51 protein-coding genes and 1 other annotated feature are annotated in these 48,364 nt (G+C 30.1%); of the genes, 19 read left to right on the top strand and 32 right to left on the bottom strand.

What is annotated here, in order from left to right; translation table 11 throughout:
- Positions 1-1,248: glycosyl hydrolase family 18 protein (locus I6U51_RS23195; RefSeq protein ID WP_211144926.1), on the top strand; the 1,248-nt coding region annotated here is incomplete at its 5' end.
- Between the two features lie 366 nt (positions 1,249-1,614).
- Here the strand turns inward: I6U51_RS23195 and I6U51_RS23190 are convergent.
- The 3 genes from I6U51_RS23190 to add form a co-directional block, all read right to left on the bottom strand.
- Positions 1,615-1,887 carry a late competence development ComFB family protein gene (locus I6U51_RS23190; RefSeq protein WP_211144925.1) on the bottom strand — a complete coding sequence of 91 codons (273 nt, stop codon included), beginning with the start codon at positions 1,885-1,887 and terminating at the stop codon, positions 1,615-1,617.
- Between the two features lie 228 nt (positions 1,888-2,115).
- On the bottom strand, positions 2,116-2,973 hold the full coding sequence (locus tag I6U51_RS23185; protein WP_211144924.1) for a YitT family protein: 858 nt from the start codon (positions 2,971-2,973) through the stop codon (positions 2,116-2,118).
- 209 nt (positions 2,974-3,182) lie between these two features.
- On the bottom strand, positions 3,183-4,217 hold the full coding sequence (gene add, locus I6U51_RS23180) for an adenosine deaminase (protein ID WP_211144923.1): 1,035 nt from the start codon (positions 4,215-4,217) through the stop codon (positions 3,183-3,185).
- A gap of 180 nt (positions 4,218-4,397) precedes the next feature.
- On the opposite strand from add, the gene I6U51_RS23175 reads away from it, so the two are divergent.
- Positions 4,398-5,078 (top strand): hypothetical protein, encoded by a 681-nt coding sequence (locus I6U51_RS23175; RefSeq protein WP_211144922.1) that lies wholly within the window; start codon positions 4,398-4,400, stop codon positions 5,076-5,078.
- A gap of 83 nt (positions 5,079-5,161) precedes the next feature.
- On the opposite strand, the gene I6U51_RS23170 is transcribed toward I6U51_RS23175, so the two are convergent.
- The 3 genes from I6U51_RS23170 to I6U51_RS23160 all read right to left on the bottom strand — a co-directional run bounded on the left by I6U51_RS23170 (position 5,162) and on the right by I6U51_RS23160 (position 9,733).
- On the bottom strand, positions 5,162-5,794 hold the full coding sequence (locus I6U51_RS23170; protein ID WP_211144921.1) for a GntR family transcriptional regulator: 633 nt from the start codon (positions 5,792-5,794) through the stop codon (positions 5,162-5,164).
- Between the two features lie 287 nt (positions 5,795-6,081).
- Positions 6,082-8,685, bottom strand: a complete 2,604-nt coding sequence (adhE, locus tag I6U51_RS23165; RefSeq protein WP_211144920.1) for a bifunctional acetaldehyde-CoA/alcohol dehydrogenase — start codon at positions 8,683-8,685, stop codon at positions 6,082-6,084.
- A 214-nt stretch (positions 8,686-8,899) separates the two neighbouring features.
- On the bottom strand, positions 8,900-9,733 hold the full coding sequence (locus I6U51_RS23160) for a nitroreductase family protein (protein ID WP_211144919.1): 834 nt from the start codon (positions 9,731-9,733) through the stop codon (positions 8,900-8,902).
- Positions 9,734-9,955: 222 nt separating this feature from the next.
- Here I6U51_RS23160 and I6U51_RS23155 point away from each other — a divergent pair, with 222 nt between their 5' ends.
- Positions 9,956-10,852 (top strand): LysR family transcriptional regulator, encoded by an 897-nt coding sequence (locus I6U51_RS23155; RefSeq protein ID WP_211144918.1) that lies wholly within the window; start codon positions 9,956-9,958, stop codon positions 10,850-10,852.
- Between the two features lie 52 nt (positions 10,853-10,904).
- On the opposite strand, the gene I6U51_RS23150 is transcribed toward I6U51_RS23155, so the two are convergent.
- From I6U51_RS23150 to I6U51_RS23135, 4 genes are read right to left on the bottom strand one after another with little or no spacing between them, the layout of a single operon-like run.
- Positions 10,905-11,339 (bottom strand): hypothetical protein, encoded by a 435-nt coding sequence (locus I6U51_RS23150; protein WP_211144917.1) that lies wholly within the window; start codon positions 11,337-11,339, stop codon positions 10,905-10,907.
- A gap of 12 nt (positions 11,340-11,351) precedes the next feature.
- Entirely contained in the window at positions 11,352-11,900 is a 549-nt protein-coding gene (locus tag I6U51_RS23145) for a LytTR family DNA-binding domain-containing protein (protein WP_211144916.1), read from the bottom strand.
- 18 nt (positions 11,901-11,918) lie between these two features.
- Complete coding sequence (locus I6U51_RS23140) at positions 11,919-12,449, bottom strand: hypothetical protein (RefSeq protein ID WP_211144915.1); 531 nt, start codon at positions 12,447-12,449, stop codon at positions 11,919-11,921.
- Positions 12,439-13,836 (bottom strand): NAD(P)H-dependent oxidoreductase, encoded by a 1,398-nt coding sequence (locus tag I6U51_RS23135; RefSeq protein WP_343069862.1) that lies wholly within the window; start codon positions 13,834-13,836, stop codon positions 12,439-12,441. The genes I6U51_RS23140 and I6U51_RS23135 overlap by 11 nt, the downstream gene beginning before the upstream one ends.
- Positions 13,837-14,157: 321 nt before the next feature.
- On the opposite strand from I6U51_RS23135, the gene I6U51_RS23130 reads away from it, so the two are divergent.
- Positions 14,158-14,496 carry a hypothetical protein gene (locus tag I6U51_RS23130; RefSeq protein ID WP_211144913.1) on the top strand — a complete coding sequence of 113 codons (339 nt, stop codon included), beginning with the start codon at positions 14,158-14,160 and terminating at the stop codon, positions 14,494-14,496.
- A gap of 52 nt (positions 14,497-14,548) precedes the next feature.
- Here I6U51_RS23130 and I6U51_RS23125 read toward each other — a convergent pair whose 3' ends face one another.
- The 3 genes from I6U51_RS23125 to I6U51_RS23115 form a co-directional block, all read right to left on the bottom strand.
- Positions 14,549-15,727: a tetratricopeptide repeat protein gene (locus tag I6U51_RS23125; RefSeq protein WP_211144912.1), complete on the bottom strand. Its 1,179-nt coding sequence runs from the start codon at positions 15,725-15,727 to the stop codon at positions 14,549-14,551.
- A 67-nt stretch (positions 15,728-15,794) separates the two neighbouring features.
- On the bottom strand, positions 15,795-16,376 hold the full coding sequence (gene grpE / locus I6U51_RS23120; protein ID WP_211144911.1) for a nucleotide exchange factor GrpE: 582 nt from the start codon (positions 16,374-16,376) through the stop codon (positions 15,795-15,797).
- A gap of 9 nt (positions 16,377-16,385) precedes the next feature.
- Positions 16,386-16,820 carry a hypothetical protein gene (locus I6U51_RS23115; RefSeq protein WP_211144910.1) on the bottom strand — a complete coding sequence of 145 codons (435 nt, stop codon included), beginning with the start codon at positions 16,818-16,820 and terminating at the stop codon, positions 16,386-16,388.
- A 278-nt stretch (positions 16,821-17,098) separates the two neighbouring features.
- On the opposite strand from I6U51_RS23115, the gene I6U51_RS23110 reads away from it, so the two are divergent.
- From I6U51_RS23110 to I6U51_RS23100, 3 genes are all read left to right on the top strand, one after another.
- A complete protein-coding gene (locus tag I6U51_RS23110) occupies positions 17,099-17,680 on the top strand; it encodes a hypothetical protein (RefSeq protein WP_211144909.1) in 582 nt (193 codons plus the stop codon).
- Positions 17,681-17,761: 81 nt separating this feature from the next.
- On the top strand, positions 17,762-18,694 hold the full coding sequence (locus I6U51_RS23105; protein ID WP_211144908.1) for a DUF2935 domain-containing protein: 933 nt from the start codon (positions 17,762-17,764) through the stop codon (positions 18,692-18,694).
- 404 nt (positions 18,695-19,098) lie between these two features.
- Positions 19,099-19,434, top strand: a complete 336-nt coding sequence (locus I6U51_RS23100) for a YnfA family protein (RefSeq protein WP_211144907.1) — start codon at positions 19,099-19,101, stop codon at positions 19,432-19,434.
- 94 nt (positions 19,435-19,528) lie between these two features.
- Here I6U51_RS23100 and I6U51_RS23095 read toward each other — a convergent pair whose 3' ends face one another.
- The 6 genes from I6U51_RS23095 to I6U51_RS23070 all read right to left on the bottom strand — a co-directional run bounded on the left by I6U51_RS23095 (position 19,529) and on the right by I6U51_RS23070 (position 26,243).
- A complete protein-coding gene (locus I6U51_RS23095; protein WP_211144906.1) occupies positions 19,529-20,665 on the bottom strand; it encodes a murein hydrolase activator EnvC family protein in 1,137 nt (378 codons plus the stop codon).
- A 204-nt stretch (positions 20,666-20,869) separates the two neighbouring features.
- Positions 20,870-21,358: a DUF6803 family protein gene (locus I6U51_RS23090; RefSeq protein ID WP_211144905.1), complete on the bottom strand. Its 489-nt coding sequence runs from the start codon at positions 21,356-21,358 to the stop codon at positions 20,870-20,872.
- Between the two features lie 148 nt (positions 21,359-21,506).
- The gene (locus I6U51_RS23085; RefSeq protein WP_211144904.1) at positions 21,507-22,496 is read right to left on the bottom strand and encodes an Ig-like domain-containing protein; all 990 of its coding nucleotides are present in this window, start codon (positions 22,494-22,496) and stop codon (positions 21,507-21,509) included.
- A 105-nt stretch (positions 22,497-22,601) separates the two neighbouring features.
- The gene (locus I6U51_RS23080; RefSeq protein WP_211144903.1) at positions 22,602-23,273 is read right to left on the bottom strand and encodes a 4Fe-4S binding protein; all 672 of its coding nucleotides are present in this window, start codon (positions 23,271-23,273) and stop codon (positions 22,602-22,604) included.
- A gap of 283 nt (positions 23,274-23,556) precedes the next feature.
- Positions 23,557-24,504, bottom strand: a complete 948-nt coding sequence (locus tag I6U51_RS23075; RefSeq protein ID WP_211144902.1) for a 4Fe-4S binding protein — start codon at positions 24,502-24,504, stop codon at positions 23,557-23,559.
- A 98-nt stretch (positions 24,505-24,602) separates the two neighbouring features.
- Complete coding sequence (locus I6U51_RS23070; RefSeq protein WP_211144901.1) at positions 24,603-26,243, bottom strand: FAD-dependent oxidoreductase; 1,641 nt, start codon at positions 26,241-26,243, stop codon at positions 24,603-24,605.
- A 539-nt stretch (positions 26,244-26,782) separates the two neighbouring features.
- On the opposite strand from I6U51_RS23070, the gene I6U51_RS23065 reads away from it, so the two are divergent.
- Positions 26,783-27,136, top strand: a complete 354-nt coding sequence (locus I6U51_RS23065) for a 4Fe-4S binding protein (RefSeq protein ID WP_211144900.1) — start codon at positions 26,783-26,785, stop codon at positions 27,134-27,136.
- Positions 27,137-27,219: 83 nt separating this feature from the next.
- Entirely contained in the window at positions 27,220-27,387 is a 168-nt protein-coding gene (locus tag I6U51_RS23060; protein ID WP_211144899.1) for a hypothetical protein, read from the top strand.
- A 603-nt stretch (positions 27,388-27,990) separates the two neighbouring features.
- On the opposite strand, the gene I6U51_RS23055 is transcribed toward I6U51_RS23060, so the two are convergent.
- From I6U51_RS23055 to I6U51_RS23035, 5 genes are all read right to left on the bottom strand, one after another.
- Complete coding sequence (locus tag I6U51_RS23055; RefSeq protein ID WP_211144898.1) at positions 27,991-28,845, bottom strand: 4Fe-4S binding protein; 855 nt, start codon at positions 28,843-28,845, stop codon at positions 27,991-27,993.
- A gap of 203 nt (positions 28,846-29,048) precedes the next feature.
- On the bottom strand, positions 29,049-30,275 hold the full coding sequence (locus tag I6U51_RS23050; protein WP_211144897.1) for an FAD-dependent oxidoreductase: 1,227 nt from the start codon (positions 30,273-30,275) through the stop codon (positions 29,049-29,051).
- A gap of 44 nt (positions 30,276-30,319) precedes the next feature.
- Positions 30,320-30,853 carry a YeeE/YedE thiosulfate transporter family protein gene (locus tag I6U51_RS23045; protein ID WP_211144896.1) on the bottom strand — a complete coding sequence of 178 codons (534 nt, stop codon included), beginning with the start codon at positions 30,851-30,853 and terminating at the stop codon, positions 30,320-30,322.
- A 34-nt stretch (positions 30,854-30,887) separates the two neighbouring features.
- Positions 30,888-31,115: a sulfurtransferase TusA family protein gene (locus I6U51_RS23040; RefSeq protein WP_211144895.1), complete on the bottom strand. Its 228-nt coding sequence runs from the start codon at positions 31,113-31,115 to the stop codon at positions 30,888-30,890.
- 74 nt (positions 31,116-31,189) lie between these two features.
- On the bottom strand, positions 31,190-31,846 hold the full coding sequence (locus I6U51_RS23035) for a YeeE/YedE thiosulfate transporter family protein (protein ID WP_211144894.1): 657 nt from the start codon (positions 31,844-31,846) through the stop codon (positions 31,190-31,192).
- A 217-nt stretch (positions 31,847-32,063) separates the two neighbouring features.
- On the opposite strand from I6U51_RS23035, the gene I6U51_RS23030 reads away from it, so the two are divergent.
- Positions 32,064-32,969, top strand: coding sequence for a LysR family transcriptional regulator (locus tag I6U51_RS23030; RefSeq protein ID WP_211144893.1), 906 nt, complete (start codon positions 32,064-32,066; stop codon positions 32,967-32,969).
- Here the strand turns inward: I6U51_RS23030 and I6U51_RS23025 are convergent.
- Entirely contained in the window at positions 32,966-33,187 is a 222-nt protein-coding gene (locus I6U51_RS23025; RefSeq protein WP_211144892.1) for a sulfurtransferase TusA family protein, read from the bottom strand. The two genes, I6U51_RS23030 and I6U51_RS23025, sit on opposite strands and share 4 nt — an antisense overlap.
- Before the next feature lie 232 nt (positions 33,188-33,419).
- Here I6U51_RS23025 and I6U51_RS23020 point away from each other — a divergent pair, with 232 nt between their 5' ends.
- From I6U51_RS23020 to I6U51_RS23010, 3 genes are all read left to right on the top strand, one after another.
- Positions 33,420-33,902 carry a hypothetical protein gene (locus I6U51_RS23020; RefSeq protein WP_211144891.1) on the top strand — a complete coding sequence of 161 codons (483 nt, stop codon included), beginning with the start codon at positions 33,420-33,422 and terminating at the stop codon, positions 33,900-33,902.
- A gap of 111 nt (positions 33,903-34,013) precedes the next feature.
- On the top strand, positions 34,014-34,676 hold the full coding sequence (locus I6U51_RS23015) for a response regulator transcription factor (protein WP_211144890.1): 663 nt from the start codon (positions 34,014-34,016) through the stop codon (positions 34,674-34,676).
- An 18-nt stretch (positions 34,677-34,694) separates the two neighbouring features.
- Positions 34,695-36,038 (top strand): sensor histidine kinase, encoded by a 1,344-nt coding sequence (locus I6U51_RS23010; RefSeq protein WP_211144889.1) that lies wholly within the window; start codon positions 34,695-34,697, stop codon positions 36,036-36,038.
- 553 nt (positions 36,039-36,591) lie between these two features.
- Here I6U51_RS23010 and I6U51_RS23005 read toward each other — a convergent pair.
- Positions 36,592-37,491: a tetratricopeptide repeat protein gene (locus I6U51_RS23005; protein ID WP_211144888.1), complete on the bottom strand. Its 900-nt coding sequence runs from the start codon at positions 37,489-37,491 to the stop codon at positions 36,592-36,594.
- Positions 37,492-37,669: 178 nt separating this feature from the next.
- Positions 37,670-37,904, top strand: a binding site (T-box leader).
- A gap of 108 nt (positions 37,905-38,012) precedes the next feature.
- On the opposite strand from I6U51_RS23005, the gene I6U51_RS23000 reads away from it, so the two are divergent.
- The 5 genes from I6U51_RS23000 to I6U51_RS22980 all read left to right on the top strand — a co-directional run bounded on the left by I6U51_RS23000 (position 38,013) and on the right by I6U51_RS22980 (position 43,899).
- Positions 38,013-39,332 carry a dicarboxylate/amino acid:cation symporter gene (locus I6U51_RS23000; RefSeq protein ID WP_211144887.1) on the top strand — a complete coding sequence of 440 codons (1,320 nt, stop codon included), beginning with the start codon at positions 38,013-38,015 and terminating at the stop codon, positions 39,330-39,332.
- Between the two features lie 285 nt (positions 39,333-39,617).
- Positions 39,618-40,391: a hypothetical protein gene (locus tag I6U51_RS22995; RefSeq protein ID WP_211144886.1), complete on the top strand. Its 774-nt coding sequence runs from the start codon at positions 39,618-39,620 to the stop codon at positions 40,389-40,391.
- A 184-nt stretch (positions 40,392-40,575) separates the two neighbouring features.
- Positions 40,576-41,448 (top strand): CsxC family protein, encoded by an 873-nt coding sequence (locus tag I6U51_RS22990; protein WP_211144885.1) that lies wholly within the window; start codon positions 40,576-40,578, stop codon positions 41,446-41,448.
- Positions 41,449-41,884: 436 nt separating this feature from the next.
- Positions 41,885-42,229 carry an RsiV family protein gene (locus tag I6U51_RS22985; RefSeq protein ID WP_211144884.1) on the top strand — a complete coding sequence of 115 codons (345 nt, stop codon included), beginning with the start codon at positions 41,885-41,887 and terminating at the stop codon, positions 42,227-42,229.
- Between the two features lie 86 nt (positions 42,230-42,315).
- Positions 42,316-43,899 (top strand): CsxC family protein, encoded by a 1,584-nt coding sequence (locus I6U51_RS22980; protein WP_211144883.1) that lies wholly within the window; start codon positions 42,316-42,318, stop codon positions 43,897-43,899.
- 96 nt (positions 43,900-43,995) lie between these two features.
- On the opposite strand, the gene I6U51_RS22975 is transcribed toward I6U51_RS22980, so the two are convergent.
- Both I6U51_RS22975 and I6U51_RS22970 read right to left on the bottom strand, forming a co-directional pair.
- Entirely contained in the window at positions 43,996-45,192 is a 1,197-nt protein-coding gene (locus tag I6U51_RS22975; protein ID WP_211144882.1) for a DUF4317 family protein, read from the bottom strand.
- 98 nt (positions 45,193-45,290) lie between these two features.
- Positions 45,291-45,509 (bottom strand): DUF1413 domain-containing protein, encoded by a 219-nt coding sequence (locus tag I6U51_RS22970; RefSeq protein WP_211144881.1) that lies wholly within the window; start codon positions 45,507-45,509, stop codon positions 45,291-45,293.
- 175 nt (positions 45,510-45,684) lie between these two features.
- Here I6U51_RS22970 and I6U51_RS22965 point away from each other — a divergent pair, with 175 nt between their 5' ends.
- On the top strand, positions 45,685-46,038 hold the full coding sequence (locus I6U51_RS22965; RefSeq protein ID WP_211144880.1) for a hypothetical protein: 354 nt from the start codon (positions 45,685-45,687) through the stop codon (positions 46,036-46,038).
- A 53-nt stretch (positions 46,039-46,091) separates the two neighbouring features.
- On the opposite strand, the gene I6U51_RS22960 is transcribed toward I6U51_RS22965, so the two are convergent.
- The 4 genes from I6U51_RS22960 to I6U51_RS22950 all read right to left on the bottom strand — a co-directional run.
- Positions 46,092-46,373 carry a zinc-ribbon domain-containing protein gene (locus I6U51_RS22960; RefSeq protein ID WP_211144879.1) on the bottom strand — a complete coding sequence of 94 codons (282 nt, stop codon included), beginning with the start codon at positions 46,371-46,373 and terminating at the stop codon, positions 46,092-46,094.
- A gap of 50 nt (positions 46,374-46,423) precedes the next feature.
- Entirely contained in the window at positions 46,424-47,161 is a 738-nt protein-coding gene (locus I6U51_RS22955) for a lysoplasmalogenase family protein (RefSeq protein ID WP_211144878.1), read from the bottom strand.
- Positions 47,162-47,237: 76 nt separating this feature from the next.
- On the bottom strand, positions 47,238-47,363 hold the full coding sequence (locus I6U51_RS25230; protein WP_281396553.1) for a hypothetical protein: 126 nt from the start codon (positions 47,361-47,363) through the stop codon (positions 47,238-47,240).
- Positions 47,364-47,476: 113 nt separating this feature from the next.
- Positions 47,477-48,364 (bottom strand): Ig-like domain-containing domain (locus I6U51_RS22950; RefSeq protein WP_211144877.1); only part of this gene is annotated, 888 nt, incomplete at its 5' end.

Raw genomic sequence — 48,364 nt, 5'->3', positions numbered from 1 at the left:
GAAAATGTAAAACGATTAAGTGGAATTGACAGATATAGCACTAATGCAGCAATTTTAAACGAATTTTCAAAGGACATAAATTTTAATAACATTTATTTTGCAAATGGTGAGAATTTTCCTGATGCATTAAGTGGATCCTCTGCAGCTGCAAAAAATTCTGCTCCAATCCTATTAACGGATGGTTCCTACTATAGAGGTAAATCTATAATTGATTCTAATAGTGAGTCTATTTCCTTCATTAAACTCCTTGGTGGAACCTCTATTATACCTGATTCCTTAGCAGAAAGAATACTTAAACCATCTAAAAGCCTTTTAGGCTATAGTACATATTATTATCCTGGAGATAATGCTTCCTATAATTCACTGATAAGTAATTCTGACCTAATAGATGAAATAGCAACAGATACCTTTGATACTGATGGATACGGAAACTTAAGCGGCGACATACCGGTAGATCAATTAAATTATGCTTCTAAAAATAAAATCTCAACTTTAGCTATGATAACTAATAATTTTGATGGAGATATAGCAAAAAGTATGCTTGAAAACAGCAGTAATAGAAATAAGCTGATTAATAACATACTTAATGTGTTAGTTGCGAATAACTATAAAGGCGTTAACATAGACCTAGAAGGAGTCTATTATGATGACAGGACCTATCTTTCTACTTTTATGAAAGAACTTTATAATGTTCTTCATTCTCAGGGCTTTGAAGTAACAATATCAGTCCCAGCTAAAACTAGAGATAGTCTTAATGATAACTGGGCTGGTGCTTTTGATTATGCTGAAATTGCTAAGTATTCGGATAAGATCATACTTATGACATATGATGAGCATTGGTCCGGTGGAACACCTGGTCCCATAGCATCTATAAATTGGGTACAGAATGTAGTAAACTACACTCTTACCGTTGTTCCAAAGGATAAAATAATGGTTGGCATAGCTTCCTATGCATACGATTGGACATCCACAGGAAAAAAAGCAGATGCATATAGCATACAACAGGCATATGACATAGCTGCAAAATATAATTCTACTGTAAAATGGGACTCAACTTCTAAAAGCCCTTACTTTAACTACACCGATAACTCAGGTGTCTATCACACAGTTTGGTTTGAAAATAGTACAAGCATCGGTTACAAATTAGATATTGTAAATAATTGCGATTTATCTGGAGCAGCAATGTGGAGGTTAGGTCTAGAAAATAGTGATTTCTGGTCAATCATTGCTTTAAGACTAAATAAATAATGATTTTATTAGAGTGAATAGCTGATTCTACGCTTCACTTTATTTGATGCTTTAAAGTTATTTATCAAAGTGATAAAATTTTATCACTTTGATAAATAGCATAAACTATTACTTTAATAATATATCATAGAACACACTATCAATTTCAATAAATTCTGTTTATCATTATGATAAATATAAGCAGATAACTTGACCTAAAATGCCACTTTTATAGTTGGCATAAAAAATGCTTAATATATAAATGAACACACTAAGTTTTTATTTTATAAAGAATTTCTTAGATTCAGATTGGGATCTGCAACCTATCTGAATCTTGGATAATTCTTATCCAATGTATAATAATTAAATAAATTAATTTTTGAACTTTTAATCTTCTACACTATGTCTTGGATTTTTTGAAACTATTTCTATTGCTCTCACTAATTCTGTAATTGCATCAGTCATAAACTGTGCTTTAAGTTCGTTGACTTTAGCATATATATTTCCTTTCTCAGTTACAATATACATAGGCTTTAAATTATTTAATGTCACGGCCTTTATATCTTCAATACACAATTCACATTTACATATATTGTTACATCGATTTAAAACATTTGGTATTAGATGATCAACAACATCCTCCATATAGTTTTTAAGCATTTCTATCCCCTCAGTTCATTATATATTCTTATGTATAAATATTAACATATAATGTATCATTTTTAAACATTTAGTAATAGAATTAAATTATGTTAGCCAGCTTTTATCATAATTAATTAAACTTTAATAGTTATTATATAGGTTTTAAATTTATATAGGAAAGGGAATGTAAATATACTAATAAAAATAAAACTTATTTATATTCCCTTTCCTATATTGTGCTTTTCTTTAATGAATAGCTCGTTTTCTGTGTATTTTCCCTGATACTTCTACACTCCCAATAGTAACAAGAGCATTTTCATCAAAGCCATGCACAATTGATTTCAATTTTGATATCTCTAGACGTGTTACTACAACATATATTACATTTGTCGGCCTGCCCATATATGCTCCTTTACCTTTAAGCAGAGTGACGCCTCTACCAAGCCTGGCCATTATAGCCTCAGTTATATCTGTATATTTTTCTGATACAATAAAAACAGCCTTTGATTCATCTAACCCTTCAACAGTAATATCAATAACCTTAAATGCAATAAAGTATGCTATTAGTGAATACATAGCTCTATCCCATCCAAAGACAAAACCCGCACTACTTAGTATAAATAAGTTGAAACACATTACTATTTCTCCAATAGAAAATGATGAGCTTTTATCCATTATAATAGCTACAATTTCTGTTCCATCTAATGAACCACCATTTCGTATTATCAGTCCAACACCAGCTCCTACTATTATACCTCCAAAAACAGAAGCCAATAATACATCCTGAGTTATACTATCTATAGGTTGAAAAACTGTCACTCCAATTGATAACATAGTTACTGAAAATAGCGTGGAAACCGCAAAGGTTTTTCCGATTTGTTTATATCCTATTAACAAGAAAGGGGTATTCAATATAAAAATATATACTCCTAAAGGAATTTTGGTTAAATAATTTAAAATAATCGAGATACCCGTTATTCCTCCATCTATTATATTATTTGGTATGAGAAACATTTCTAAGCCAACTGATACTAAAGTAGCTCCTAACATCATAAAAAAAATTCTACTTATTAATTTAAAATGCTTATTATGCTTTTCTGTCATATATTACCTCCCTTACTTACTCATTAATATTATATGGTGCTTTTTTATTCTTTGTTAAAGTAATATATTACTTTAACAAAATTGCTTATACTATAATATACTTATATATATTCAAATTAATGTTTTGTTTTTAAGCAAAGATTTTCTTTTCATATAAATAAAACTGTTGATGATATTTTATAATACCATCAACAGTTTTTGTCCGATGCCTAGGCAAGTTTAAGTTTTCGTAAAGCATCCTCATATTCTTTTATTAAAATAACCTTTTCTTCCTTAGAAGCAAAAGAAGCCTCTATTCCATTTTTTATTACCTTTAATATATCCTGCAGCGTAAATCCCTGCTCTTCTATTAAATAATTATATTCGTCAATTATAGATACATTTGAAACAGTAATATTATCTGTATTTATTGTTACAACTAATCCTTCATTCAAATAGTTCTTTACTGGATGTTCATTGTAAGACTTAACAGCCTTTGTATTTACATTACTGGTTATGCAAACTTCCAAAGGAATCTTCTTGTCCTTTAGATATTTAACTGTATTTTCATCCTTAAATGCATATACACCATGGCCAATTCTTTCTGCATGCAGCAACTCAATAGATTTTATTATATTCTCATGTATACCAGTTTCGCCTGCATGTATAGTACAGTGAAATCCATAACTATTAGCTAAATCAAAAGCTTCTTTATGAAGTTCTGGTGGAAAATCATGTTCATTGCCTGCTAGGTCTACTGCAACTATCCCCCTATTAAGATATCTTTTAGATATTTCTACTAATTGCTTACTTGTTTCACTGCCCTCATGTCTCATGGCACATACTATTAAATTGGACATTATTCCATATTTTTTCTTACTATCCTTCATTCCCTTTAGAACTGTCTCTATAACCTCTTCTGCTGACATCCCTTGTTTTGTATGAAAAAATGGTGCAAATCTTATTTCTATATATCTCACATTTTGTTTTGAAAGATCTTCTAACAATTCGCAAGTTATTCTATATATATGTTCATGCTTTTGCATAACTTTTATTGGTAAATCAAATTTATCTAAGTACTCTTTTAACGAATTACAATCTCCAAGAATTTTCACACACTTTTCAAACTCTAATAATCCTTTTGTTGGAATTTCAATATTTTCTTTTTCAGCAATATCAAATATAGTTTCTGGCCTTATGCTGCCATCTAAATGACAATGCAATTCTGTTTTAGGTAAAGCTTTAACAATTTCCATCAAATTCATTACATCCCGTCCTTCTAGTTAACATTTCATGTACAATATTATATATTATTTTTATCTTGGGATATATTTTATCACAAAAGCTTAAGCTCTGCATTTTCTTTTATTAAAAATTAGGTTTACAGTCATTACCAAAAGTTTTAAAATTATTTATAGCAAATAACTTAAATGGAGGATGTGGAAATGAATAACTGTATACTAATTAAAGATTTTAATTTTTCTATAAATCCTTATGAAATATCAAAAAAATTAAATCTTTCTCATGATAGAAATATTAGAATCATAGAAAGTTTGGCAAAGGAAGCTGAAAAGATAGCAGTTCCTAAAGCTGTCTTTAAGGAATGTTTTATATGTGAAAGAGGAGACAACTTTGTAGTATTAGATGGAATAAAATTCAATAGTAGAGTCATTAATATAAACTTGAGTTCAGAAAGCAGAGCTTTTCCCTATATAGTTACTTGTGGTACTGAACTCAAACATTGGTGTGATTCTAATAGTGATAAATTTGAAAGAAAGGTTGCTGAGTTTATAACCCAAGAAATTTTAATTCAATGTCATATCCTACTTAAAAATTACATAGAAAAAAACTTTAATACAGGAAATTTAGCAAGAGTAAATCCAGGTTCCACTGTAGATTGGGATATTAAAGAGCAAGAAAATATTTTTAGTATCTTAGGAGATAAAGTTAGCTCTACAGGAGTTGTCCTTGATAGCAATTACTTTATGTTCCCTGAAAAAACCTACTCTGGAGTTTATTTTCACAATGAAACTAATTATAAAAATTGCTATATGTGTACTGCTAAGGCTTGTCCTTTTAGAGAAAGAAATTATGATGATGGTTACTACGATAAACACTTTAAATAGAGAATAGTTATATATATGCAGAAAAGAAACATCCGTGGATTTCACTTACATAAATCTACGGATGTTACCTGTGTTAAATTTAATTATTTATTCTCTTCATAAAGAAACTTTTTAATTCTATAATAGCTATCTTCATCACCTATTGCTATGAAGACATCACCCTCTTCAAATATAGCATGCGGTCCTGGAGAAAGTATCAAATTTCCTTCTCGTCTTATACCTATTATGGTAGCACTTGTATTTTGCCAAAACTTGCTTTCCGATATAGTCTTTCCAATAATATTGAGCCCTTTATCTATTTCAAACTCAAAAGGTACAAAAGGATTAGTACTGGCAAATCTATTGGAATAATCCATAAGTTCTTTAATTACTCCTTCTATTTTTCTTTCTAATACATTTTTCTCCTCTAGCAAGTCTAATACTTCTTTTCTTAAGGAATTCACAGAGCCTATATCTTTAAATTTATCTATAAACCTTAAACAGTTATCTACGGATTTAACAGTAATCCCACTGCCTTTTGTTACTTCTACTATATCCATTTCATTCAAAAGAATGATTGCCCTTCTAATAGTTTCCGGTGAGACGTTATAATGACTTGCAAGAGATGATCTTCCATAAAGTTTATCACCTATAGAAAAATCTCCACCTACTATTCTATTTGCTATATCAATTGCAATCTTTTGATATACAGGTTTCGTCACATACTCTTCTGACATTTTAAATTTTGTTTTAAGATGTACTTCATCCTAAAACAATTCCCCCCTTCCAATATGTTGGATTAATTAAATCCATAAATAGTATAGGTTATTCTTTCTATTATGTAAATAATAATTTACCATTTTGCTTAAGCTTATACTCATTAACTTTATCTAAATATTGATTTGCATTAAAACATAAGCATTTAAAGTTTTGTACAAAATGTAAACTGATATTTAAAATCTAAATAGAAAATGGAGTTGAAACAGCAAATGACTAAAAATTGTATATATAAAGTTTACATTTACTAGCCATTTTCATTAGTAGCTCCCTCAAAGGCATTTATATACATTTGTTTTATCTCCCCGATTAGAGGATATCTTGGGTTTGCACCAGTACATTGGTCATCAAAAGCCTGCTCACTCATTACATCAAGAGTTGCATAAAAGCGCTGGCTAGTTACTCCCGCTTCCTCTATGGTTTTTGGTATATTGATTTTAGCTTTCAATTCATCTATCGCATTTATTAAAAGTTGTATTTTTTCATCTTCAGTATTTCCACCTAAATTAAGATAATCAGCAATTCTTGAATATCTCCATCTTACATTAGGATACTTATATTGAGGAAAAGCGGTCTGCTTTCTTGGATTATCAACTGCATTGAACTTAATTGTTTCATTAATAAGCAGTGCATTTGCTATTCCATGAGGTATGTGATGCATTGCTCCTAACTTATGAGCCATAGAATGGCATACTCCAAGAAAAGCATTAGCAAATGCCATACCAGCCATAGTGGCTGCATGGGCCATTTTTTCTCTTGCTTTTTCGTTAGTTGCACCTTCTGTATAGGCCAAAGGTAGGTACTTAAATATAAGTCTAATAGCTTCTAAAGCCAAACCATTTGTGTACTCCGAAGCCAATACGGATACCATAGCCTCAATGGCATGAGTAAGAGCATCTATACCTGATGCTGCAGTAAGACCTTTTGGCATATTCATCATAAGCTCTGCATCAATTATAGCTATATCTGGAGTTAACTCATAGTCTGCTAAAGGATATTTTACTCCTGTTATTTCATCTGTAATAACGGCAAAAGGAGTTACCTCAGATCCTGTTCCTGCTGAGGTTGGAATAGCAACCATCATAGCTTTCCTGCCGAGATCAGGGAATCTGTATACTCTTTTCCTTATATCCATAAATCTCATAGCAAGGTCTTCAAATCTTACATCAGGATGTTCATAAAGCACCCACATGATTTTTGCTGCATCCATTGGAGAACCTCCACCTAAAGCTATTATGACATCAGGGTTAAAGTTGTTCATTTCAGCAGCACCTTTGCGGGCAGTTGCCAAGGTAGGATCCGGTTCTACATCAGAAAACACTCTACAGTCTATACCTGTATGTTCAAGGATACTTACTATATGATTTACAAAACCTAAATCATATAGAACTCTGTCTGTAACTATAAAAGCTCTCTTTTTGTTCATGTCCCTAAGTTCTTCAAGAGCAACCCCCATACATCCATACTTAAAGTAGATTTTTTCAGGTACTCTGAACCACAGCATATTCTCCCTTCTCTCCGCCACGTGTTTTACATTTACTAGATGTTTTACTCCTACATTCTCTGATACAGAATTTCCTCCCCAAGAGCCACACCCCAATGTCAAGGATGGCGCAAGTCTAAAATTGTATATATCACCTATAGCCCCCTGGGAAGAAGGCATATTAATAATGGTTCTTCCAGTTTTCATAACTGCACCGAACTTTTCAATTCTATCTTTACATTTAGTCTGATCCGTATAGAGTACTGATGTGTGGCCAAAACCACCAAGTTCAATAAGCCTTGCTGCCTTATGTAGAGCTTCTGTAAAATCTTTTACCTTATACATGGCCAATACTGGAGATAATTTTTCATGTGAGAAAGGTTCTTCAAATTCTACAGACTCTACTTCACCAATAAGTACCTTTACAGAATCAGGTACCTGAATTCCAGCCATAGCGGCAATCCTTCTTGCATCTTGACCCACTATATCTGCGTTGAGAGCTCCATTTTCCTTTACTATGGTTCTTCTTATTTTATCTCTTTCCTCTTCATTTAAGAAGTAAGCCCCTCTCTCTTCAAATTCTGATTTTACCTCATCATAAACTTTTTCAACTACTATTGCAGATTGTTCCGAAGCACATATTACCCCATTATCAAAGGTTTTTGAAAGTATTATTGAACTTACAGCCATTTTTATATGAGCAGTTTCATCAATAACTGCTGGGGTGTTTCCTGAGCCTACACCTATAGCTGGTTTGCCTGAGGAATATGCAGCTTTAACCATGCCAGGCCCACCAGTAGCTAAAACTATATCTGATTCTCCCATGAGCAATTGAGTGAGATCTACATTTGGCTCATCTATCCAACTGATTATTCCAGCAGGAGCTCCTGCTTTTACAGCGGCGTCAAGTATAATTCTTGCGGCTTCTATAGTGCTTTTCTTTGCTCTAGGGTGAGGAGCAAATATAATTCCATTACGAGTTTTTAATGCAATAAGTGACTTGAAAATTGCTGTAGATGTTGGATTAGTTGTAGGTATAACAGCTGCGATCACTCCAAAAGGTTCAGCTATCTTGATAATTCCGAAGGAAGGGTCTCTTTCAATTACTCCACAAGTCTTTTCATCTTTATATTTATTATAAATATACTCAGCGGCAAAGTGATTCTTAATAACTTTATCCTCCACAATACCCATGCCTGTTTCTTCTGTAGCCATTTTAGCAAGATGAACTCGTGCATTATTGGCAGCTATAGCTGCTTGCCTGAAAATTTCATCTACAGTTTCTTGAGTATATGTAGCAAAAACTTTCTGTGCTTCTCTGACTTCTTTAATTTTTTGAAGAAGTTCTTCTTTATTTGTAACTCTCATAAAACACTCCTCCTTTTAATTAATACCCTAATAGCTTTTCACATACTTAAATTATTATTACATTCTAAAGTACATAGATTATATCCGGCCAGTAGAAAATGCTAAGAAAATATGCAAAAATAAAGAGAGCTTTCGTTTAAGCTCTCTTTATAAATTGCTACTTAATCTAGCATCTTTAAAATATTCTACTAATTAATGGTGTCTCTTAATAGTTTTATTTCCAAATTATATCTGCTTCTTTTCTTGGTGCAGTTCTAAAATATTTTACATCAGGATAGCCTAGTACCATGCATGTTACGACTTTTTTACCTTCCTTAACTCCAAGGAAATCCATAATCTTTTTATTATCTTGCGCAGCTAATACAAAAAATCCGCTGAAGAAAGTTCCAAGACCTAGAGCATTAGTCATAAGTTCCATATTTGAAGAAGCTAATGCGCCATTTACATCTGAATTAGCTGTAACTACTATTACCGCTGGAGCATTAAAGAACAGCCTATCACTTTCATTATATTTTTCATCAGGATTTGCTTTAAATTCTTTATACATACTTATCCACATCTCTGCATATCTTTTAAATCTCATAGTCTGTGGAGTCAGATTGGCTAACATAACCTCTCCCTTTTCTTTTAAGCTTTCTAGTGCTAAAGCTCTTAGTTCTTGCATACCTTCCCTTACTACTGTAAATGAAACATCTTGCATATTACTGCCAGTTTGAGTAAATCTACCTGCTTCTATAATTTTAGAAATCTTTTGTTCTTCTACTTCTTTATCTGTAAATTGTCTTATAGTTCTTCTAAATTTAATGAAGTTTAATAGATTATCAGCATCAACTAAAAACTCATCTTTATTATAATTCTTCACATCCTTCATGTTGTACTCATCTGTTGACACTGCATCTTTAGGACATACAGCAATACAATGTCCACATTTAATACAGGTTATATTATTAATCTTAGCTTTACCATCAACTATTTCTATGTCTCTTGGAAAGCAGTCCTTAACACATAGCCCACATCCAATACACTTTTCAGTATTTACATTCATCATATAACAACTCACTCCTTATAGGCTTTTCTATTTAATATTCTTTTGACTTATATATAAATAAAATTTATAATAAATTTGTGAAATTATATATATAATCCTAACTATATTAGGATTATACCATCAAATAATTGAGTGTGTCTAATTAATATTATTCACATAACTATAACTTAAAGTTATAATTCGTATCATTTTGCTTTTTAATAAATAATAAGGAGTATATATATGAATCTACAACAATTAGAGTATTTTAAAAAAATAGCAGAAACTGAAAACTTCACTACTGCTGCAAATTTGGCATCAGTAACTCAACCTGCCTTAAGCAAAGCAATTTCTAAGCTAGAAGCTGAATTAAATGTGCCTTTATTTGAAAGAAATGGTCGTAATGTTAAACTTACCTCTTTTGGCGAAGCATTTTTAAAGCATACAAATCTAGCTCTATTGGAAATCGAAAAAGGAATTCGTGAATTGCATGATATGGTAAACCCTGATAAAGGAACTATTTCTATTGCATCTACATATTGTATTGGTGCTTATTTTATGCCTTATATAATTAGTGATTTCTTAAAAAGCTGTCCTCATACTAAATTTCAATTTAATCATGAGTCTACAAGCGAAATATTAAATGATTTAAAAGATGGTAAAATAGATTTAGGGTTTTATGATAATATTGATGATCTTCATAAGCATGTTGAAATTAAATCAATACCTGTAAAAAAAGAAGAGTATGTTTTGATTGTTCCAAAAAACCATCAGCTTTCATGCCAAACAGAAGTTTCTTTAAAGGACTTAAAAGATGAATCCTTCATTGTATTTTCTGAAGGAAATAAAGATATGATGCTTTCTTATTCTGAATTCATAGGCTATACCCCTAAGATTTCTATAGAACCTAATGAGGTTAGCATGCTGGGAGGATTGGTTTCTGCTGGTGCTGGTATTACCATAGTTCCTAACACTCCTCTTATTAATACAAACACACTTTCCATTATTAAAATAAAAGAAGACCTTGGATATAAAACCATTTATATGGGCTGGCTTAAAGATTCTTATATGTCTCCTATGTCAAAAAAATTTAGAGATTATGTAATATCATTGAGTTCTAACAGCTATAAACTTGAATAACCGCATACTAATTAATTTTGAGTATGCGGTTTGAACCTTCAAATCCATTGTTCTAATATTTTTTTGTTAGCTGCTTTTTCTTACTCATAAGCTTTAAGTTAAACTTCAAGCATCTTTTATAAGAATAATAACAAAAGCTCATTCCAAGACACTCCGCTGATACTAAAATTGATACTAATTCTGCTATAGAAAAAATACTGTTTTTAATCAAATGCATATAAAAAGATGGCATACAGGAAATAGCCCCAATTATTATAAATACTGATATAAAGGCCAACTTTACATCCTTTTGTTTTATATCAAATATATACATGAAAACAAGTCTAGAAATTGTTCCGATAACTCCTCCAATTATTGAACTAATAGTTAAAGTAGCTGCAGCTTCACTGTTCATATTTATAGCAGTAACTGCGGCCATACCAACAACTAATCCAATAAATATAGATATTATCAAATTAAATAGAAAATCCTTTAAATTCTCTTTCATACTTTAAACTCCTCAAAACCCAAGAAATTTTTTAAAATCATTTAAATATTTTCGTGTAACATAAACCTCTTCATCTATATCTATTATTTTTAATATAAGCTTACTGTTAAACCACGAAATAATACGATCTACTTTTACTATATTTACAATAAAGCATTTGCTTACTCTTATGAATCCTTTATTTTCAAGTCTTCCTTCTAATTCATAAAGCTTTTCTTTGACTTTATATTTTTTATCTCTTGTCCTACAAAAAACGTCATTACCCATAGCCTCAAAATAATAAATATTATCATAAGTTAGTACTTTAAGCTCATCCTCTTCACATCTTCCTGTAATTATATTTTTAATCTCTTCTTTATTCACTGATATTTGGTCTAAATAGTCTATTAAAACATTTACAGTTGACATATCAAAATATATACCTATTTTGCCTTCTTCTAAATCAAAGCCTTTTTCGATGATACATACTTTAGCATCCTTGCTAATTCTTATTTTGCGATTAATAAGGAGCTCTTCTAATATTCTTCTCATATTTTCACAGCAAACTAAATCTATTTCCATATAAAACCCTCTTTTACTTTAAGCTTCTGGAAGTAACCCTGGGATTATAGTTGATAGTGCAACCCCTACAATCACTAATATATTCATAATTATAACAGTAGTAGTGTTATGTCCCAATAATTCTATAATAGCATTAACTAAATAAATTGTTGCCCATATTTTAGTTATAATACTGTTAACTTCTATAAATAGTGGTGACTCTCCGAAATCTTCTCTATATCCACTTTTAGCTTCATACATGGTATAAGGCTTTCCTAGTCTAGTAGAAATAAACCCCATAAGCGCCAGTACTATATATGAAGTTAAATACCTGTACTGAATAACGCTGTCCATTTTAAAATAGAAATATAGTATATTAGAAATAACAAAGTAAACTAATAATACAACAGATATAATCCCCATATTTTTGTTTATAACATTTTTTATGAACAATATTAAAATAGAAATTAAACCTAAAACAATCCCTATTTTATTTGATATACTCCAGAGAAATATTAAAGGAACAAACCCAAAGGTTACGTTTAAACATGCTTTTAAACTATTTGACATTGCCTTTCACCTTATCCTTTTCAAGAACTTTTTTATGGGAAGTAATCATATAATCAATTGTATTTTTCTGTACTTCTTTTCTGAATCTTTCTTTTCCCATAAAATATCTCATAACTTTTCCCTGCAATTTCTGCCTAAGGGATGTCTTATCCATCATTCCATTTTCCTTATAGTATTTATAGTCCGCTGCAAAGATAGCTCCTAACTCCCCTTCTATAGCATCAGTAAACAATTTTCTTGAGGCTACAGCTAAAAAGGTTTCTGGCTTAAAATAGTTTCTTTCACAGTAGCTTATACTCATTTTAGCAAAAGTATATATTTGTTTGTCTATAATATCACTATCTTCACTTTCATCAGTAACAAATCCAATTAGATTCCTATCTTCTCCAGTATATAATTCTAGTATTTGTCTTAAATTTTGATGTTCGCTTAATTTACCTGAAATCATATATCCTATCTGCTTTCCTCTTAAGAATGGAATATGGGTGTAGCAAAAACTTCTATCATAGTAAAGCTTAAAACGAGAGGATAAATATCTGTCTTTTATAGTTCCTGCAAAAATAACTATATCTGCGTTATCAATAACATAATCTAAAAATTTCCTATAGCCATCCTTATCATGATAAGCGCATATATTCTCTGCGGCGCACTTACAACAGCCTAGACAAGGACCTTTTATGTCTACATCATGAAGATTAAGAACTTCTACAGAGCCTTTTATATAGCTTTTATATTTATTAATCATTTCTTTAAGGTTGCTATCCTCTTCTTCTGCATCCGTTATAATGATTATTTTTTTAGTTGTAGCTATAAATTTATCTGTTTCACCGGATTTATACTTAAAGGTACTTTTACTTAGTGCTCTAAATAGATTGTTAGTAGTTAACCCTTCATTAACATAGGTCTGTAAGTTTTCAAAGAATAATTTAAGTTCTTTTCTCCTCTTTTCTTTTATTAAATCATTCATATCATGGGACAAGTATTCTATATAGTTCATGCCTAAATCTTCACAAATTGCCCTTATATAGTTATGGGCATGAATATCTGCATAATGAATAGAGGTAGAAAACACACTAGTATATTTTTCTAAGAAATAATCTTCTAAATTATTTTCAAATATTAATTCAATTAGTCTTTTATAATAGGAAGGTACTAAAGCATGATATAGTGGAAATGACCATATAATAGCATCTGCTTCCCTAACTTTTCTGCATAAGCTCTCTAACTCTTCCACATTTTCTTCATATTTTTTTATTTCCTTTATAACATGAATATATTCAAATTCATGACTTTTATAATTCTGTTCCAAGTACTTCATTGACTGTAATGTAACGCTTTTTTCTGACTTTGGACTTCCATTTAAAATTATTATTTTCAAAGTTAACACCTCCTGCTTTTTCATAATTCTATTTTATTGAATTTTATAAATTGAAACTATAGATTTCTTTCAAGATGCAATATTAGATATGCAAGATACATAGAAATTTTGCAACACAAAATCATCTTTTCAATTCTTTACACAAATTTATAAGATGTATCTAGACTTATATTTAGAATGATTTATAATGAAGTTATATCATAATTCTCACACAATTCCGAAATCTATGCATGTAATTTTTTACACTTTCCGCGAATAAAATATATTAAATCCTTAAAGAAAGTGAGGTGAAATCCACTTAGTTAAATTTAAACTTAATAAGTGGTGTCTATGAAAAACACAAAAAAAATTTATACCAAAATCGTTATATATATGAATGTACTTATTTGGATAATTGGCCTTGTTTCCGCATTTTTAATAGATAGAGCTAGACCTCCTTTTGAATCCTATCTTAATAGGATTAAAGATTTACCTGTTCGCAAAACATGGAATATGGATTTAATGAGCTATGCATACTACTTATTTATTTTAATGCTTATTTTCAGCATTTTATCTCTACTATTAAATATAGTAGCTTATAAAAAGGAAAAGTTTAGGCTTAGTATTACTCCTTTTTTCCTTGGACTTTGCTCAATATACGGTATTATAATGTACTTAACACATTTTTAATTTATACAAGCTTATACTCATTAAAAAAGGGTCTGAAAACTCTCAGACCCTTCTAATTTTTATCTATAATCAATTTTATCTTGTCATTATTATATATGGAAGCAGTATATTCAGATGCTAAAATAGACGCATATTTTTGCGCTTCTTTCACATTTTTATTTTCATAGCTGAGAATTGCTAAATCATAAAGACATTCCTCAATATATGTTCCTTTAGAGTACTTTTTAACATATTCTTTATAATAATTTATGCTTTGATTGCCGCTTGCTTTAGCAGCCTTTGAAGTAAAGAAGATTACATGCTCATCTAAATAATTGTTTTTCATGTTATCATAAGCAATTGATAAATACTCATATGCCTTTTTATATGCACCGTTCTTATAAAAAGCTAAGCCATTTTTGTAAAAATATATTTCTGCTTTGGTGCTATAATTTTCTTTTAATTTGCTATATATTGCTCTGCTTTGTTCATCCAAAGCTGATATATCTAATTTTTTATCATTTTGGGCAAAATCATATAAATCTTCTTTCATAATATCATCACTTAATTTTACAAGAAGCTTATACTGTGAATCATCACTTTTCTCTGTTTTATTTACTACTGGTCTAGCAGCTATATCTGTTTGTGCTGCCTTATAACTCTTACTAATACTAATTTTTGATATTGTTATTGATGAAAATACTATTGCTATTGCAGCTAAGGATACCATGCTCAATTTCATCTTAGAACTACTTTTTCTATCTAAATAGCTTTTCATTTCATAATAAAACAACTCTTCTTTGTTCATCTCATAAATTTCGGACAGAATTTGTCTGCACTTCTTATGTTCTTTTTTGAGGTGATATATAAGGCATATAAGTATATCATCATTTACTGTTCTGAAACCGTTCTCTCTTAAGAATAATAATGCACTTAAGGCTTCATCATATCTGCACCGCTTTGCCAAATCTACCATATCATTATGCCTTTTTATAAAATTGTTCACCTTATCAATTTCCAGTAGATATTTCTCACTAAGCTTATTATTAAATTTTTTATTATTAATCATGAAAAATCTATATGCTTGTTCAAACTCTCCTCTATACATAAGTATTAATGCAAGTGCGTTGTTACTTTCTTCTATTTCTAAGCCTTCATTAACTGCCATGCTTAGATAATTAAAGGCACTATTCAAATTTCCTTCAGCAAAATTCTCTATTCCCTCTTTATAAAATTGTACTAATTCCCCCATAAAAACACCTACTTCAAATAAAATATATAATAAATAGGTTGTGCAGTAGCTGCAAAATACTAAAGTATTAAGAACTTATTGCTACTACTACCTTCGCACTTCTTATATATCTTATATTTCTATCATTATAATAAAACCCCTTCTTTTTTACACAAATAATTGTATTATTTGGTAAAACATTATTTACTTTCTTTTCTATTACTTCATGCTTACTAATATCTAGCTTATCAATTCCTATATTAGGAGTATAAATTGTTAGTCCAATATTTAAATATTCTTTTTCTAAAAATTTAAGTATATTATCAATAGTTTTTAATACCTCTTCTTTTGTATCCATTTCTAATTCCTCAAAATACTGTCTTTTTTCATATACGTAATCATAAAAATTTACATATACATTAAGCATATTTTTTATCTTCTCTATACATCTCTTTTTAAACTCCTGATCCTCTTCTAGAACACTTTTAAGTAAGTTTCTATTTTCAATAACATCTTTATTTAATGTCTCTAAAAAACTTAAAAGCTCATATAAGCTACCATTTGTACAACTATTCTCTGAATGATTATGAATTTTATCATATTTATTAATATTGATTTCATAAAATTGTTTTTTTAATGACTCTATATCTTTACATATATTAATTGACATAATTTATACCTAGTCCTCCTTTGCTTTTTCTATCTCCAGCATAAAATTATCGAATATATCTTTTAAAATATTATTTATATATTTATTATTCATCTCTAATTTTTGCTCATTTAAATTCGAGCAATAACTTGATATGTTTTTGAAGGTTTGCTTCATGCTTTCTATCTTTATTTTCATTAATAAGTTGTCTTGCATTAATTGTTTATTTATATTATTTATTATTGGTGTCGTGTTTTTTATATTTACTTTTGAATTCTTTAATAAATCTTTTATTTTATATTCTATCTGTTCTTGTCTCTCCATAGCTTCTTTTTCTTTAACATTACTATTTATCACGCTTAAGTTAATTAAATCTGTTTTTTTAGCATTATAAAGCTTGTCCTTATCAATATCGTCATAATAAACTACTTTAGAATTTATATAACTTTCTTTTATACTATTCAATTATATCTACCTCCTAGATTACAATATTAGACCATTTTATATAAAAAACTTTAATTATACTAAGTAGTATATTCTCAAAATCAAATCACATTGTCATCACCATTATAGTACATATTTACTTATTTTTCAAAATTATGTAAAACATATGAAGCCATATAACTTTCAGTATCAACTTACAAATTATTCTCTATATAAATTTTTCTACCTCACTAAACATTATTTACTGATGTAATTCATAAAATTATATGAATAATCTATTACACTGGAGGTTAAATGTCATGTCTACTCCTTTAAATGAATTAGTTAAAAATTACAAAGAAAAATTTATGGAAAAATTTGAAGAACAACTAGAAAAATTTAAAGAGATAGAAGATTATGATGAATTGATTTACCATTCTGTATTTAAGATAGGCTCTGATGATAAGGTACTTGCACAAGACAATATACTCAGATTCAATATGGCTAACAACATGTATCAGTGCCTAAAAGATGATTTAATAAAAGAGAAAATATCAAATAGTCTATGCTTTACTGATATACTAGACACCGTTTATAGCTTACGAAGAAATAATATTATCAAGTATTTCGGGCCTTTAAATTTATATGATTGCTCACTGAGAATTGGAGCACATTACAACATTTATCCAAGCAGAGTATATGTTCACTGCGGATCAATTACTGGTGCTAAGAACTTATTTAAAAATAAATATGATAATATCATAAAATATTATAATAGTGATAACTCCTTCCCTTATATTCCTATAAACTCACTTCCAGAAGAACTTCAGAATTTAGAGCCTCATTACATTGAGGATTTTTTATGTAAATTTGCAACAAGTTTTGAAAATATAGATATTTAAGCAAAATTTAATTGTGTTAATAGTAACCATTTAAGAATTTAATTCATATAATAGAATGTAGCAAATTAAAAGGAGTTTATAATGTTATCTAATAGAGAGTTTGTTAGGCAATCTCTAGAATTAAATTTATTCTTTATGAGAATTGCTAAAGAACATGCTATTTTTCTTGAGGCAGGCTTCACAACAAAAAATCCAGGCTTAGCACACCAAGCAGATACGTTAAAAAATCAATTTAGTCAACTCTTAGTGGAAACTATTCAGCTTTCTTGCGGAATTATAAGCCCAGAAGTAGCAAACTCTGGAGAGCTAATTACCGATATGACTCTTGACGCTGAAAGAGAAACTGAATATTATACTGCAATCCTAATTGATACTAATATAACTAAAATGGAAGCTAATTTAATTAAATGTACTAATGTTAGACAAGATTCCGACATTGTTATGCGTGTATCTGAATTGAACCAACGAGCAATGGTTGCCGCCAATCAAATTGCCTTATTTAAAAGCAGACTGTTAAAAGACGTTCTATCTTGTAAAGTGTTTACTACTAATTATCCATTACTTATAGATCACATACTTAGAGAGGCTCAACTCTATTTAAGAATGCTAACTATGCTGCAAAATAGACAGGAAATTAACATAGTCCAAGAAGTTATAAACCAAGAAACATTCTGGAATAGAATTATGGCTGAACATGCAAAATTTATAAGGGGCTTGTTAGATCCAACAGAAGTTAAATTGCTTAATACTGCAAATGATTATGGAAAGAAATTTGATGAGTTAACTATTGAATCTCAAAATCTAGCAGAAAGTCTTGGCTTGTTACCTAATGTAACTCAAAAATCACTTAAAAATACCGTTGGAATTAGAGACTTTAAAAAGCAAGGTACCGAGGGATTAATTAACTGTACTATTAGATCTATAGCCTTTCCACTGCTTGGTGACCATGTCGTTAGAGAAGCTAATCACTATATTAGATTGCTAAGGAGCTTTAGCCAAGTTCGTAATGTATAAGTAATAAAAATTTTAGGCTTCCTATGCTTTGTATAGGCGGCCTTTTCCACTTTTCCAATTATTAAAATTATAAACTTTATGAAACTTTTGAGTTATACATTAAAACTTTATTATGCTAAGAAATAAAACCATTGATATTCTAAAAAGCTTAATATATAATTAAATTATTAATGATATTGATTGCCATTATCAATTTAAAATAATTATCAACAACAGTTTTTTTCTTGCAAATCGAATACATTAACATTACTATATACTATGAAAAGAGATATATGAACTTATATTGTTTTTAATTAACCTAATTTAATATGTTCCTAATGAGGAATCTAATATATATCTTGAAAACATAAGAAATTCTATCGTAACTGATGTCTATCACATTCTTGGCGAAAGGTGCATTTAAAATGGATGTTATAAAATCGTTATTTTATTTTATCTTGGCAGGATTATTTGAAATAGGAGGAGGTTATCTAGTTTGGTTATGGATTAGGGATGGTAGAAGCCCTTGGTATGGACTCTTTGGAGCTTTAGGTCTAGCTATCTATGGAATTATACCTACACTTCAATCCTTTAATGCTGGTTTCGGAAGAGTATATGCTGCCTATGGTGGCATTTTTATAGTTCTTTCAATTTTATGGGGTTGGAAGGTTGATAAAATTGTTCCCGACAAAGCTGACATTATTGGAGGAATTATTGCTCTTGTTGGAGTTTTAATTATTATGTATTTTCCAAGACGTTAAGATGATAATTAAACATAGAATTAAGAACTAAAGAACCCTAAGCTCAACAGTTTAGGGCTCTTTAAAAATCATATCATTATGTAAATTTTAAAACTTAATGTACGTAATATCCACTAGGTTCTATTGGCTGTCCACTAGAATTTCTGATTTCAAAATGAAGATGAGGTCCTGAGGAGACACCAGTATTACCAGAGTAAGAAATTAATTGTCCTCCTTTTACAACTTGTCCCGGAGATACTGCTAAAGAGGAGTTATGTCCATAAACGGAAGTTATATTCCCATGATTAATCATAACCACATTTCCATACCCAGACATAGACTGTGCTGCAATTACTACACCATCCTCAAGTGCATAGACTGGTGTACCTATTGGCACCCCTATATCAATTCCTGCATGTAATCTACTATATCCAAGTACAGGGTGAAATCTCATACCAAAAGGAGATGTTATAGCATATGGTTTGCCTGTAACGCAAAATAGCTTTCCATTAGAATTAATTTGCGTTGAAGATGATGGTTTTTTCATCTGTTGAATAGTTTTTGTAAGTTCCTGAGATTCCGATTGCTCCTGAGCTATCATATTTTCATAATATTTTTTGTCTTTATCTAATTTTTCAACTAACTGCTTCTTTTCAGTAGACTTTGATTTCAATATCTTGTATTTCTCATCTGCTTCACTTTTTAAGCTCAATACACTTTTCTTGTTTTTTTCAAGTTCTGACTGTTTTTTTTCTAAACTTTCCTGTTTTTCTTTTATGTCAGATATGAGATTCTTATCATAATCAATAATCTTTTTAATTATATCCATTCTACCTATAAGATCAGAAAAATTCTTTGAATTTAGTATAACATCTAAATATGCACTATTCCCTGACTCATATAATGCTCTAACCCTTTGCTTGAACAATTCATTTTCATTAATGTACTCTTGCTTTTTCGATTGAATTTCTTTTTCGTTTACTTTTATCTTAGAATTCAAATCTGAAATTTTACCATTTAAAGTCTGAAGTGTTGCAGAGGCTTGTGACATATCCTTGTCCAAATTTTCTAGTTCCTTTTGTACATTCTCTTTGTTGTTATTAATACTTTTTAGTTTGTCTTTTTGTTGTTGAATAGAATTATTCACCTCATTTAATTTGTTTTGCTTGTCTTCAATTCCTTCTGCGTAAGCATAAGAAAACATAGAGCTGGTAATTGCTGCAGTAATTACTAAAGATATACTTCGTCTCATTTTAACTTCCTCCTTCCGATATTTTATAGGGGTATTAGATTAAGTTTCAGCCTTGAAACCCTATAAAAATACAGCCTAATGCAAATTATAAAAATAAGATGTGAATTTTATATGAAGGCAATGTGAACTACGTGTAAAAAGGTACTTACTAACACTTGTTAATAAATACCTTTCTGTTATTATAATATTTTATAAATTTGTCTTCTACATATTATGCATACCTGGCATATTGCTTATAATTTCAGGATTTACCATTCCAAAAATCATCGCAATATGGGCAACAACAAGAAATCCACCTACCAACATAAAGTGAATTTTTAACTTTTCCTCAAAACTCTTATTTCTAAATATAATTCCTAATTCCATAAGTGCAATTGGAAGAAGAAATAAAACTCCACTTAAATAAAATCCTACAGCAACAACGTCTACCCAAGTATGCCAACCACCAGTTTTAGTTAGTGGTATAACAGCAGTTATAAGTAAGTAAATAAAAATACCTGTAAAATAAAATCCGTCTAAAATTCCTATTACTTTATTTAAAGTTCTGATTCCTCCTGTTCTAGTTTTATTGAATATAATAAAAAACTCTGTAATTGTAAGTGTTTCAGCCATTATAACTGGTATAGCCATAAAAATTATAAGATTCCACGGCTGATTTTCTGCTAAAAGTGACATGTAATGTGTCATAGTCATAATGATTCCCCCCTGAGATATTAATTTGTGGAAAGTATATCATTTTGCTATGAAGATTTTATGAAGATGTATACTCCATATTTAAATATTATCTATATAAAAAAACAGCTGTGCTTGCCATATAGGAATAACAGCTGTTTTCAAGTAATTAATTTACATTAAACTTTTTCTCTACAGGTTTATCTAATTTTTCACCTTCACTAGATTGAACTTCATCCCCAATAAAAATAAAGTATGTTTCACCTTTATTGAAACCATCTTTCGTCTCAATCATTACGCTCTTATTATTTTTATCATATGATATGCTAGCATCAACTAAATTATTATTTGGATCAACTATCATAATATTTTTTGAATTAATCGTTTCTCCTTTTAAGTCTTTACTAAAATGAATTTTCCAGATCTTTTTATCCTGACTTATTTTTTGTTCTTCCATTTGCTTTTTATTAGACTTTGTCTTTATCTTATCTACACTTTGCTTTTGCACCTTTGCCAAATTATCCATAGAAGTTTTTACTTGATCCTTTAAACTAGCTACTCTACTATTTAACTGAGCCAACTCAGGGTTACCGGAATCACCGATTCTACTAAGTTGTCTTTCTACAGTATTAAGTCTATTGCTAATAGCATTTAGTTTACCATAAAAACTATTATATCTTCCACTGTCCTCTTCTTTATATTCATTTTCAAAATCATCACTTAAATCCTGAGTTTCCCCATTGCTTTCTTTGTCTTCTATATTTTGAGTTGAAGTATCAATGGTACTCTCATCACTGCTTACATCTCCCTGTATTGCACTGCTAGTTGTGTCACTAATGACTATGGCAGATGATGTTGTTGTACTATTAAGATATGCATCCATTTTTTTCATAACATCTTTTAATGAAACTTCGATTTTATCTAATCTATGAGATATTATATAAACCTCTTTTTCTGCTTTCTTGCTATACTTATTATTAGAGCTATTTACCTTCTTATCTGAATTATTTTCCTTCTGATTTGAGCTATTTACATTCTGATTTAAACTGCCGTGACCTTTCTCCACCTGCACTGGTTTAGCAAATACAGTAATATTTGATGAAAGAAAAGCAGCTACTGTAAATGTTAATACTGTCAATCTTAAAACATTCTTTTTCATGTTACTACACCTCCCATAATTCTAATAAATCGCTTCTAATATGTTATCGACCCTTATCTTTTTCACTTTATATAATTTTAATAAAACATTAAATATTATTAAAATTTATATATTACACTTAGACTCTATACTGTTTTCATTATATCCAATTGATTGTCTAGGACATGTTGTTACACATTTTCCACACTGTATGCAATCTGGATGACTTAATAAATCTCCTTTATATTCATAAGGCACTATTCCTAATGGGCATTTCTTTTCACATAACTTACAGGAAACGCATGTTGACGATACCTGAAGAACATTTTTGCTTTTTCTAAATTTAGATATAAATGCCGCTATACTTCCCATTGGGCAAAAGTGACACCAAGTTCTTTGATTATAGAAAAATGATAGAACTATTCCGATCAAGGTAGTAACAACAATCATCCTATAAAATACTAATCCAATTCCATATAGGTTCCCCCAGTTCTTTTTAATCCCCAAAGTAAATATAGTAAACATAGTCACTATTACTAAACTTCTAAAGTATTTAGATTTTAAAAACTTTGGCGCCTTTTTCTTATTACTGAATTTAGAAACAATATTATCATAGAAATTTCCTCTTGGACATAAGTTTCCACACCAAAACCTTCCTTTGAAAATAGATACAATAATAGGAGCAACCATACAGATAATAGCTATGCTAGCTAATCTCAAGTCAAATAGCCCTAATATGATAAAAGCTATCAGTAAAACAAATGAATATTTCTTCCACAATTTTAAAAATTTATTCATTAAAATCCCTCCAAAACTTTGTATACCCTATGGGGGTATTATAACAATATTATATAACATATTTTAAATCTGTCAATATAATGTAAGTAATATTATATTTTATCCGATGTCTACCGCCACTTAGGCATTTAATCTCAACCTGAATCTAAGATGCCTGTTTATAAAAAAAGGGCTGTCTCCCCATAGAAATTGCTTTCTATGGGGGGACAGCCCTTCTTTAAGGTATAATTTCAAAAATTATTTGTGTAAAGAAAAAGAATACATATAATTATTTATACAGCCCCTAACATGAATAGCCACGTTTAGTATGCTTATCTCCACTTAATATTTCTTCTTTTCTATCTAATATTTCATCACCAATAAGTGCTTTCTGTACTTCATCAGAACCTATTCTGTCAACCATATCACCAAATCTTTCTGTAGTTATACCATTTTCTCTATAGTATAATATTGCTTTTTCTATAATATCTAAAGCCTCATCTTGAGTAAATATTTTATTTAAGTCAGTTCCAACTCTTGTAGCTTTTCCCCACTTTCCACCTATGAAGATTTTTACTCCTTCTTTATCTAGTTCTATTGCATCAAAGTGGCACTTATCTATACATAAGCCACAGTTATTACATTTATCAAAATCTATTTGAATTTCCCCATCTACCACCTTAGCAGCTTTTACCCTACATGCGCTTTCAACTCCACATTTTTTACATCCAGAACACAGGTCTTTATCAACCTTTGGCTTTCTTTGACCCATTATTCCTAGATCATTAAGATTAGGCTTTATACAATTATTGGGACATCCACCTACACCTATTTTAAATTTATGCGGTAGAGTTACATTATACCAACCTAAATAAAATCTTTCATGTATTCTACGATTTAATTCTTGTGTATCTAATAAACCAAAGTTACATACAGTTCCTTTACAAGATACAACTGGCCTAACTCTTGGACCTGTACCACCTGCATAAAGACCTACTTCTTTTAATTCCTTTTTAACTTTATCAATATCTTCGTACTTAATTCCTGGAATTTCAACTGTTAATCTGGTAGTAAAATTTACATGACCCTCTCCATATTTATCTGCAATTTGAAAAATCTTTTTTCCTTTATCAGGAGTTAAGGTACCATCTACAGTTATTACTCTGCACACAAAATGCTCTTTATCATTTTGTAGTATATATCCTTGTCCTTTTAAACTCTTTACTTCTTCATCATTCAATTTTTTACTCATTTAATCCACCCCTTAATAATATTTATAAAGCTATACAATTGCTTTTAAATTTTGCACATTTTTTTAATTAAAAACAATATTAAATTATAGGATTTTTGTTAACTAATATAAGTAGCCATGCCGCCTTCTAACATTTTTACATTTGTATATCCTATTTCTCTAAGCTTTAGATAAGCTAAATATGCATTTTTACCTATTTTACAAGTAACTACTATTTCCTTATCTTTGTCTATTTCCATAGTTCTAGTTTCTAATTGATTTAGAGGTATATTTAATGCCCCTTCTATAGAGTTTTCATTAAATGCAGCTTCATCTCTTACATCTATAATTTGTAACTCATTTAATCTATTCTTAAACTCTATTTGGGATATAGTTTCTACTTTACCTTTTAATTTATTTAGTAAAACATTAGCAGCTACTATTGTAGATGACATTGCTGTAGAAAATGGTGGAGCATAAGCTAAATCTAGTTTTTCTAAATCTTCTACTTTTCCTCCTAATGTAATAGCCGTCGCTATAATATCTATAGGCTTATCTACAATTCCTTCCCCGATAATTTCAGCCCCAAGTATTTTATGAGTATCCCTATCAGCTATTAATTTTGTTGCTATCATTTTAAAGCCAGGATAATAATGTGCTTTATCATTTGCAGGGACTAGAGTACTTACAACATCATAGCCTAACTTTTTAGCATCTTTTTCAGAAAGTCCTGTTTTACAAGCGTTTAATTTAAATAATTTTACTACGGTAGTTCCTAAAACCCCTTTTAAGCATTCCTTATTTTCTGAGTTAGCTATATTTCTACCTGCAATTCTTCCCATTTTGTTTGCTGTGGACCCCATAGGATACCATACATCTTTACCTGTTATTAAATTCTTATTTTCTGCACAATCTCCTACTGCATATATATTTTCTATTGAAGTTTCCATATACTCATTTATTTTTATTGCTCCAGTAGAGCCAATTTCAATTCCAGCTTTTTTAGCTAGTTCTATATTAGGTGTTACTCCAATTGACATAATAACAAGGTCAGCTTTGATTTTTCTTTTGTCTGTAATAATTTTTTCAACCTTATCACTACCCTCTAAAGCAATAAGCTTCTCCTCAGTCAACACCATAACTCCGTTATCTAATAGGTGATCTTGAGCTATTGCTGCGATATCCTCATCAAATCCTGGTAGTATATGAGGAGCAAGTTCAATTATTGTTACTCTAATACCTTGTTCTTCTAAATTTTCTGCTACCTCTAAACCAATAAATCCTCCACCTACTACTACTGCTCTTTTAACTTCTCCACTTTCCACAGCTTCTCTAACATTTAAAGCATCTGCTACCTTTCTTATTGTATAAACTCCGCTTAAGTTAACGCCTTCAAGATTTGGTATAAAAGGAGAAGCACCAGTTGCTATAACAAGTTTATCATAGGTAAATTCTTTGGTTTGATTTTCATTCAAATCGAGTATTTTCACTATCTTATTCTCTTTATCTATATCTAATGCTTCATGTTTTATATAAACTTTTACTCCAGTTAAAGCTTGAAACTCTTCAGGTGTTTTAACAACTAATTCACTTTTGTCTCTTATTACTCCACCTATATAATAAGGTAGTCCACATCCAGCATAAGATATATTTTCGTCTCTTGTTATTATAGTTACATCCAAGGCTGGATTTTCTCTTTTAAGTTTTGCAGCGGTTTTAGTTCCTGCAGCCACTCCTCCTATAACTAAAACTTTTTCCATGTTATTTTCTCCCCCTTATGATTTATTAAGGATATATTGTAATTTTTAACATTAACTTTTTAATGATAAACTATATTAAGATGCTATTAACTTATCTAGTATTATTTTTATACTACCACCAGATTATGGATAAATCCAATTAGGATTCGTTATGTACTCATAAGGGAAATTTATACAAATTTAGCTTAAGTTTTTGACTTCTTGCAAATATACTATTTTTCACAACCCTATCACAATTGCCTCATAAATTCATAAATTTTCTTAGATATTATATTGTTATAGTAATTATTTTAACTATAAAATTTATGGAGGTATTTTTATGAAGAAAAACAATAGAAAAAAAACTATTTAGAAAAAAATTTGTACTTTTCAAGAGAATAGACAAACCGCTGAGATATTTAAAATATGTGGTTCTTTTAATAACAATATATTATGCATGGAAAACTTCTGGACTATGGGTGTCACCGTATGATCCTTGGGCCGCATATGCTCACTTAAGTGAAGGTATTTCATAAGTAATCAGCAGCTCAATGATAGGCTTGGCATTATTAATTATTACCATTGTTGGCTCTATGCTATATGATAGATTTTTCTGTAAGTATCTTTGTCCAATGGGGGCTATGTACGGCATAATTTCTAAGGTTAGTCCCCTTAAAATAACAAGAAATGAAGATAAGTGCATTAGTTGCGGCATTTGTAACAAAAACTGTCCTATGAATATAGATATAGCTAATACTAAGCAGATTACTTCTACGGAATGTATAAACTGTCAAATCTGTGTACTTTCTTGTCCTAATGATAGTTGCTTACAGATTAAGCATGGTAAGAAAAATACAAATCCTATTTTAGCTACGAGTATGATATTTATGATTTCTTTGGAGGCATATTTATAAGCAAATCTGCAGGGCTATATAATACACTGCCTGAAGTACTGACTGCTGTAAAAATTATCTCTGTTGATGAAATAAGAGGTTATATGACTTTAAAAGAAGTTTCTGAAAGGACAAAAATAGATTTAAAAGATCTTTATAAAAAGCTAGAAATTCCAAACACCATTCCTTCAGATACTAAATTCAAGGAACTAAAGAACTATGTTCATGGATTCTCCGATGAAAAAGCGAAAGAACTTCTTAAAGAAAAGTAATATAAACATGCACATTTCAATTCGTAATGTAAAAATTATGCGACGCAATTTTTTTGAGAGGACAGAGGACAATTGACAGAGGACAGTGAAGGAGGATTTTTCTCCATTACACTACGAAAAATCTTTAATTATTTTTCAACACTAGGCGACTTTGTCGCAAGCCGTTAGGCTGTATCAATTTGTCAATGCTCTGTTTCAGATGCTTATTTAATAGCTATATTTAAAGGTTAAAAATTACAGGCTGCGCCAAACTAATGTCAGAAAAGCCATAAAAGCTTTTTCAAGAAAGAAATTTTAGTGAACTTATTTACTTCTACGTAAAAAGTTAACGGCACAAGTACGCCCTTTCGGGCTGCGGGCGAAGCCCTTTAGGAATAAAAATTTTAACTGAATCATAATGGAAAATTTTAAAAAATAAATTATCCACTAGAACTTGACACAAACTATTTTTGAGACTCGTTTCACTAATCTCAAACATCGACTTATAATATAATTAAAGATTTTTCGTAACATAGTGAAGAAAAATCCTCCTTCACTGTCCTCTGTCCTCTGTCAATTGTCCTCTGATAAAAATTTTGCGTCGCATAATTTTTATTTTACGGTTTAAAGATTTATGTATAATACTTCTTTTACTTTTTCAAGTCCTATTCTATCGATCATGTCTGCAAATCTTTCACCAGTAGCTGCGTTCTCGCTGTAATAATCTAATATTTTTTGTGTAAGTCCATCTAGCTGTTCTAATGAAAAAATAATATCAAGTCTGTCGCCTAACCTATACTTTCTACCAAACTTTCCTCCAATAAATATTGCAACTCCCTCTTTGTCAGTTACCATAGCATTAAATTTACATGCGCTGATGCATTTTCCACATCCTAAACACTTTTCAGAATGTAATTCTACTACCTTATCTATTTTTTCAATGGCTCCAGCTTTACATACTGATGCACAAAGTCCACATGCTTTGCAATTATTTTTTTCTAATCTCGGTAATCTCTGTCCCATAAACCCAAGATCATTTAAAGAAGCTTTAGCACAGTTATTTGGACATCCTACTATTCCTATTTTAAATTTGGCAGGTAAATTATATGCAAAATACTTTTCATGCAACTTGCTACATAGTTGCTGCGTATCTACTAGCCCATGAGTACATACTGTTCCCTTGCAAGCAACAAGAGGTCTTATTTTTTTCCCAGTTCCTCCTGCTCTTAACCCAAAAGTCTCTAAATCTTTTTTAACACTTTCTATATCTTCTTCTTTTATCCATGGAATTTCAATTCCTAAACGAGTTGTAAAACCTATATACCCTCTGCCATATTTATTAGCAAGCTTTAAAACATTCTCCATTTTACCCGACGACATATTGCCAGCTTCCGCTATAATTCTTAAAGAAAAGTAACGGGTGTCTCTTTGGTTAATAAATCCTTGAAGTTTTAGTTCGGCTATTTTTTTCTTATTCATTTTACTTCCCCCATCCTAATTTGTTACCAGATAAAATTATATCAAAAATTAATAAAAGCCTAAAATTATAATAACTTATATATGTATAATGAAAACTTATGTATTCCTTTAATAATGTTTTAAAAATTAATGTTAAATTAAAAGATAAACCTAAAACCCATGATTGTTTATATCATGGGTTTTCAAAATTATACAATTTCATATTAAATATTGTTTATTATGTTCATTATATTTTCTTTAGTTATATTGTTATCTTTTGCTACTATTTCTCCATTTTTAGTGTAAACTAAACAAGGAGCTTCTATTGTCCCAAGTCTTGAAGCAAGGCTTGCATTTTTATATACATCTATCTTATTTACCTTAATAATATCAGCCATTTCCTTTTCTACTTCTTCTATATCAATAAGTAGTTCTCTACTCTTCTCATCAACTGGAGACCATAGGTATATTAAGCCTATTTTCTCTTTTTGCATAATCTCATTCTCAAATACTTCTGATTCAGCAATATATTTTTCCGCTCCAACTCCAGCTATAGCTCCATCTCCAACGGCTGTAGCAACTTGTTTTAAAAACTTATCTCTTACATCTCCTACTGCGAATACACCTTCTACGCTTGTCTCCATTTTTTCATTAGTTATAATATACCCTTGAGGAGTTAAGTTTACTTTTTCTTTCAGGAACTCTGTATTTGGAACATATCCTATAAATAAGAAACATCCATCAACATTAACATCGGTTAACTCTCCTGTTTTTACATTTTTAAGTACAACTGTCTTTAACCTATCATCACCCTCGAAGGAATTTACAACTGTATTCCATACAAACTCCATTTTAGGATTTTTTAACGCCTGTTCCTGAGCTATCTTGTTAGCATCCATTATTCCTTCATCATGTATTACAGAAACTATAACCTTTTTTGCAAATTTAGTTAAGAACATTCCTTCTTCTATAGCTGCATCTCCACTTCCTATAACCATTACTGTCTTATCTGTATAGTATGCAGCATCACATGTTGCACAGAAAGATATTCCTTTATCATATAAAAAGTTTTCTTCATTCACTGCTTTTGTTACTCTTGGTTTTCCACCTGTAGCTAATATTACTGATTTAGCATGATATATCACTCTAAAGGTTTCTACTAGCTTATCTTTTCCTTCAAGTTGTACACCCTTAACATCCGTTAGCTTAAAATCTACTCCAAAATTTTTAGCTTGTTTATGAAACAAATTCATAAGCTCTGTTCCTGTTATACCTTCTGGAAATCCCGGGTAGTTTGCCATTTCATTTGTATATGTAGCTAATCCACCAACAAGGGACTTTTCTATTAAAAGAGTTTTTAATCTTGCTCTTCCACAGTATATAGCTGATGTTAAGCCGGAGGCTCCTCCACCTATAACTACTACGTCATAGTATTCATGCTTCTTTTCCATCGAAACTCCTCCTCAAAATATTTGTTACTTCTATTTTTATATATTTACATAAAAAACTTAACTAATAATTTACTTCCTATCCATGCTCCAACAAATATAAATATCCAATACATCCATCCATGTAATGACATGGATGCAACTCCACTAAATAGTGCTCCTATGTTACACCCAAAAGAGATTCTTGCACCATATCCCATTAAAAGTCCACCTAGTATTGCTGCAACAACTTGTTTCCATGATTTAATCTTCTTAATTTTAAATTGTGACGCAAGCAGCGTAGCGAGAAATGCACCAGCTATAATTCCTATATCTGATACAGAATGTAAATCATTTAGAAATCCAGCCTTTAAAGCTGCCGCATGTGCTTTTTGTTGATAGTAAAACCATTTTTCTGGATGTCCACCTATAGACTGGTATATCCAAGCTGCCCAATAAGAGAACGGAGTTGAAACTCCCCAAGCCTTACCACTTGAAGCGAACATTCCAATATTTATAATTCCTAAAAGCACTCCGCCTGCCGTGTAGGACCATGGATCTTTTAAAAATTTCTTGTAGTATACATTATTTTTAATATCCATTAATTTCACCACTCAATACTTTATATTAAAAAGACTATTTAGTCTTTTCAATAAATACTTCCCACTGTCCGTCATCTACTTCTTCTATTTCAACGTTATGTCCTTCTTTTCTAGCCCATTCTGGAACATTTTTCATAGCACAGCTGTGATCAATTTCAACTATAAGTAAATCTCCAATGCTTAATTTCTCCATTTGTTTTTGTGTTTTAACTAGAGGTACTGGACATGCTTCTCCTAAACAATCTAATCTTTTTTCTGACATAATAAATTCCTCCTTAAATTTTCACTAAATCTACTAATTATTTTTAATATTGCTCATTTAATCGTTATCACCTATTAGTTGGTACTTCTGTTACCAAACCAATCCGCTAGTATATAAATTCCTAATAATAATGCAAACTGTAAAAAAATAGCTGGTGCCCATCCTAGTACATCTGGTAAAAATACACCTTGTTTAGGCATAAAGTTTTTTGACCACCATCCAAAGTCCTTTGCTCCCCATAATGAACCTATTATAAAGAACACTAGTGCAATCATTTGCATTAAGAAACCTTCTCCTACTCTCATAAGTGTACCTGAAGCACATCCTCCAGCAATAACCATTCCTATTCCAAATAAGATAGCTCCAACCGCAACATGCACACCTACTGGAGATATATTGCCCGGTACTGCTGCACCTTTTGAAGCTGCTGCAAATTGAATGGATGAAAATCCTACTGTTGCAATTGCAATAGCAATTACTACAGCTTTAGTTAAGCTAGTGCCTCCAGTTAATACAGGATCTCTTAAGGATGCTGTAAAACAAAATCTAGATCTTTGTAGTGTAAATCCAGCTATAACACCGAATATCCACATAAGAGCCGACTTTGAAGAATTGTTGGCCATAAAAAATCCTACTCCAATTATGCCTATGAGAAGTGCTACTCCAAAAGGAATTTGATTTATTTTCTTCTTTTTTGGTCTCCTGTTTATTGATGCTTTAATCTCTGCCACATTTCCACCTCCTTACAAGTTTGTTACTTAACTACTATAAGCTTGTTAAAAGTTTGTTCATATCACAATTTCAATTATAGTCTAGATTGTTAATTTTGTGTCATAAGTTTATCTGATATAAAATTAGAAAAAGTTATACCCATATTAATATTTATAATATTTATAAAATGCTTTATAATAATATCATAAATATTACTAAAGAAAGGGTAATTGGTCAATGAATATAGATTACTTAATATCTTTTATAGAAACATATAGAGAAAATAGTATTTCAAAGGCTTGTAAAAAACTTCATTTAACTCAGTCTGCTCTTAGTCAGCAACTTCAATCTCTTGAAAAGTCTTTAGATTCAAATTTATTAATACGCAGCAACAAAGGAGTAACGCTTACAGAGGAAGGTGATATTGTCGCTAGCTACGCAGAAACTATTATAAATTTGTATGATAATATGTTAAAAGAACTACAACAATCAAAACAATCATTGATAAATGAAATTAAAATATTTTCCTGCAATAGCGTTGGTGAGTACTTATTACCCTGTACTTTACACTTATACAAAAAAAATCATCTTGATATAAGATTTAATCTTAAAACAGAAAAAACTAAGAATGTAATAGAAAATATACTTAATTGTAGCGCGGATATAGGCTTTATAGATACAAAACTTAAACAGGAAGGAATAGAGTGCATTACTGTCTCTACAGGAAACCTGGTGTTTATTTATTCAGAAAAAAATGACTATATAGATACCAGTACTATATCCTTAAATGAAATTTACAAACTTCCACTTATCATGGGCCCTAAAGAAAGTTTTTTAAGACAGTCTATTGAAGATATGTTTTTTAAAAATAATATTAATGTAAAGGATTTGAATATCGAACTAGAGTTGGATACTATTGAGTCAATAAAAGCATCTGTAATAGCTAATCATGGAGTATCGATTTTACCCTATACCTCAGTAAAAAAGGAATTGTATTCAGGAGTGTTAAAAACAACATCGATAGAAGATGCTGCACCAAAACATAATATATGTATGATATATCAAAAGAATAGAGCTAATCATCCTCATATTAAGGATTTTATTGCCTATATAAAAAAGTACGGCAAAGAAACTTTTTGCTAGACTAACTTTTTAATTATTATTTTCCAAATTCCCTCATCCTCTTCTACTTGTATTTCACAATTATATTTTTTAAAAGCATCTTTTATAGATTGTGATGTGCAGCTGTGATCAGTTATTATAGTTAAACTGTCCCCTGCACTTATTTTTTTATATTGAATTTGTGCTTTAACTACGGGAACTGGACACATAGTTCCCATACAATCTATATCTATATTCAAAGTTCTCTCCTCCTCTTTACTTTGTACTCTCACTGTATCTTCAAATAAAAATTTTCTTTTTTATTTATTAATATATCTTATAAATAAAATTTAACTTTCACAAATCCATCACAATTGTTACACATTTTAATCATATGCCTAGTGTAATATATAGTCAAATATTAAAATTCTCTATTGCAGGATATCTCTTATAATAGATATTTGCAATAAGCTTTGTGTGGAGGTAATGAAAATGAAAAAGAAAAATTTAATTATTGCTTTGACATTAGTATTATCATTAGGGGTTGGAGTTACTGCTTATGCAGACTCTAAAACACCGACAACTACTAGCAGTAGTGTAACATGTTCTGGATATGGCTTTGGTAAAGTAGCAGGTATACGAGGCTATGATTTCATGACAAATATACTAAAAAATAAATTTGGCATTAGCGATTCTGATATATCCAATGCAAGAAACTCAGGAAAAACTATGTATGATATTGCAAGAGATAAAGGAATAACAGAAGATCAATTTAAATCAGCTATGGTAGAGGAAAGAACTAAAGCTGTTGATGAGGCTGTAAAAAATGCCAGTATTACTAAAGAGCAAGGTGAGAATATAAAATCTAATATTAAAGAAAATTCATCTAACTGCATTCCTGGTAAAGGAGCTGTAAACGGTAAAAGAGGCGGTGGATCATGCAGAGGAAATGGATTTTTCTCTGGAAGTAACTAGAAATAATAAAAGCTGAATGCCAAAAGAGTATTCAGCTTTTATCACTTTATTGAATTAAGGACACTTATAAGCTAAAATTTAACTATAGAATATTCGCTGAGAGGTATGCCTATGAAAGGAAACATATTAATAGTAGATGATGAAAAAAAGCTGGCGGACGTCATGTCTTTATATTTAAAAAAAGATGGCTATAAAGTTACATGTTCCTATAATGGTGATGATGGAGAAATCCTAATAGAGAACAACGATTTTGATTTGATAATTTTAGATGTAATGATGCCTAAAAAAGATGGCTGGTCATTACTTAGAAAGATTAAGTCAACTAGTAATATACCTGTTATTTTAACTACTGCTCGTGGAGAAGAAGAGGATAGAATTTTTGGCTTAGAACTTGGTGCCGATGATTACATGGTAAAACCTATTAGTATGAGAGAGTTGATTCTTAGAGTAAATCTTAGAATAAATACAAAAAAGCCTCTTATAAATTCTTTAACATTTGGAAGTCTATCAATAATAGAAAATGAAAGGACAATCATTGAAAATAATGAAACAGTAACTTTAACTCCAAAAGAATTTGATTTATTAATATTTCTCTGCAAGAATGTCAATCAAGTATTTAAAAGGGATCAATTATTAGATAAGGTCTGGGGTTATGATTTTATCGGAGATACAAGAACTATAGACACACATGTAAAAAGTTTGAGAAGTAAACTTCTATTTTGCGAATATCATCTAAAAACTGTATGGGGTGTAGGCTATAAGGTTGAAATATAATAAAACTAAGGAGATAGAATGAAAAAGATAACAGCTAAATTAATTAAATATTTTATGTCTATTATTACAATAGTGATATTCATATGCTTTATTTTTACTAGTATATTTCTATCTAAATTTTATGTAAATATGCAGTATAAAGAACTTAGAAATACTGCTGAAAATATATACAATTCACTTAAATCCAACTCACAAATTTCAAATGTTTCTTTTAGTACGCAGGTATCTGGTGTTATTCTTATAAAGGATAATTCCATTACTCCTTTAACTCAAAGTAAGATGGGCATAATGCCTTTTCTTAAAACAATTGATATCAACAATTTGCAGGAAAAAGGTAAGTTTTTAACCCCAATGAATGAAGAATTTTTATATTATAACTATCCAAGCGATATTGGAAATATAGTTGTTCTTCAAAATAATAAATTTTCTTCTAACTACCTTAATGTAGTTTATATCATTTTAAGTTCTGTATTTTTACTTGCACTTATTTTATCAATACCACTTATATCTATACTGGGTAAAAACTTCACAAAGCCAATATTACAATTGCAGAAAGCTTCCTTAGATATTTCCGAAGGAAATTTTGATTTTGATATAAATATAAACACAAAAGATGAGATAGAAACTCTCTCTCATAGCATCAAAACTATGGCCTCAAGCCTTAAGAAAAAATATAATTTACAAAGAGATTTTGTTGCTAATGTATCTCATGATTTTAAAACACCATTGAGTATAATAAGAAACTACAGCGAAGCAATCTACGACAATATTATTGATGAGGAAGAAAAAAAATCTTATGCTAAGGATATAATAGAAGAGGTAGATAGGCTAAACGGATTAGTTCTAGATTTAATCGAACTTTCTAAACTTCAAGGAGATAGCTATACACTAAAAAAAGATTATTTTAACTTAAATGAATTCTTAACAGAATTTATCCATACCTTTAAGTCTATTGTATCAAATAAAAATATGAAACTGATTGTTTCTTCCCCCAATATTGAAGTAAATGCTGACCCAAAATATATACATAGGGTTTTATACAACTTTATAGATAATGCTATAAAATTTAGTTTTAATTCAAGCAATATAGAAATTACAGTATCGTTAATTAAGGAAGGCGCTAAAATATCTGTTAAGAACTACGGAATAGGAATTTCTGAAAACATGTTAGATGGCGTTTGGAATAGATATTATAAACATTCAGAAAGAGGTGGTATGGGCATCGGTCTAGCAATATGTGCTGAAATTTTAAAAAAGCATAATTTTTCCTATGGCGTTACAAGTATCCCCAATTCAGAAACAGAGTTTTACTTTGTTATTCCAAATGATTACATTCTATTAGAGAGCACAATTGACAATTGACAGAGGACAATGAAGGAGGATTTCTCTACGCTGTGCTACGAAAAATCTTTAAATTTATAAGAAACTCCTGCTCTTTTGTTTCGCAGGAGTAAGCGACCATCTCAAAATCGCAGATTTTGGATGTCTGCTTAAGTTAGCAATGTTTTGTTTTAGCAAAACAAGCCTGAAAAATAAATTAGTTTTCTGACGTAAGGAAGAAAACTTACCTTCACTGTCCTCTGTCAATTGTCCTCTGTCCTCTGATAAAAAAATTGCATCGCAATTTTTTTATTTTATGAGTTGTAAATTTCTAAATCAGCTAAGGAACTATACAATATTATTATTTTAAATTTCTTATCTTATTCGCAATTTCCCTTGAATCATATACTACTAAAATTGCAAGAGCAGGTGGTGTAATTAATATAAAGGTTAAAAAAATAAATTCTAGGATATATTTACTCCACATTTTAAACCTTTTCCTTGTTCTCTCTTACATTATTTAATAGTATTATATGAATTTCTTGCCTTTTATGTACCTTATGAACTTTCACATCAATTTAGCCCACTTTAATAACTAATTCAAAAAATTCTTTATAGGATCTAATTCTTCATCTTTTTCTATGTATTTTTTAAATTTAGGATAAAGTTCAACAGCCTTATTTAAATCATCTATTGCATTGTTAAAGCTATTAAGTTTTACATAGAAACAAGCTCTATTATAATATAGGAATTCAGCATCAGGGTTATGTTTAATTCCCTCACTTATAATTTCAATGGCCTTTCCATATAGTTGTTTGTTTTTATATATAATGGCTAAGTTCAGATAGCTATATGAATAATTCTCATTTTCTTCTATAGAAAGCTTATAATATTCTTCTGCTTCTTCTAACTGTCCTATTCTTCCTAAAATTACAGCCTTATTAAATAAAGCTAGATAGTGATTAGGATCTATTTCTAAGCTTTCATTTATGTTTTTAAGTGCTCTTTCATAATCACCTAACTCTTCATATATAGCACTTAGGTTTGTATGTGCCCAAAAGTCCTTATTATTCATCTCTAGAACCTTTTCGTAACATTCAATAGCTTTATTTATCTCTCCTAATTCGTCATAAGCACCTGCAAGAAAAAAGTACGCTCTATTATATTGAGGATTAATTCTAATTGCTTCTTTATAGTATTCTGCAGCCTTGTTATATTCCTTCATATTGTCATATATTATTGCTATGCCATAATATGCTCTTTCATCTTCAGGGTTTATCTTCAATATTCCCCTATACTTCTCTTCAGCTAAATCGTATTCTCCTAATTCATCGTAAATCAATGCCATATCCAGTAGAAGTTCGGTATCTCTTTTCCCACCATCACAGTTATATGCCTTTTTATAAAAATTTAGAGCCTTATCTAATAAGCGTTCTCTATAAAAATTCTTTGCTATTATTTTATAATTGTTTATCTTATAGCCTTCGACAATCATAGCTTTACTCCTTTATTTAATACTATATATCTAACATATTATTATACATTTATTATTTCACAATGCAAATTGGAATAATTTAAATTTATATTATTTTATTAAAACACTTGATTTTTATAAAATAAGGATTTATAATCATAAATATAAAATCCCTAGTAATTCAATATGAATTCTATATTTAAATGTTTTGATCAGGAAAAGTAAACTATATGAAACTTACAGAGAGAAGCTTCTAGGCTGAGAGAGCTTTATGAAGATTATAGTTGAAGTGCCCCTGTGAACATAGAGCCGAACTATAGTAGGTTTTTACGGGTTCTCCCGTTATAGAGATATGGTATTAATTGTACCAGATTAGAGATGGACAGTAATGTCTAATCAGAGTGGAACCGCGGAAATAACCTTCTGCCTCTGTTATTAACAGAGGTGGAAGGTTTTTTATTTGCATACACTTATGCGCGCAAGTGATATGTATTATATGCTTATACAAAATATATTATAAATAAAATTTTAGGAGGATAACTATGAATTCAAATTATATGAGTATATTAATTGCAATCATAGCATTAGCGTTTTTATATTTTTTAAAAAAGAAAAAAGTAAGCTTTGGGAATAGAGTATTAATCGCCATGTTAATAGGTGTTGCTGCTGGAGTAGTTCTTAAGAAAAACGTTCAATTTATTGAACCTTTGGGGCAAATATATGTAAGTCTTATTAAAATGCTTGTTATACCACTTGTAACTGCTACTGTTATATCAAGTATTGCTTCCTTAGAAAGTCCTGATAAACTAAAAAAGGTAGGTACTAAAACCATCGGTTGGCTTTTATTTACCACAGCTATTGCTTGTGTTATCGGAGTAGTTATATCTTTAGTGTTAGATTTAGGAGCTGGCATGCAATTTACAAAAAGTGCTGATTTTAAAGCTAGAGAAATTCCTACATTTGCAAAGGTATTGTTAGATATGGTTCCATCTAATACTGTATCTGAAATGTCTAATGGAAAAATAATTCCAGTTATTATTTTTGCTATATTTGTTGGTGTCGCTATTACTATAGAAAATTCAAAGAATCCTGAGTTAGTAAAGCCGGTAAAAGATTTCTTTAAATCATTTTCTATAATAATGTTTAGAATAACAAAAATAGTATTAAAGATTACACCATACGGAGTGTTTGGATTAATGACCTCAGTATCATCACAATATGGACTATCCACTTTGCTTCCTCTTACTAAAGTAATTATAGCAGTCTATGTTGCATGCATACTACAAATAGTATTAGTACATGGAACTTTGCTAGTCTTTGTCGCTAAAGTTAATCCTATACGCTTCTTTAAAAAGATTTACCCTGCACAGATTGTTGCATTCACAACCAGAAGTAGCTATGGAACCTTGCCTGTAACATTAAAATCATTAACTAACAATGTAAAAATCTCAGATAACGTTGCAAGCTTCGTTGCTCCAATGGGTGCTACAATGGGTATGAACGGATGTGGAGGTCTATACCCTGCTATCGTTGCAATTTTTGTAGCTAGAGTGTTTAATGTTCCTATGTCATTATCAAGCTATATTCTTCTGATAGTGGTAACTACAATAGCTTCTATAGGTACTGCTGGTGTACCTGGAACTGCTTCTATCATGGCGACTGTTGTTCTTGCAGCTTTAGGTTTGCCAATCGAAGGAATTGCTATGGTTCTTGGAATTGATACTATATTAGATATGGCAAGAACAGCAACTAATGTAACCGGAGCGTCTGTAGTGTCACTTTTAGTAGCTAACTCTGAAAATGAGTTTGATAGAGAGAGTTTTAATAACAATGAAGTTGATGAATTGGAACTAAGTGCTTAATGCTTTCTTATAAGAGATATAATATATTTTTAGAATGCAGTATGCGGTTGTTGATAATACACTTATCAACAACCTTTTTTATTAATCTAGCTCATAAATTAATCAGATAGTTTATATACTTGCATACTGACTGTAATAATATATTTTTACAGCAATATATATTATTATATCTATAATTATGTGTTGTAATTTTTATAATATATATTTTTCAATCACCATGTCTGTTTATTTCAATAGCAGAATTTTAAAAGTTAAATACATAAAATATAATTAGGGTGATAAATTATGGGAAATAATATTAATAAACAAACTAATTCATCACAAACTTCTAATAAAAATACTACTAACAATAACACTATAAATAACACTACTAATACCACCAATAATAATAATACTACTACCAATAATAATACTACTACCAATACTACTACTACTACTACTACCAATAATAATAATACATCACAAAATAATAATTCTATTAATAACTGTGCTTCCAGTAATAGCCGTATTATCACTAATGACCCTAACGAGAACCTGAATCATATTATTCAAACTGGAATCGAGACAGCACAAAATATTCAACTTAACTTGTCACAAAACAGAGTAACTTATATTAAACCTTTAAGTACTAGCAACATTACCGTCACTGAAACCACTACTGCTCCTGGCGAATCTGGTGCACCTTCTACTACAAGTGCACCTCCTACTACAAGTGTGCCCCCTACAGCTAAGCCCTGTGAAAATATTAGTGAAACTTCTACATTACTTCAAAATATTAACAACATTAGAGAACAATTAGCAAGACTAAATATAGATCCATCTCAACGAGTTTATTACGAAAACTGTGTAGTTCCTTTGCTTACTACTCTATATGAACTTACTGCATCTTCTTCCACTTTAGCTACGGCTGTTAACTTTTTAGCTGTTTCTCCAGTAGTTCATCCTAAAACTTCACAACTTAGAGATACCACTCATCTAGTTTATCACATAAATGAAAAATGTGAAGATGTGTATAAGGTTCTGAAGAAGAGAATAGATATAATGCTAGATATGTGCTAATTTTAAATAACATTTAATCATAAGCGCAGTATAATTATCTTTGCGCTTATATTTTATTTCAAAAAATATTTTATAAAAACATAAATATCGTAACCTTAATATATATTATTGAATAATATAAATTAGAATATCAATATTGATATTTTCATTTATATTTTAATAGTATATAAAGGAGGTCTAAAGAATGTCACACGGACATGAAAAAGATTGCTGTGAAGATAGAGATTATTGTGAAGACATAGGTTGCTGTGAGGATAGAGATAATGATGTATGTGACTGTTCACATCATGACCATGATGAGCACTGTGATTCATGCAGAGCAAAAATCATAAATACACATACAGGTTGTCAATGCTCAAATAAGAAAGTAGTTCCAAAAACAATTGCTCCTGGCGCTTTTGTTGGAAAAATTCCAATAGTTCTTGCAGAAACAACTATAACTATTCCTGTTATCTCTAATATTAAGTTAGAACACAAAGCCTTAGAAATTAAGAATATTAATAAAAATCTATATGTAACCCAATGCCACTTAATGGAAACTACTCCTTGTGCTACTACTGGAACTTTATTTATAGAAGGCTTTGTCAGAAAAAATATTCAATATGCTACTGTAGATTGTGTAGATCATAATGGCGAAACTATCAGCGGAGGAATAAAGCATACAACAGTTAGAATACCTTTTAGCTGCACCACCACAGTTACTTTCTTACAAAAACCTGTACTCAGAGGTCCTATATTTGCTGAAACTCCTGCTGTAACACAAGTGGAATTCCTCGGAGAATTTGCCAATAGAAAAGATATCTGTGCTGAACCAACACAAGGAAGTGATCCTTGCCAAAAAGGTTTTGTTCATCATGAAATATTCAACGAACCAATATTCTGCGAATTAATTAAAGCAACTATTCAAGAGGACGATTTTACTAAATGTCCAAAACCAATAGTATCTAATTGTAAAACTAATTTAGAAAGAACATTCAATTCTATAGAAGAAAAAATGCTAATTAGTTTAACATTAAAAGTATTACAAAAACAACAAGTAGGACTTACTGCTAATTAAATATATTCTAACTATTTATTGAAATAAATTAAACACATAAGAATTACTAATTTATGATAAATATTTAACAATCATATTCAACTTATAATGTCAGACCCAAAGCTTTGTTTAAGTGAGTTTTGGGTCTATTTTAAAGGAGGTCACTAATATTGTCATATAAAAATCACGAAATAGTATTTATTGATGATAGTCTTGAAACTGAAAATATTAGTATATACTATCCAAAATTGAAGCTAAAAAGAAAAAAAAACAGCATGAGCTTAATAATTACATTATTAACATATTAAATGAATCAATAAAAGATGTAAGAGATAACTTTAATACAAAAACTAAATTTTATGGCGAATATAAAATTACACTTTCAAAACGAAACTTAGTTAGCATTATTTTTGAATTATACTTTTTTGATGATGAAAATAATTCTACCTTTGATATATTGAAATCAATAACAATAGATACTAAAAAGGGACAAATATACAACTTCGAAGATTTGTTCCATAAAAATAGTAACTTTGAAAATAGAATAAATGAGCTATTGCTTACAAATATAAGAGACAATAATATTCCAATAATACAGGAATTCACAAAAATAAATAAGAGTAAAAATTTTTACCTTACAGATACATCTTTGGTAATATACTTTGATATTTTTAAAGACTCGCAGTATGCAGGTGTTTATTGTGCGCCTCAGTTTACTATCCCCTTTAAAACAATAACAGATATTATAGACTCCAAAGGTCCTATAGGCAAACTAATAAAAAATAGCAGCACTAGTGATTAACTGATTTACTTAACTAATTTATAAGCTATCTAGTTACACATATATAGTTAAGCCTATTTTAGTTCCATTTAAGGGAGGATAGAGTTATGAGCAAAAAGCATCACTCAAAGAGGAGTTGTTTAGAAGAGGATATTAATGAAAAAAAACGTAAAAAAATAAAATCTCATCATAAAAAACATCATAAGAAGCATCATAAAAAGCATTCTAATGAATTATATGAAAAGTACATTGGAGAAAAAATTAACGATAATACTGTGTTAAAGGATGAGAATAGTGAGTTTTACGATAAATCTCATAAAGCCTGTATAGAAAAGGAATTTTCAAAGCATGATGAAGACGACTTCGAAGATTATTCTGAAAATCACTTAGAAGATCACTCTGATAATCACTCAGAAGATTACTCTGATAATCACTCAGAAGATTACTCTGATAATCACTCAGAAGATTACTCTGATAATCACTCAGAAGAGCACTCTGATAATTACTCAGAAGATTACTCTGATAATTACTCAGAAGAGCACTCTGATAATCACTCAGAAGAGTACTCTGATAATTACTCAGAAGAGCACTCTGATAATCACTCAGAAGATTACTCTGATAACCATTCAGAAGATTACTCTGATAACCACTCAGAAGAGTACTCTGATAATCACTTAGAAGATTGCTCTGATAATCACTTCGAAGATTATTCTGAAAATCACTTAGAAGATTATTCTGAAAATTGCTCTGAAGATCACTTCGAAGATTGCTCTGAAGATCACTTCGAAGATTGCTCTGAAGATCACTTCGAAGATTGCTCTGAAGATCACTTCGAAGATTGCTGTAAAGATCACTATGATGACAGTTCACAAAAAGTTTGTTTTGAAAAAGATTTTAAAGAACACATAAAGCCTGAATATATGGAAAATGACTCTTCAAAAAAACACTACCACATAGAAGATTGTGTTGAAACTTGTAGCGCAAATTCTGAAACAAAAACACTGTCACTTTGTCCAAATATTCCACAAACTGTTACCGGAACAACATCTTCTGTAGTAATAAAAACTCCTGTTGTTTTAGCTGAGCCTAGAATAGAAATTTCTGCTGAGTCTGTATTTAAACTTGAAAATCCAGCACTTGAAATTAAACGCATCAGAAAAAACGTATATTTAGAGCAATGTGAAGTCATTCAAGATTCTTCTGACCCTAACTTTGGAACCTTATTTGTAGCTGGTTTTGTTAGGAAGAATATAGAATATGCTACACGTGATTGCTTAGATAAAGGAACAATAAGTGGAAGAATAAAGCACACTACTGTTAGAATTCCTTTCACCTGCGCTACTAGAGTTAAATTTACCACTTTACCTATATTCAGAGTCACTCCTGAGCCTGTGCAGGTAGAAATTTTACAGAATAACATTAGGATATGCAACTCATGCGAAGAAGGTATATCCGGTCATATTCCTTGTCAATTAAACCTTAGGTTAACTGAGTTCTTTAATGAAAAAATATTCTGTGAGCTAGTCAGTGCAGAAATTATTGAATCAGACTTTCTAGAAAATCCTACTAAGGAAAGCTGTGAATGCATTTTAGATAAAACTTATAAAAATGTAAGAGAGAAAGTCGTTGTTTATTTGACAATAAAACTACTACAAAATCAACAAGTAACAGTTAATCGAGCAAATTCTTAATAGTTACTTTTATTCAAAACTAGCCAAACTATCTTAAAATGATAGTTTGGCTATACTACCTTCAATAAATAATGTACCTTCCCAAAATGCGGTGGTTTATATTAATTCCATATCTTCCGTCTCTAATCTAAACCCATTTATTTCTACATCTTCAGTAATCTCTATCATCAAATATTTTTTTCCATCTTTGTCTCTAACCTGTCTGATTCCACTTAGTTCATTTGGATTTATAATTATACTTGTAGCTTCATTTTCAATTTTAATTGATTTGCTTCCAAAATCCGGAACTATGTTTTTTACTTTAAAATCGTAGTCTCCTCCACAAACCTGCTCGAAAGCACTCTTTACAACCTCTGTGTTTTCTATCCCACTGTTTTCTAAAATCTTTTCGACTTCCTTCATATCAACAGTTGGCTCTTCCTCTATATCTTCGCTATCTTCAATTTTTTCATTGATTTGCTCATATATCTCCTGCATAGTTTCAGGTTTTATCTTATCTCCAACAACGGTATTTAATATAATGTTAAAACTTTCTTTTTCTTCTATTGCAGTAGGTTTAACACTGCTTTCTAAAACCTCTTCAACAAATATAGTATTCATTTGTTTAGATTTTGAGGAATAATAGATCACTTTATTTACATCTACATACTCACTACTAAAGCTTGGAAACATAAATCCATCTAATGGCGAACTTAGGTTTACAGTAATATCTAATGCGGATGTAGGCTTAAATTTCATTTCCGAATAATCAAATTTTAAAACCTTTTTAGGAACATCTACCTTATTTATGCTGCACAATATAAACTCAATAGCTTGTACATAATCATCAATTGCCTCATCTGCTTCTTCATTCCTTTTCTTATTGCCTTTATAGTATTCTGCCTTAACAAAATTTATAACTATATCTGTATCATATGTATAATGCTTAGATATTTTATCTACTATTTTGTCAGCACATTCTGTAATGCTGCTCCCAGAAGTTAAAGCATTATAAAGAATAATTTGTGTACTTTCCTCCACTGAAGCCTCATCTATAGTATTTTCATCAACATTTTTCATCATAAAGTCTAACTCAAAAACTTTTGTATCTATAGTTCCTGTTAGTACTTTTTTAAAATTGTCTAGATAAAGTTCCTTTTTCTCTATGTCCATCATTTCAAAATAATTAAGTTCTCTTGTTATAATTTCTCCATTGTCTTTTTTTAAATATACACTATATATCTCTTTGATAGGCATCATATAACTACTTAATTTAAATTCTTTTCTTAAATCAGCTAAATCTTTTTTATTCATATCAAATACCTCACTTTATAAATTAAAGTAAACTTTCATTAAACTATTATATATCAAAAGAGAGTCACTAATCTACAGGACCCTCTAAATTTAACAGGTTATTTTATTTTTTTATATAATACCCTATGCTCATCATCATCCTTAGCAACTACTATTGAATTATACTCTCCTTCTTCAACTTCATTTTTAAATTTTCGGCCATCTAAAGCATGCTCCTCCACTGGAAACTCATCACTAACAACATCTTTATACACAAAAGGCTGTCCTTCTGGTACTTTCTCAAGTTTCGATAAATCTATATGACTTCTTTCTGACATACAAATGCCTCCTTAATTCTATTTCTGCTTTAATATTATGTGTACATTAAATAACTATTATTTAAATAAATATAAGTCATTATTGTAAGTTAAAAGAAATAAAATAGAGAATAAGAAATACTTTTCTCAATGAGATTATACAATTTTAAAAATTAATGTTTTGGGGGAGCAATTTATGAAGCCTAAATTTTATAACATTTTGATCCTACTGATTTTTGGAGGAGCAGCTTATAGACTTTTTCAATCAACATACTCTACTAGTCTTCCATTGTGGACAAGGATCATGTATGGTTTCTTTGGCATTTCGCTGATAGGTGCAATACTTATTTGTATAATCTCAATATTTGAAAAGGAAATAGTATGTCCCATATGCGGAAGCACAAACTGGAAAGAAGTACCTACATGGTACCCTTGGCACTATTGTGTAAACTGTAGAAGAGCAGAATTTATTGCAAAAGGAACTGTTAATGATCAATTAAAGTCATTAATAACCTATGATGAACCTAAAGACTACACAATATATAATTAATAAATAAGGTTTCTAAGTAAAAATTCAACTTAGAAACCCTATTTATTTAAATATCAAAAGCAGCTCCCGCCTAAAGCTATAATTATAATAAGCAATCCAATAAGAGCACCTATAATTATAGGATTTTTAATAGCTTTTTTTATGTTTGGTTGTCTCATACTTGCATTAAAGGGTATAGTTTTAGATTTGCAAAATACTTTTGATGTATTTTTCCGATACATCCTTTTATGTTTCACCCTATTAATATGACTTCTGCCACTTTGAAGAGCTCCACATTCTGGGCAGAATCTGCATTCATCATTAACTTTTTCCCCGCAGTTTGTGCATAAATGCATATATTAACATCCCCTTACAATTGATTTACTTTATAATAGACTTATAATTTTCAAGTTATTTTTTTATCTATTTCATAAGTTCTATATCCACTAAGGGCAAGTAAAACCTGGGCTGGAAGATAATATATCCAAACCAAGAACCTTGAAACGCCTTTTAAGCTGACTCCAAATATAAAAACATTATTAATTAGCGCAGATATAGCAACATTGATATCACAAAGGAAGAACAAGGTCATACCTACACAAATTAGATAGCAACTTAAGGTTGTGTAAGATCCTCTATTAAAAACTTTCCATGCACCATATACACTGGAAATTAGCAAGATTGCATAAATACAACCTATAATTAAAAGCTCTCTACTTATATTATTTATATGTATTATATTTGTGTCTAATATCATTACAAATACTAAAACAACAAATATTAACGCAGCAAAAATTTTTATATTTTTCTTTAAAATACCTGCATGTCGAATTATATAAGTAATTTGTACAAAACAAAATAGAAAAACTCCTGCAGTATAATAGTCTAATATTAACAAACATAAATCTGCTGCAGCAGTAAAACATAGTGCTAATTGTAGAAGCCTAGTATCCTTTATATTATAGCCATTCTCTCCAATTAGTAAACTTAATGTTAAGCTTAACAATATGCCAATATACTTTAGCACTGTTGAGTAGCTATTACTGTACCCATTGGTAAAATCTATATATATAAAGGATATATATATAATTAATTCTATCAATACTATAGTTATTACAAGAGATTTTTTAAAATTTCCTTTCATTCTTACCACTTCCATTAATAGTACTTACATATATTATATTCTATGCATTTAAAAATTAGCCTATTTTATAATTAAGCTATACATACTCATATGTTACTAGTTCCCTTATAACAGTTTTTATAGCCTTATTACCAATAATACTTACTGCAGCCTGCGTAGCTGTAGTAATCCTTGTTGCAGAATTAGCACTGCAGGCATACATAAATGCTGTAGCTAGCTTAAAATAAATATTAAAGGACTGGAGATATTTTCAAATAACATTATAATAAAAAAAGATACTGCAACAATATTTGAAGCAATACCTTTTTAAATTTATTATCTTGTAATAGTAAAGTTCATTCTAATTTCTCTGTTTAACTTTTGGCGATTTTTAGAACGTATTCCATTACTTATATTTAAAGTATACCTTTCACCAATGGTATACCCATTACTTGGGCTTAATACTGCTATCGATTTATTAGTAGTTAACCTAAGGCTTACATCAACTCTATTCCCTCTGCTATCAGTTACTGTTATATTTTGCATGGTTGAACTATTAATTTCAACTTCCTTGTCAAATGATATAATCCAAACCTTATGTGGATTAACTAATCTATTATCCAATATAGGCAACTGACGAGATTTAACGATACTTGGTAAATAACTATTACTGATGACATTTTGTACTATATTAAGCCTATAATTTAGGCTTGTTTTATAAGTTCCATCTGAAAGTGAATTCACTAGAGCTCTTGCACTATCAACATCATTTTGTGTTAGACTTCTTTCAGCTCTTATTACTGCATCATTTGCAATATTGATTAGACTTTGTTGATTCGGTAATCTATTATTCACTATAGCTTGTACCGAATCAAGTCTTCCACCTAAATAAACCCTATCTTCATAATTTAGATTATTCACTAAAGTTCTTGCTGAATCTATATCTACTTGTAATCTAAAGTTTTCAGCTCTTATGACAGCATTAGTTGCATCATTTACTGCTCTATAATAATTTGTATCTCCACCATTTCTATTATCTATAATTCTTTGTATTAAATCTAATCTACTTGATAAAGAACTCCTGTCATTTCCCCAAGATAAAGAGTTAACCAACCTTCTAGCATAATTAACATCCGTTTGAGTTCTGCTACTTTCTGCTCTATTCACTGCATTTATAGCATTATTTAAATCTTGTTGATACGGTGTATTGTTATCTATGATAGT

This window comes from Clostridium aciditolerans (genome assembly GCF_016316925.1).
In the GTDB taxonomy this organism is placed as follows: Bacteria; Bacillota; Clostridia; order Clostridiales; family Clostridiaceae; genus Clostridium_AM; species Clostridium_AM aciditolerans.
Note: the sequence above shows the minus strand (reverse complement) of the source record. Positions and strands in the feature narration are given on the sequence as shown.

Excerpts from the sequence above, each read along its gene's own strand:
- I6U51_RS23150 (WP_211144917.1), bottom strand. The coding sequence starts at position 11,339 with ATGAAAGAGAATTTAAAGGATTTTCTATTTAATTTGATAATATCTATA.
- I6U51_RS23140 (WP_211144915.1), bottom strand. The coding sequence starts at position 12,449 with ATGTCAAATAGTTTAAAAGCATGTTTAAACGTAACCTTTGGGTTTGTT.
- I6U51_RS23000 (WP_211144887.1), top strand. The coding sequence starts at position 38,013 with ATGAATTCAAATTATATGAGTATATTAATTGCAATCATAGCATTAGCG.
- I6U51_RS23045 (WP_211144896.1), bottom strand. The coding sequence starts at position 30,853 with ATGGATATTAAAAATAATGTATACTACAAGAAATTTTTAAAAGATCCA.
- I6U51_RS22995 (WP_211144886.1), top strand. The coding sequence starts at position 39,618 with ATGGGAAATAATATTAATAAACAAACTAATTCATCACAAACTTCTAAT.
- add (WP_211144923.1), bottom strand. The coding sequence starts at position 4,217 with ATGAATTTGATGGAAATTGTTAAAGCTTTACCTAAAACAGAATTGCAT.
- I6U51_RS22970 (WP_211144881.1), bottom strand. The coding sequence starts at position 45,509 with ATGTCAGAAAGAAGTCATATAGATTTATCGAAACTTGAGAAAGTACCA.
- I6U51_RS23030 (WP_211144893.1), top strand. The coding sequence starts at position 32,064 with ATGAATATAGATTACTTAATATCTTTTATAGAAACATATAGAGAAAAT.
- I6U51_RS23185 (WP_211144924.1), bottom strand. The coding sequence starts at position 2,973 with ATGACAGAAAAGCATAATAAGCATTTTAAATTAATAAGTAGAATTTTT.
- I6U51_RS23175 (WP_211144922.1), top strand. The coding sequence starts at position 4,398 with ATGAATAACTGTATACTAATTAAAGATTTTAATTTTTCTATAAATCCT.
- I6U51_RS23130 (WP_211144913.1), top strand. The coding sequence starts at position 14,158 with ATGAAAAACACAAAAAAAATTTATACCAAAATCGTTATATATATGAAT.
- I6U51_RS23010 (WP_211144889.1), top strand. The coding sequence starts at position 34,695 with ATGAAAAAGATAACAGCTAAATTAATTAAATATTTTATGTCTATTATT.
- grpE (WP_211144911.1), bottom strand. The coding sequence starts at position 16,376 with ATGTCAATTAATATATGTAAAGATATAGAGTCATTAAAAAAACAATTT.
- I6U51_RS23075 (WP_211144902.1), bottom strand. The coding sequence starts at position 24,504 with ATGAGTAAAAAATTGAATGATGAAGAAGTAAAGAGTTTAAAAGGACAA.
- I6U51_RS23095 (WP_211144906.1), bottom strand. The coding sequence starts at position 20,665 with ATGAGACGAAGTATATCTTTAGTAATTACTGCAGCAATTACCAGCTCT.
- I6U51_RS23105 (WP_211144908.1), top strand. The coding sequence starts at position 17,762 with ATGTTATCTAATAGAGAGTTTGTTAGGCAATCTCTAGAATTAAATTTA.
- I6U51_RS22980 (WP_211144883.1), top strand. The coding sequence starts at position 42,316 with ATGAGCAAAAAGCATCACTCAAAGAGGAGTTGTTTAGAAGAGGATATT.
- I6U51_RS23110 (WP_211144909.1), top strand. The coding sequence starts at position 17,099 with ATGTCTACTCCTTTAAATGAATTAGTTAAAAATTACAAAGAAAAATTT.
- I6U51_RS23050 (WP_211144897.1), bottom strand. The coding sequence starts at position 30,275 with ATGGAAAAGAAGCATGAATACTATGACGTAGTAGTTATAGGTGGAGGA.
- I6U51_RS23080 (WP_211144903.1), bottom strand. The coding sequence starts at position 23,273 with ATGAATAAATTTTTAAAATTGTGGAAGAAATATTCATTTGTTTTACTG.
- I6U51_RS23170 (WP_211144921.1), bottom strand. The coding sequence starts at position 5,794 with ATGTCAGAAGAGTATGTGACGAAACCTGTATATCAAAAGATTGCAATT.
- I6U51_RS23020 (WP_211144891.1), top strand. The coding sequence starts at position 33,420 with ATGAAAAAGAAAAATTTAATTATTGCTTTGACATTAGTATTATCATTA.
- I6U51_RS23005 (WP_211144888.1), bottom strand. The coding sequence starts at position 37,491 with ATGATTGTCGAAGGCTATAAGATAAACAATTATAAAATAATAGCAAAG.
- I6U51_RS25230 (WP_281396553.1), bottom strand. The coding sequence starts at position 47,363 with ATGTATGCCTGCAGTGCTAATTCTGCAACAAGGATTACTACAGCTACG.
- I6U51_RS22965 (WP_211144880.1), top strand. The coding sequence starts at position 45,685 with ATGAAGCCTAAATTTTATAACATTTTGATCCTACTGATTTTTGGAGGA.
- I6U51_RS23085 (WP_211144904.1), bottom strand. The coding sequence starts at position 22,496 with ATGAAAAAGAATGTTTTAAGATTGACAGTATTAACATTTACAGTAGCT.
- I6U51_RS22975 (WP_211144882.1), bottom strand. The coding sequence starts at position 45,192 with ATGAATAAAAAAGATTTAGCTGATTTAAGAAAAGAATTTAAATTAAGT.
- I6U51_RS23100 (WP_211144907.1), top strand. The coding sequence starts at position 19,099 with ATGGATGTTATAAAATCGTTATTTTATTTTATCTTGGCAGGATTATTT.
- I6U51_RS22955 (WP_211144878.1), bottom strand. The coding sequence starts at position 47,161 with ATGAAAGGAAATTTTAAAAAATCTCTTGTAATAACTATAGTATTGATA.
- I6U51_RS23055 (WP_211144898.1), bottom strand. The coding sequence starts at position 28,845 with ATGAATAAGAAAAAAATAGCCGAACTAAAACTTCAAGGATTTATTAAC.
- adhE (WP_211144920.1), bottom strand. The coding sequence starts at position 8,685 with ATGAGAGTTACAAATAAAGAAGAACTTCTTCAAAAAATTAAAGAAGTC.
- I6U51_RS23070 (WP_211144901.1), bottom strand. The coding sequence starts at position 26,243 with ATGGAAAAAGTTTTAGTTATAGGAGGAGTGGCTGCAGGAACTAAAACC.
- I6U51_RS23190 (WP_211144925.1), bottom strand. The coding sequence starts at position 1,887 with ATGCTTAAAAACTATATGGAGGATGTTGTTGATCATCTAATACCAAAT.
- I6U51_RS22960 (WP_211144879.1), bottom strand. The coding sequence starts at position 46,373 with ATGCATTTATGCACAAACTGCGGGGAAAAAGTTAATGATGAATGCAGA.
- I6U51_RS23125 (WP_211144912.1), bottom strand. The coding sequence starts at position 15,727 with ATGGGGGAATTAGTACAATTTTATAAAGAGGGAATAGAGAATTTTGCT.
- I6U51_RS23155 (WP_211144918.1), top strand. The coding sequence starts at position 9,956 with ATGAATCTACAACAATTAGAGTATTTTAAAAAAATAGCAGAAACTGAA.
- I6U51_RS23060 (WP_211144899.1), top strand. The coding sequence starts at position 27,220 with ATGACTTTAAAAGAAGTTTCTGAAAGGACAAAAATAGATTTAAAAGAT.
- I6U51_RS23090 (WP_211144905.1), bottom strand. The coding sequence starts at position 21,358 with ATGACTATGACACATTACATGTCACTTTTAGCAGAAAATCAGCCGTGG.
- I6U51_RS23160 (WP_211144919.1), bottom strand. The coding sequence starts at position 9,733 with ATGATGAATGTAAATACTGAAAAGTGTATTGGATGTGGGCTATGTGTT.
- I6U51_RS23145 (WP_211144916.1), bottom strand. The coding sequence starts at position 11,900 with ATGGAAATAGATTTAGTTTGCTGTGAAAATATGAGAAGAATATTAGAA.
- I6U51_RS23040 (WP_211144895.1), bottom strand. The coding sequence starts at position 31,115 with ATGTCAGAAAAAAGATTAGATTGTTTAGGAGAAGCATGTCCAGTACCT.
- I6U51_RS22990 (WP_211144885.1), top strand. The coding sequence starts at position 40,576 with ATGTCACACGGACATGAAAAAGATTGCTGTGAAGATAGAGATTATTGT.
- I6U51_RS23015 (WP_211144890.1), top strand. The coding sequence starts at position 34,014 with ATGAAAGGAAACATATTAATAGTAGATGATGAAAAAAAGCTGGCGGAC.